Source organism: Paracoccus sp. DMF (assembly GCF_004407025.1).
Classification (GTDB): domain Bacteria; phylum Pseudomonadota; class Alphaproteobacteria; order Rhodobacterales; family Rhodobacteraceae; genus Paracoccus; species Paracoccus aminovorans_B.
On sequence record NZ_SOKV02000004.1, the window covers coordinates 15,760 to 69,844 of the forward strand.

Genomic DNA, 54,085 nt, shown 5'->3' on the forward strand with positions numbered 1-54,085 from the left:
GGACGGCGGCGCCGGCACCGACTGGCTGAATACCTCCGCATGGACGGGAGATTACGTCATCAATCTGGCGACCGGCGTCACCAACTGGAGCGGCGAGAGCTTCGTCAATTTCGAGAATCTTCATGCCGGTGCCGGCAGCGACTCGCTGACCGGCACCGACGGCGCGAACATCATCTTCGGCAATCTCGGCAATGACACCATCGACGGCGGCGCCGGAAACGACCGGATTCAGGGTGGGGCTGGCAACGATCTTCTCACCGGCGGCCTTGGCAATGACGTCATCGGCGGCGGTGACGGCAATGATACCCTGCAAGCCGGTGGCGGCAGCGACAGCATCAATGGCGGCGCCGGAAACGATCGGCTGATCTCCAGCGGCGCGGGCGTCTACTTGGCCGAGACCGGCAATGACACGGTGCTGGCCGGCTTGGGCACCGCGGAAACCCTGAACGGCGGCGCCGGCACCGACTGGCTGGATGCCCGCAGCTATACCGGCGCCTATGCCATCAACCTGGGAACCGGGGCGACAAATTTCGCCGGCGAGAGCTTCGTGAACTTCGAGAACGTGCTGACGGCCGGCGGCAATGACACGCTGACCGGAACGCTCGGTGCCAACCGGATGAATGCCGGCACTGGCAACGACCAGATCCTGGGCTTGGGCGGCAATGACACGCTGGAAGGGGCCGCCGGCAATGACGTGCTTTGGGGTGGCCTCGGCAATGACCTGCTGCAAGGCGGGCTTGGCAATGACACGCTGAACGGAGGTGGTGGCGCGGATGTGCTCAACGGCGCCGCGGGGGCGGATGTGTTCCGCTTCGTTGCGCTGAACGATTCCGCCGTCGGGGTCGGTGTCGACCTGATCAACGGCTTCGACGGGGCTGGCGGGGCGCCGGGCGACCGCTTCGACCTGTCGGCCATCGACGCCAATACGCTGGTCGCGGGCAACCAGGCGTTCACCTTCCACGGCACCACCAATGGCGGCGCCGGCACCGCCTGGGTGGTGAACAACGGCGCCGAGACCTGGCTTCAGGTCAATGTCGACGGCGATGCCGTCGCCGAGATGCGCATCCGCATCGCCGATGGCGCGACCCTGGCGGGGAACTACGCCGCCTCGGACTTCATTCTCTGAGCCGTTCCCCCCGCGGCTCGACCACTGCGCGGTCCTTCGGGGCCGCGCTTTTTCAGCGCATCAGCCCTGCTCGCGCCCGGCCAGATCCAGCCATTCCTCTTCGGCGGCATCCAGCGCGGCCTGGCGCTCGGTCAGCCCCTCGCTCGCCTTGGCGAATTTCGCGGGCTGGGTCTGGAACAGGTCGGGCTGGGCCAGGAACTCGGTCAGCTTGCCGATCTCGGCCTCGAGCCGCTCGATGATGCCGGGCAGCGCCTCGAGCCGCTTCTTCTCGGTAAAGCTCAGTCCGTTGCGCGGCGCGGCGGGTTTCGGCTCGGACGCCGCGGGCTTCTGTGCCGCGGGCCTGGACGGCTCGGCAACCGCGACCGTCTCGGGGCGCTGGCGGCGGTAATCCGACCAGCCGCCGGGATAGATCGTGGCGCGGCCGTCGCCCTCCATCGCCACCGTGGTCGTGGCCACGCGGTCGATGAAATCGCGGTCGTGGCTGACCAGCAGCACGGTGCCGTCGTAATCGCCCAGGATGTCCTGCAAGAGGTCCAGCGTTTCCACGTCCAGGTCGTTCGTCGGCTCGTCCAGCACCAGCAGGTTCGAGGGCCGGGCCATGATCCGCGCCAGCAGCAGCCGCGCCTTCTCGCCGCCCGACAGGCTGCCGACCGGGGCGCGGGCCTGCGCCTCGTCGAACAGGAAATCCTTGAGATAGGCGACGACATGGCGGGGTTGGCCCCGCACCATGACCTGATCGGCGCGGCCCGAGACCCGCATCGCCGGATCGCCCGCCAGCGCGTCCCACAGGCTGACCGATTCGTCGATGGCGCTGCGGGCCTGGTCGAAGACCGCGATGTCGAGATTGGTGCCGTGCTTCACCTCGCCGGTGTCGGGGGGCAACTCGCCGGTCAGCATCTTGATCAGCGTGGTCTTGCCGGCGCCGTTCGGGCCGACGAAGGCGACGCGGTCGCCGCGCAGCACGCGCAGGTCGAAGGGCCTCAGGATCACGCGCTCGCCGAAAGCCTTCGAGATGCCCTTGGCGTCGATGACCCGCTTGCCGGACTGCTGGCCGGCGTCCATCTCCATCGCGGCGGTGCCCTGGCGGCGGATCTGGCCGGCGCGTTCCTCGCGCAGCGCGGCCAGGGCGCGCACGCGGCCCTGGTTGCGCTTGCGCCGGGCGCTGATGCCCTCGACGGCCCATTTCGCCTCGGCCTTGATCTTGCGGTCCAGCTTGTGGCGGGCCTCGTCCTCGGCGGCCCAGACGGTTTCGCGCCAATCCTCGAAATGCTCGAAGCCGCGATCCTGCCGGCGCACCGCGCCGCGGTCGATCCACAGCGTCGCCCGCGTCAGCGCCCGCAGAAAGGCCCGGTCGTGCGAGATCAGCACGAAACCCGCGCGCGTGGTCGAAAGCTGTTCTTCCAGCCAGCCGATCGCCTCGATGTCCAGATGGTTCGTAGGCTCGTCGAGCAGCATCAGCTCGGGCGCTTCGGCCAGAAGCCGGGCCAGTGCCGCGCGCCGCCGCTCGCCGCCCGAGGCGGTGGTCACGGCTCGGTCTGGGTCGAACTTCAGCCCCTCGGCCGCCATCTCGACGCGGTAGCCCTGATCGTCGCCCAGGCTGGCGCGGGCGAAATCCCCCAGAGTGGCAAAGGCCGAAAGGTCGGGGTCCTGCTCCATATAGCCGACATGGATGCCGGCGGGCGTGATGACCTGGCCGGCATCGGGCTCGACCAGCCCGGCCATGACCTTCATCAGCGTGGACTTGCCCGAACCGTTGCGGCCGACCAGCGCCAGCCGGTCGCCCTCCTGCACGGTCAGGTTCAGCCCGTCGAAGACGGGGTTGCCGCCGAAGGTCAGCGAAATGTCGGAGAGTTGCAAAAGCGGTGCGCGTGCCATGGCCCCGCAGATAGGCCGAGCGCCGGGCGCGGTCAACGGGCCGTGCCCCTGCGTTGCAGATTGACAAACATTAATCGGAAGGCGCTTTCTGGCGGGATAGTTATTTCGAAAGGTTTATCAATGCAGAAACGTCTTCTGGCCGAGGTGATCGGCACCTTCTGGCTGGTCTTCGGCGGCTGCGGCAGCGCGGTGCTGGCGGCGGCCTTCCCGGAACTGGGCATCGGCTTCACCGGCGTCGCCCTGGCCTTCGGCCTGACCGTGCTGACCATGGCCTATGCGGTCGGCGGTATCTCGGGCGGGCATTTCAACCCCGCCGTGACCGTCGGCACCGTGGTGGCGGGCCGCAACCCGGCCTCGATCCTGCTGCCCTATATCCTGGCGCAGCTGGTCGGCGCGATCCTGGCCGCCTGCGTGCTCTATGTCGTCGCGACCGGCAAGGCCGGCGTGGACCTGGGCGGGTTTGCCGCGAACGGCTATGGCGAACACTCGCCCGGCGGCTATTCCATGCTCGCCGGTTTCGTGATCGAGGTGGTGCTGACGGCGGGCTTCCTGGTGGTGATCCTGGGCGCCACCCATGGTCGCGTGCCGGCGGGCTTCGCGCCGCTGGCCATCGGCCTGGCGCTGGCACTGATCCACCTGATCTCGATCCCGGTCACTAATACCTCGGTCAACCCGGCGCGCTCGACCAGCCAGGCGCTGTTCGCCGGCGGCTGGGCGATCCAGCAGCTCTGGCTGTTCTGGGTGGGCCGATCCTGGGTGCGGTCATCGGTGCCGCGCTGTGGAAGATCATGGGCGAGCACGACTGACGCCGCCCCGCCGGGCCGCGACCTCACGCTTTCGTGAACTTGCGCGCGGCCCGGCGGCAGGCCAGATTGGCGTCATGACACAGATCATCCAATCCACCTGCACCGTCGCCACCGGAAACGGCAGCCGCTATCTGCAACAACTCTGCAAGCACTGGGCGCACAAGTTCGAGGTCGAATTCGGCCCGACCCAGGGCCGCATCGTGATGCCCGAGGATCGCGTGGTCAGCCTGGCCGCGACCCCCACGACGCTGGAGATCACCCTCGACGCCCCGGCCGAGACGACCGAGCACATGCGCCACATCGTCGACAGCCATGTCGCCCGCTTCGCCTTCCGCGAGGAGCTGGTCTTCAACTGGACGCCCTGACCCGGTTGCCGGCCCGCGCCGGCACCGCTAATCTCGGCCGGTCACGAAAGGCCGGCGGATGAGCGAAGAACAGACCTATCAAGTACTGGCGCGGAAATACCGCCCCGAGACCTTCGCCGACCTGGTCGGCCAGGACGCGATGGTGCGCACGCTGAAGAACGCCTTCGCGGCCGACCGGATCGCGCAGGCCTTCATCATGACCGGCATCCGCGGCACCGGCAAGACCACCACCGCGCGCATCATCGCCAAGGGGCTGAACTGCATCGGCCCCGATGGCGCGGGCGGCCCGACGACCGAGCCCTGCGGCCGCTGCGAACATTGCGTGTCGATCTCGGAGGGCCGCCATGTCGACGTGCTGGAAATGGACGCCGCCTCTCGAACCGGCGTGAACGACATTCGCGAAATCATTGAATCGGTTCACTATCGCGCGGCCTCGGCGCGCTACAAGATCTATATCATCGACGAAGTCCACATGCTCTCGACCAGCGCCTTCAACGCGCTTCTGAAGACGCTGGAAGAACCGCCGCCGCATGTGAAGTTCATCTTCGCCACCACCGAGATCCGCAAGGTGCCGGTGACGGTGCTGTCGCGCTGCCAGCGCTTCGACCTGCGCCGGATCGAGCCTGAGGTGATGATCGCGCTGCTGCAGAAGATCGCCGGCCGCGAGGGCGCCGCGATCACCGATGACGCGCTGGCGCTCATCACCCGCGCGGCCGAGGGCTCGGCTCGCGACGCGACCAGCCTTCTGGACCAGGCGATCAGCCATGGCGCGGGCGAGACCACCGCGCCCCAGGTCCGCGCCATGCTGGGCCTCGCTGATCGCGGCCGCGTCCTTGACCTGTTCGACATGATCCTGCGCGGCGCTGCGGCCGAGGCGCTGGCCGAATTGCAGGCGCAATATGCCGATGGCGCCGACCCGATGGCGGTCCTGCGCGACCTGGCCGAGATCACGCATTGGGTCAGCATCGTGAAGATCACCCCCGAGGCGATCGAGGACCCGACCATCGGCCCGGACGAACGCGCCCGCGGCCAGCAGATCGCGGAACGCATCCCGATGCGCGCCCTGACCCGGCTGTGGCAGATGCTGCTCAAGGCGCTGGAAGAGGTTGGCCAGGCCCCGAACGCGATGATGGCGGCCGAAATGGCGATCATCCGCCTGACCCATGTCGCCGACCTGCCCGACCCCGAGGCACTGATCCGCAAGGTCCAGGCATCAGTGGCGGCTGGCGAGTTCAACCGCGCCGCCGCCCCCGGCGCGGCGCGCAGCGAGGCCCCGCGCGCCGCCGCACCCCGCGCCCCGGTCGCGGTCCGCGAGGGCGGCAGCGCCGCCGCCATCGCCGTCTCGCCCGATGCGCTGGCCGGTTTTCCTGATTTCGCCTCCGTCATCGAACTGATCCGCCGCATGCGCGACATGAAGCTGCTGCTCGATGTCGAGGACCACCTGCGTCTTGTCCGCTATGCCCCGGGCCGCATCGAGTTCAACCCGACCGAGGACGCGCCCCGCGACTTTGCCCAGCGGCTGGCCGAGCGGCTGCGCGGCTGGACCGGCGGCCAGCGCTGGGCGGTGGTCGTGGTCTCGGAACCGGGGGCACCGACGCTGCGCGAGCAGGCGCTGGCGCGCGAGGCCGAGGCCCGCGCCCGCGCCATGGAAAACCCGGCCGTGCAGGCCATCTTCGCCCATTTCCCCGGTGCGAAGATCACCAAGATCCGCCCGGTGCCGCAGCCGGTTGCGGTTGAAAAACCCGCGGGCGAGGATACATCCCCGCATGAGCTGACCGAAGGCCCGGTGGCCGAGGTCGAGGAATGGGATCCTTTCGAGGACGAGGAGTAGGCGATGTTCAAGGGCTTGGGCGATATGGGCGACCTGTCGAAGATGATGGAAGCCGCCCAGCAGATGCAAAGCAAGATGGCCGAGATGCAGGAGGGGCTGACCCGCCTGACCGTCACCGGCGAATCCGGCGCCGGCCTGGTCAAGGCCACGGCGACGGCCAAGGGCGAGCTGACCGCGCTCGACATCGACCCCTCGATCTTCAAGGCCGAGGACAAGGAGGTGGTCGAGGACCTGATCCTGGCCGCGATCAAGGACGCGCAGCGCCGCGCGCAGGACCGGGCGGCCGAGGAAATGGCCCGGCTGACCCGCGAGCTGGGCCTGCCCGCCGACATGAAGATGCCATTCTGAATGGCCTCCTCGGGCGATGAGATCGAGACGCTGATCGCCACCATGGCGCGGCTGCCGGGCCTTGGCCCGCGCTCGGCGCGCCGCATCGTGCTGCACCTGATCCGCAAGCGCGCCGGCCAGATGGCGCAACTGGCCGGGCTGATGGGCCAGGTCGCGGAAAACGCCCGCGAATGCCTGGTCTGCGGCAATGTCACCGGCGCCGACATCTGCCCGATCTGCGAGGACCCGGCCCGCGCCACCGGCGAGATCTGCGTCGTCACCGACGTGGCCGACCTCTGGGCGATGGAGCGCGGTCGGGCCTTCCGCGGCCGCTATCACGTCCTCGGCGGCAGCCTGTCGGCGCTGGACGAGATCGGCCCCGAGGACCTGCGCATCCCGCAGCTGATTGACCGCATCGCCGAGGAAAACATCACCGAGGTCATCCTCGCGCTCTCGGCCACGGTCGAGGGCCAGACCACGGCGCATTACATCGCCGAGGCGCTGGCCCCAACCGGCGCCACCGTCACCGGCCTGGCGCAAGGCGTGCCGATCGGCGGCGAGCTCGACTATCTCGACGACGGCACCATCGCCGCCGCGCTCCGCGCCCGCCGCACGTTCTAGCGGCGCCCGCAGAGCCGGGGCCCTGCCCCGGACCCCGGAGTATTTTCGAAACGGAGAAAGACGCCGGGAAGCGGTTCCGCCAGCGCATGAGGAAAGGGGCCCCGAACCCGGCGCCCCTTGGCTTTCACCGTTTTGCAAATACTCCCGGGGGTCCGGGGGCGGCGCCCCCGGCAGACCTCAGGCGTCCAGCTTGCTCACCGCCTTCACCGGCTTGGCGATCTCGATCCGGCGCGGCTTCAGCGCCTCGGGGATCTCGCGCACCAGGTCGATGTTCAGCATGCCGTCCTCATGGCTCGCGCCTTCGACGCGGACATGGTCGGCCAGGGTGAAGCGGCGCTCGAAGGCGCGGTTGGCGATGCCGCGATGCAGGAAGCTGCGGCTCTCGTCCTCGCTGGCCTTGCGACCCGAGACGATCACGGCGCCGTCCTTGACCTCGACGGTCAGCTCGTCGGCGGAAAAGCCCGCGACGGCGATCGAGATGCGATAGGCATTCTCGCCGGTCTTCTCGATGTTATAGGGCGGGTAGCTTGCGATATCGGCGGAAAGAGCCCGGTCCATCACATCCGCCATGCGGTCGAAGCCGACCGAGGCACGGTAGAGCGGGGTAAGATCGAAGTTGCGCATTTTCGCATCCTTTTCCAAAGCGATACAAAGGCTTGCCCCCCGGCTGCCGGGCGGGCAGGTCCGTCGGCGCCATCCGGCCCTCCGACAGCGCATAGCTGGGATCGGCGCGGCCGGTTTTCAAGACCCGGCGCCGGGGTCGTGGCACGGGTGGCGTGGGTATTTGGGAAACAGAGAAGACGGGTCTAGGGCGCCAAAGCGCGCGGGCGCGGGCCGCCGCTGGCCCAATCCAGCAGTTCCACGATATGGACCACAGGCAGCGCGGTGCCGGCGCCGATCTGCATCATGCAGCCGATATTGCCGGCGGCGATCACCTGCGGTCGGGTCGCCTCGAGCGTGGCGACCTTGCGGCGGCGCAATTCCCCGGACAATTCCGGTTGCAGCAGATTGTAGGTCCCGGCCGAGCCGCAGCAGAGATGCGGATCTTCGGGTTCCACGATATGGAACCCCGCCTGCGCCAGCAGCGTCTTGGGGGCCGCGCGGATCTGCTGGCCGTGCTGCAGCGAGCAGGCGGCGTGATAGGCGACGCGCAGGTCCCGACCGCGGCCGCCCCGCGTTTCGGGGCCGGGCGTGGCGGCGAGGGCTTGGTAGACCGCCGGTTCGAGATCGGCCAGAACCGGCTGTTCGTCGCGCAGTGCGCCGGGATCGCGGGGTTGCGGCAGGCCGTGGGTGTCGAGGAACTCGGTCACGTCGCGGGCTAGGCGCGCCACCTGCTCGGCTTGGGGCTGCATCGGGTCGCCGGCGAAGATCTTGCCGTAATCCTTGATCGTGGTGCCGCAGCCCGAGGTGTTGATGACGATCGCGTCCAGCGGCCCCAGCGCCAGGAAGCCCCGGATCGTGGCCCGGGCCGAGCGCAGCGCGTCCGCCTCGCGGCCCATGTGATGGGTCAGGGCGCCGCAGCAGCCGAAGGCATGCGGGATCACCACCTCGCAGCCGGCGCGGCGCAGAAGCCGGATGGTGGCGTCGTTGATGTCGGTGTTCAGCGCCCGCTGCGCGCAGCCGGGCATCAGGGCGACCCGCGCCCGGCGCGGCGCGGTCGGCGCGAAGACCTGGCCGCGGTCGTTCTGGCTGGCCGGCGGGATCCGGCGCGGCGCCATGTCCAGCATCGCGCGCAGCCGCGCATCCGGCAGCGCCTTGGCGAAGGGCCGCGCCAGCTGCGCCGCCCGCAGCGCCAGCCGGAAGCGGCGGGGATAGGGCAGCAGCCGCGCCAGCAGCCAGCGCAGCACCCGGTCGCGCCAGGGCCGGCGATACGTCCTTTCGACATGGATGCGGGCGTGGTCGATCAGGTGCATGTAATCCACCCCCGAGGGGCAGGTCGTCATGCAGGCGAGGCAGGACAGGCAGCGGTCCAGGTGCTTGACGGTCTTTTCATCCGCCGGCCGGCCGCTTTCCAGCATGTCCTTGATCAGGTAGATGCGGCCGCGCGGGCTGTCGAGTTCGTCGCCCAGCACCTGATAGGTCGGGCAGGTCGCGGTGCAAAAGCCGCAATGCACGCAGGCGCGCAGGATCCTGTTCGATCGCGCGACCAGCGGGTCGCTCAGCTGCTCGGGGGTGAAATTCGTCTGCATGTCTCGTCGCTGGCAAGGATCGCGCGCGGGTCGAAGCGGTCGCGAAGGCTGGCGTTCAGCCGCGCGACGGTGGCATCCGTCGCGGGCAGGGTCAGGGGGGCGGGGCCGGTGACGCGGGTGGCATGGCCCGACCAGCGCGGCAGCGCCGGCACCGTGCCGGGCGGCAGCGCGACCCAGATCAGCGCCCCGCCCCAGTCCAGCGCCAGGGGCTCGGGCAGCGCGGCGAGCAGGCCCGGCGCCTGAGACGGGCGGCAGAGGATGCGCCACAGATCGCCGGCGCCGGCGCGCGGCACCATGCGCGACCAGAGGGCATCGTCGCCGGGCTCCACCGCGCCGAATTCCGCCAGCCGCTCGGCCAGCGCCGCGCGACGGATGGCGACCGAGTCTTCCAGCCCTTCGAGGCGGATCAGCGCGCCCTGCCCCGGCAGCCAGCCGGCGCCCGAGACGTCATGGGGCCCGCAGAGCGCGGCGGTCAGCACCGGCACCGCCTGCGCCGGCGTCAGCCCGGGCAGCGCCAGCGTCGCGCGCGCGGGCGGCAGCGGCGCGGTCCTGAAGGCGATTTCCGTCAGCACACCCAGCCGACCACGGGATCCGGCCAGCAGCTTCACCAGGTCATAGCCGGTGACGTTCTTCATCACCCGGCCGCCGTTCCGGACCACCTCGCCCTGCCCGTCGACGAAGCACAGCCCCAGCATGGCGTCGCGGCAGGCGCCGGCCTGCACCCGGCGCGGGCCGGAGGCATTGGCGGCCGCGACGCCGCCGATGGTCGAGCCGTCGCGGGCGTCGGGCTCGAAGGCCAGCATCTGGCCCTCGGCGGCCAGCAGCGCCTGCACCTCGCAGAGCGGCGTGCCCGCCCGCACCACCAGGGTCAGCGCCGCGGGTTCGTAAAGCACCATGCCCGAAAGCCCCGAGAGGTCCAGCCGCGCGCCCTGCCCCTCGCCCGGCCAAAGCCGGGTGCCGCCGCCGATGGGCGTGAGCGGCCCGGCTGCGGTGCGGATGATGCGCGCCAGCTCCGCCTCGGTTTCAGGCCGCATGGCGCAGCCCCTCGCGGCGCGGGGCCGAGACCGCCAGCGGGAAGACCTTGGCGGCGTTCAGCAGCCAGAGCGGGTCGAACACGTCCTTGACCCGCATCTGCGCCTCCATGTCGGCGGCGTCGAACTGCACGCCCATCAGCTCGCGCTTCTCGACGCCGACGCCATGCTCGCCGGTCAGGCAGCCGCCGACCGCGACGCAGAGCTTCAGGATCTCGGCCCCCATCGCCTCGCAGCGCTCCAGGTCGCCGGGACGGTTGGCATCGTAAAGGATCAGCGGATGCATGTTGCCGTCGCCGGCATGAAAGACATTGGCCACGTCCAGCCCGAATTCGCCCGAAAGCCGCGCAATGCCGGCCAGCACCTGCGGCAGCGCCGAGACCGGGATGGTGCCATCGAGGCACATGTAGTCGTTGATCTGGCCCATGGCGCCAAAGGCCGACTTGCGGCCCAGCCAGATGCGGCGCGATTCCTCCTCGGAGCGGCTTTCGCGGAACGCGACCGGAGCGAAGGTTTCGGCGATGGCGCGGATCAGGCGCAGCTGCTCGTCGATCTCGGGCGCGGTGCCCTCGACCTCGACGATCAGCAGGGCTTCGCAATCGGGATAGCCGGCGCCGGCAAAGGCCTCGGTGGCGCGGATGCAGGGGCGGTCCATGAATTCGATGGCGACGGGGATGATGCCGGCGCGGATGATCGCCGCGACGCAGGCGCCGGCGGTCTCGCTGCTGTCGAAGCCGATCAGCACCGGCCGTGCGCCGGCGGGCCGGGGCAGGATGCGCAGCGTGGCCTCGGTCACGATGCCGAGCTGCCCTTCCGAGCCGCAGACCACGCCCAGCAGGTCGAGGCCCGGCGCCTCGCCCATCGGGCCGCCGAGTTCGACCACGCTGCCGTCCATCATGACCAGCGTGACGCCCAGCAGGTTGTTGGTGGTGACGCCGTATTTCAGGCAATGCGCGCCGCCGGAGTTCATGGCGATATTGCCGCCGATGGCGCAGGCGAGCTGGCTGGACGGATCGGGCGCATAGAAGAAGCCCGCCGTCTCGACCGCGCTCGAAACCGACAGGTTGGTGCGCCCGGCCTGCACGCGGATGAAGCGGTCGGCGAGGTCGGTTTCCAGCACCGCGTTCATGCGCGCCAGGCCGATCACCACCGCGTCGGCCGTGGGCATCGAGCCGCCGGCCAGGCTGGTTCCCGCCCCGCGCGGCACCACCGGCACGCGCTCTTCGTGGCAGAGCCGCAGCACCGCCGCGACGCCGGCGGTGGTCGAGGGCAGCACGACGGCCAGCGGCGGGCAGCGATAGGCCGAGAGCGCGTCGCATTCATAGGCGCGGGTCTCGGCCGGGTCGTCGATCACCCGCGCCGCGGCATCGCCCGCCGCCGACAGCGCCGCGATCAGCCGCGCGACGATCGCGTCGCGGCGGCCGATGACGGCCTGGTCCGGGGCGGGCATCTGCATCAGGCGGGCGCCGCGGCGATCAGGCGCGCGATCTCGTCCTTCAGCGCGGCGCGACGCTTGCGCAGCGCCGTTTCGGCCTCGTCCGACATGGGCGTGTGGCGGCTTTCGGCGGCACCGACCTGGTCGTTCACCTGGTCGTAATCGACCAGCAGCCGGGCGAAATGCGCGTCCGACAGCTTCAGCGCATGGATGCGGGCGGCATCGTTCGGAAATTCTTCGTGGATGGCGTGCGGTGCGGCCATGGTATCCCTCCGGTTCTCTGCGCGTTTTCCCCTGCAAGTTAGGCAGCCGGGCGGACGCTGGCAACACGTCCCGGGCGGCGGTAAGACTGGGACATGCAGATTCCCCTTCCGCCCGCCGGCCCCTTCACCCCCGCCGACCTGGCCGCGCTGGCCTGGCTTTTCCTGGCCTGGCTGGGCATCGGCTGGATCACTGAGCATCCGCCAAGGCAGCACCCCTCGGTCTCGGTGCTGATGAAGGACTATCGGCGCGAATGGATGCGGCATTTCGTCACCCGCGATCCGCGGATCTTCGACGGCAACATCCTGACCACGCTGCGCGAGGGCACCGCCTTCTTCGCCTCGGCCTGCCTGATCGCCGTCGGCGGCGGGCTGGCGCTGATCGGCAAGACCGACCAGCTGGCGGGCGTGGCGCGGCAATTCGACCTGGGCCATGTCCCGGCGCTGAAATGGGAAATCAAGATCGTCGTGGTGCTGTTCTTCGTCGCCAACGCGCTGTTGCGCTTCGTCTGGGCGCATCGGCTGTTCGGCTATTGCGCGGTGATGATGGCGGCGGTGCCGAACGATCCCGAGGATCCGCGCGCCATGCCCGCCGCCATGCAGGCGGCCGAGATCAACATCACCGCGGCGCGCAGCTTCAACTCGGGGCTGCGCTGCGTCTATTTCGCGCTCGGGGCGCTGGGCTGGCTGGCTGGACCGCTGGGGCTGTTTCTCGCCACGCTCTATGTGCTCGTCATCTCGTGGCGGCGGGAATTCGCCTCACACTCGCGCGGGGTGATCCTGCATGCCCATCCCGGCGGCCCGGGACTGCCACCAGGCCAGACCCAGGGCGAGCATCCCCGCGACTGACAGCGCCATCGCCACCAGGCCCGAGCTCTGCCAGCCCCAGCCCGCCGCCAGCGCCATGCCGGCCAGCCAGGGCCCCAGCGCATTGGCGGCGTTGAAGGCGGCGTGGTTCATCGCGGCGGCCATGCTCTGCGCGCGCCCGGCCACGTCCATCAGCCGGGTCTGCAAGGGCACCACCATGCCCGAGCCCAGCCCCAGCAGGAACGAGGACAGAAGCATCAGCCCCCAGCTGCCGACGGCCCAGGCCGCAAAGCCCTGCGTCGCCAGCATGAAGCCCATCAAGAGCAGCGCCGAGCGCCAGGTGCCAAGGCGTATGGTCAGCCGCGCGGCCATGATGCTGCCCAGCGTGCCGCCGATGCCGAAGCCCGACAGCATGGCCGGCACCGCCCAGCCCGGAGGCTGCGTCGTGGCCAGCATCGCGGCCGAGAGATAGGAATAGACCGCGAAAAGCCCGCCGAAACCGATGGCCCCGACCAGCAGCGTCAGCACCACGGCCGGATTGCCAAGCGCCTTCAGCTCGTCCATCGGCCGCGCATCCTTGGCGGCACCGACGCGCGGCGCCAGCCGCAGGATCAGCCAGCCCGCCAGCAGCGCCAGCACGCCCGGCAGGGCAAAGCCCCAGCGCCAGCCGAGGCTCTGGCCCAGCACGCCGGCCAGCGGCACCCCGGCGATATTGGCGATGGTCAGGCCCAGCAACACCTGGGTCACGCCCTTGGCCCTTTGCTCGCGCGGCAGGGCATCGGCGGCGAACAGCATGGCGACGCCCAGGAAGCCGCCATGCGGCAGCCCGGCCAGGAACCGGGTGAAGACCAGCGTGCCATAGCCCGGCAGCACCGCCGCCAGCAGGTTCATCACCCCATAGGCGGCGATCAGCGCCGCCAGGTAGCGCCGCCGCGGCAGCCGCGCGCCCAGGATCGAGGTGATCGGCGCCCCCACGACCACCCCCAGCGCATAGGCGCTGACGACATGGCCCGCCTGCGGCTCGGTGATGCCAAGATCGCCGGCATACCAGGGCAACAGCCCCATGGCGGCGAATTCCGAGGTGCCGATGGCAAAGGCACCAAGGCCCAGGGCAAGAATCGCAAGTTTCAGGTTTGGCTGCGGCGGCATGGCGGCACCTTCCGGGGCATGATGGCGGGCTTTTCGGGAATCATGTTGGCGATAACAGATTCCCGGCCCGCCCGTCACCCCGCCGCCGCCGAAATGCGGCCATGCGCTGCGCGCAAATGTCGCGCCCGTGCGTCTGACCAGCCTTCTTTGTTGCATAAATACCCAAACCGCAAGGCTGCCACGGCAGCTCCCTCGCCCGTCCTGCGAAAACCGCACCGCAGGCGCCTCGCCGCCCGCGCAGCTTGGGTATTTATACAACAGAGAAGGCCGGGGCTTAGCCCTGCTGCCAGCGCGGCTTTCGTTTCTCGAAGAAGGCGGCGATGCCCTCGGGTGCCTCGTCGCCTTCCCAGACCGCGACCAGGGCGTCGATGCTGGCCTCGATCTCGGCCGGGCCGATGGCGGGGCCAAGGCGGCGGGCCAGGCGCTTTGCCGCCGCCACGGCGCCGGGGGCGCAGGAGAGATAGGGCGCGACCTCGGCCTCGACGGCGGCGTCCAGCGTCCCAGGCTCGGCGGTGGCGGCCAGCAGGTTCAGGCGGATCGCCTCTTCCGCGCCGAAGAGCCGGGCGGACATGAAGACCCGGCGGGCGCGGTCCTCGCCCATCCGAGCCAGGACATAGGGGCCGATGGTGGCGGGGATCAGGCCGAGCCGAGTCTCGGTCAGGCCGAAGCGGGCCTCGGGCACGGCGATCGCCACGTCGCAGACCGCGATCATGCCGACGCCGCCGCCGAAGGCATTGCCCTGCACCCGGCCGATCAGCGGCTTGGGCAGGGTGTTCAGCGCGTTCAACATCATCGCCAGGTCGCGGGCGCCGGCGCGGCGGGTCTCGGCAACGGCACGCATCTGGTCCTGCATCCAGCCGAGATCGCCGCCGGCGCAGAAGCTGCGCCCCTCGGCTGCCAGCACCACCACGCGCACGGCCGGGTCATGGCCCAGATGCTGCGCGGCGAGCGTCAGTTCGCGGATCATCTGCGCCGACAGCGCATTGTGCTTGTCGGGGCGCGCCAGCCACAGATGCGCGACGCCGCGCGGGTTGGTCTCGATGCGGATGGTCTCCATCACGGCGCTCCTCTCAGGCTGCGGGCCAGGGCGGCGGCGCGAGCGATCACGGCCATGTCGAGGCCGGTGTCATGACCCGCCGCCGCCAGATGCGCGGCGACGGCTTCCGTCGCGACATTGCCGGCCGCGCCCGGGGCATAGGGGCAGCCGCCAAGCCCCCCGACGGCGGCGTCGAAGACCCGCAACCCGCGTGCCAGGCTCGCGTCGATATTGGTCAGCGCGCGGCCGGCGGTGTCGTGGTAATGGCCGGCCAGCCGCTCGGGCGGCAGTTCGTCCAGCACCGCCGCCAGCATGGCGTCGATGGTCTCGGGCCGGCCCTGGCCGATGGTATCGCCCAGGCTGATCTCGTAGCAGCCCATGTCGCGCAGCGCCGCCGCGACGCGGGCGACATGGCCGGGCGGCGTCGGTCCGTCGAAGGGGCAGTCGGTCACCACCGAGACATAGCCCCTGACCGGGATGCCGTCCGCGCGCGCGGCCTCGGCCACCGGCGCCAGCCGCTCCAGGCTCTCGGCAATGCTGGCGTTCAGGTTCGCGCGCGAAAACCCTTCCGAGGCCGAGGCGAAGATCGCGACCTCCGAGGCGCGGGCCGCCCGCGCCGCCGCGTAGCCCTTCATGTTCGGGGTCAGCACGGCATAGCTGACGCCGGGCGCGCGCCGAATACCGGCCATGACCTCGGCGGCGTCGGCCATCTGCGGCACCCATTTCGGCGAGACGAAGCTGGTGACTTCGATGCGCCGGAACCCGGCCTGCGACAAGAGGTCGACCAGCGCGATCTTTTCGGCCGCGGGGATCAGGCGCTTTTCGTTCTGCAACCCGTCGCGCGGGCCCATTTCGAAGATCTCGACGCGGGTCATTCGGGCACCTCGTAGAAGTCGCGGGCATAGATGATCGCCGTGCCCTCGGGTGGCAGGCTGCGCTGGAAGGCCGGCCGCGCGGCGCAGCGGTCGCGATAGGCGGCCAGCGCCGGGCGGTCGGCGAAGCTGACGAAGCGCGACGCGATCCAGACCGAATAGCCGACCTGGCAATCGACGCCGGAGAACTCGCTGAGCAGCCAGTCCGAATCGGCGACGCAAGCCTCGACCAGGCGCAGCGCCCGCGACAGCCGCGCTGCCTCGAGCCGCATCAGCGTGGCCGAACGCTGGCTGTCTTCGCGCAGGAAGACGTGCTGCTGGGTCAGGTTGGCGATGTGCTGGCCCAGCGTCTCGCCGAAATGCAGCCAGTCGAGCCAGCCCAGCCGCCCGGGCGCGCCCGGCGCGCGCCAGAGCTGCGGGGCGCGGGTCTCGCACAGCCATTCGGTCATGGCGCCGGATTCGTGGATCGTGGTGTCGCCGTCGCGCAGCGCCGGCACGCGGCCGACCGGGTGGATGGCGTCATAGGGCGGCCGGCGCGTCGAGCCGTCCGCGAGGTCCATCAGCCGCAGATCATAGGCGCAGCCGATCTCCTCGAGCAGCCACAGGATGCGCATCGAGCGCGACAGCGGCACATGCCAGAGCGTCAGTTCAGCCATCGTCCTCCTCCAGCCGGATCAGCGGCGCGCCGGCCTCGACCTGGTCGCCGGCCGCGGCCAGCACCTCGGCCACGGTGCCGTCGCGGGCGGCGGTCAGGGTGTGCTCCATCTTCATGGCCTCCAGGATCGCCAGCCGGTCGCCGGCCGCGACCTGCTGGCCGGCGCTGACGAAGACCGCCTTGACCAGCCCCGGCATCGGCGAGAGTGTCAGCGCAGCCCCGGCTTCGTCGCCGCCGCGGTCCAAGGGGTCGAGCGGCGCGAGCGTCAGCGCCCGGCCGCCGAAGACGCTGGTGCCGGCGCCGTGGTTGACGATGCGCCAGCGGCGCGGGCTGCCGTCGACCCACCAGCGCCCGCCCTCATAGCCGATCCGATGCGTGCTTCCGTCCAGCGTGACGCGGGCGGCGCCGGGGCCCAGCACCTCGAGCACGGCCTCGCCGCCCTGCCAGACGATGCTGCGTTTCAGCGGCTGCCACAGGGTCACGCCGCCGCGGATGGTCGGATCGTCGAGCCCGGCCAGGCCCAGCACCGCCAGCGCCCTGGCGCCAGGATCGGGCTCCGCGGCCGCGACCAGCGCGTCGAGGTCGCGGGCGATCAGGCCGGTATCGACCTCGCCCCGCTGGAAACCCGCATGCCGGGTCAGGGCGATCAGGAAATCGACATTGGTGACCGAACCCGCGACCTCGGTATCCTCCAGCGCCGCTTCCAGCGCGCGCAGCGCGATGGCGCGGGTGGCGCCATGGGTGACGATCTTGGCGATCATCGGGTCGTACCAGGGGCTGATCGTGTCGCCGGGCCGCACGCCGGTCTCGATGCGGGCGTGGTCCGGGAAGCGCAGATGCGCGAGCCGGCCGGTGGCGGGCAGGAAGCCGGCGGGCACGTCCTCGGCATAGAGCCGGGCCTCGAAGGCGTGGCCTTGGATGATCAGCTGGTCCTGGGTCGCGGGCAAGGGCTCGCCCGAGGCGACGCGCAGCTGCCATTCGACCAGGTCGATGCCGGTGACGAGTTCGGTCACCGGATGTTCGACTTGGAGGCGGGTGTTCATCTCCATGAACCAGAAGCCATCGGGACGCAGGCCGTCGCTGCCGTCGACGATGAATTCCACGGTGCCGGCGCCGGCATAGCCGATGGCCTCGGCGGCACGGGTGGCGGCCTCGCCCATGGCGGCGCGCATCTCGGGCGTCATGCCGGGGGCCGGGGCTTCCTCGATCACCTTCTGGTGCCGGCGTTGCAGCGAGCAGTCGCGCTCGAACAGGTGGACGGCGCGGTGGCCGTCGCCGAAGACCTGCATCTCGATATGGCGGGGCTGCTGAATGTATTTCTCGATCAGCACCGCGGGGTTGCCGAAGGCGGTGGCGGCCTCGCCTTGCGCGGATTGCAGGGCGTCGGGGAAATCGCTGCTGCGTTCCACCAGCCGCATGCCCTTGCCGCCGCCGCCGGCCACGGCCTTGATGAGCACGGGATAGCCGATGGCATCGGCTTGGGCCTGCAGGTGCGCCGTCTCCTGGTTCTCGCCGTGATAGCCCGGCACGACCGGCACGCCGGCATCGGCCATCAGCGCCTTGGCGGCGTCCTTGAGGCCCATCTTGCGGATCGCCTCGGCCGAAGGGCCGATGAAGGTCAGGCCGGCCTGCGTCACCGCATCGACGAAATCCGGGTTCTCGCTGAGAAAGCCGTAGCCGGGGTGGATGGCCTGGGCGCCGGTGTCGCGCGCGGCGCGGATGATGGCGTCGCCGCGCAGGTAGCTGTCCCGGGGCGCCGGGCCGCCGATGGCGATCGCCTCGTCCGCCAGGGCGACATGGCGGGCGGCGCGGTCGGCGTCGGAATAGACCGCGACGGTGCGGACGCCCAGACGGCGGGCGGTGTCGATGACCCGGCAGGCGATCTCGCCGCGGTTGGCGATCAGGATCTTCTGGAACATGGGCGGCTCCTCGTGGCGCGGGCGGCGCCGGGGGTTTCACACCCCCGGACCCCCGTGGAGTATTTTTGAAACGGAGAAATCATCGGGCGGATCTGTCGAGGGCGGATGCCAGCGTCGCGAGGCTGCCACGGTCGAAGGCGACCAGGGTCACGTCGAGAAGGCCGGCGTGGGCTTTGATCGTTTCGACGGCGATCAGCGCGGCGCGGGTGGCGGGGAAGCCGTAGATGCCGGTCGAGATCGCCGGGAAGGCGATGCTGGCGAGGCCGTGGGCATGGGCCAGCGCGAGGCTGTTTTGGTAGCAGCGGGCCAGAAGCGCGTCCTCGTCCGACTGGCCGCCCTGCCAGACCGGGCCGACGGTGTGGATGACGTGGCGCGCCGGCAGGGCGTGGCCGGCGGTGAGGCGCGCCTCGCCGGTCGGGCAGCCGCCGAGCGTGCGGCATTCGGCCAGCAGGCCCGGCCCGGCGGCGCGGTGGATGGCACCGTCCACCCCGCCGCCGCCCAAGAGCGTGCGGTTCGCGGCATTGACGATGGCGTCGAGGGCCAGCGTGGTGATGTCGCCTTGCCAGAGGGTGATCGCGGCCATGGCGCTCACATCCGGAAGATGCCGAAGCGCGTCGGCGGGATCGGCGCGTTCAGGCTGGCGCGCAGGCTGAGGGCGAGGATGTCGCGGGTCTTCCGGGGGTCGATGATGCCGTCGTCCCAGAGCCGGGCCGAGGCATAGAGCGGGTGCGACTGGCGCTCGAACATCTCGATGGTGGGGCGCTTGAATTCGGCCTCTTCCTCGGGCGACCAGCTGCCGCCCTGGCGCTCGATGCCCTCGCGGCGCACGGTGGCGAGCACGCCCGCCGCCTGCTCGCCGCCCATGACCGAAATGCGCGAATTGGGCCAGGTCCAGAGGAAGCGCGGTGAATAGGCGCGGCCCGACATGCCGTAATTGCCGGCGCCGAAGCTGCCGCCGACCAGCATGGTGATCTTGGGCACGCTGGTCGTCGCCACCGCCGTCACCATCTTGGCGCCGTGCCGGGCGATGCCTTCGTTTTCGTATTTGCGCCCGACCATGAAGCCGGTGACGTTCTGCAGAAAGACCAGCGGGATGTTTCGCATCGAGCAGAGCTCGATGAAATGCGCGCCCTTCTGCGCGGCCTCCGAGAAGATCACGCCGTTGTTGGCGACGATGCCGACGGGGCAGCCCTCGACATGGGCGAAGCCGGTGACCAGCGTCTCGCCGAAGCGGGCCTTGAACTCGTCGAAGCGCGAGCCGTCCACGACGCGGGCGATCACCTCGCGGATGTCATAGGGGGTGCGCAGGTCGGCGGGGACGATGCCCAGGATCTCCTCCGGGTCATGGGCGGGTGCCTCGGGGGCCTGCCATTGCACGGTCGCGGGCCGCTGGCGGTTCAGGTTCGCGATGGCGCGGCGGGCCATGGCGAGGGCATGGCCGTCGTCCTCGGCCAGGTAATCGGCCACGCCCGAGAGCCGGGTATGCACGTCGCCGCCGCCCAGGTCCTCGGCCGAGACCACCTCGCCGGTGGCGGCCCGGACCAGCGGCGGACCGGCCAGGAAGATCGTGCCCTGGTTTCGCACGATGATCGTCACGTCGGACATGGCCGGGACATAGGCGCCGCCCGCGGTGCAGGAGCCCATGACCACGGCGATCTGCGGGATGCCCATCGCGCTCATCTGCGCCTGGTTGTAGAAGATGCGGCCGAAATGGTCGCGGTCGGGAAACACCTCGTCCTGGTTCGGCAGGTTCGCCCCGCCCGAATCGACCAGGTAGACGCAGGGCAGATGGCATTCCTGGGCGATCTCCTGCGCGCGCAGGTGCTTCTTGACCGTCATCGGGTAATAGGTGCCGCCCTTGACCGTGGCGTCATTGGCCACGACCATCACGTCCTGGCCATGCACCCGGCCGATGCCGGCGATCACCCCGGCGCCGGGGGCCGCGCCCTCATACATGCCATGCGCGGCGGTGGCGCCGATCTCGAGGAAGGCCGAGCCGGGGTCCAGCAGGTTCGCCACCCGCTCGCGCGGGGGCATCTTGCCGCGGCTGGTGTGGCGCTCCAGCGCCTTGGCCCCGCCGCCGGCCGCCGCCGCCAGCGCGGCCTTGCGCACGGTCTCCAGCATGGCCAGATGCGCCTCGCGATTGGCGCGGAAGCCGTCCGAGGACGGCAGGGCGGAACTGCCGAGTTTCATCGCGTCATCCTTTCGGGTCGGGCCGGCGCCCGGGCGGCTGCGACAAACTGACGCAGCCGGGCCGGGACGCCCGGATCTTGATGCAGATCAAGGTTTCGTGAGCGGCGCGGGCGCCTTGTCACGGTGGAAAACAAGACGAGAGGACCGCCATGAAACACCATATGCTGATCGCCGCGGCGCTGGCCCTGCTGGCCTCGCCCGCGCTGGCGCAGTCGCAGGGGGAATGGACGCTGGGCTTCGGGCTGGCGAATGTGAACCCCAAGTCGGACAATGGCGTGCTGGCCGGTGGCACCGTGCCGACCGAGATCGGCGACAGCACCCGCCCGACCATCACCGCGGAATATTTCATCCGCGACAACCTGGGCGTCGAGCTGCTGGCCGCCCTGCCCTTCAAGCATTCGATCAAGTCGAACGGGGTCGAGATCGGCACCGTCAAGCATCTCCCGCCGGTGATCTCGCTGCAATACCACTTCGATGCGACCGAGCAGTTCAAGCCCTTCGTCGGCCTTGGCGTGAACTTCACCGGCTTCTGGGACGGCGATGCGCGCGGCCCGCTGAGCGGGGCCGAGCTGCGGGTCAAGAACAGCTGGGGCCTGGCCGCGCACCTGGGCGCCGACTACTGGATCAACGACCGCGCCGCGATCCGCGCCGACCTGCGCTGGATCGACATCGACGCCGACGTGACCCTGAACGGCGCCGAGATCGGCAAGGTCGAGGTCGATCCGGTCGTCGTGGGCGTCAGCTATGTGATGAAGTTCTAGGCGGAAATCCGGGGATCCACCACGAACCGGAGAGGGGCGTCCCGTCGCGGAGCGCCCTTTCGGCATGGGGGCGGTCATTCGGCCGGCTCCAGCGCCAGCAAGAGCGCGGTCTGGCGCGCGGTCTCGTCGCGGATGCAGCGGGCGGCGGCCAGCTCGCCTTGGCCCTCGGGTGCGGCGGCGCGGGCCTGGTTGCACAGGTCCTCGCGGAATTGCAGCCAGCTGCGCTCGGCCTGGCGCAGCATCTCCTGCGGCTTGGCGCCCTGCGCTGCCAGCGCCGCGTCATAGGTGGCGGTCAGCTTCGCCTCCCAGGCCTGGTGCGAGGCGTCGAGGCAATTCGCCATCGGGAAGTCCGGATCGTCGCCGCTGTACTTGCCCTTGGCATAGGCCAGGCAGGCCTCCATGCCGATGCCGGCGCAATCGGCGCGCGCGCCCTGGGTCGGCGCGGCAACCAGGCATTGATCGATGCTGGCCGGATCGAAACCCGAGGCATCGCCGGCCAGGGCGGGCGCGGCGAGCCCCGCCGCCAGCAGCAGCGCGGCCGCGCGGATCATGGCGCATCCTCCAGTAGCTCGCGCAGCTGCAGCGCCTGTTCGCCGGTCATCTGCATCAGGCAGGTCGCGGCGGCCGGACCGCCGGCGGTGCCGCCCTGATAGCGGATCGATTGGAACTTGCAGCTGGAATCGCGAAAGGCGATCCAGTCGCGTTGCGCCTGTTTCAGCACCGGCGCGGCAGGCTCGGCGGCCGAGCCCAGCGACTTCATCTCGGCGTCCAGCGCATCGGTCTGCTGCATGGCCTTGCCATACCAGCCGTTCATCAGGCTGTCCCAGTCCTTGGCCTCGGCGCTCAGGCAATCGACCATGCCGACGGTGGTATCGCCGCCGGGCTGCGCCATGCATTGCGTGGCGGCCTCGCCGATGCAGACCCTGGCATCGGCGGATGATTCCGCGGTCCGGTCCAGGCAGGCCGGCAGGATTTTGGCATCATAGGGCGGCCCCTCGGCCAGGGTGGGCGAGCCGGCCAGGGCCAGCAGCAGCAGGAAGCGCATCAGGCGATCTCCATCAGTTGACGCCCGATCAACATGCGACGGATTTCCGAGGTTCCGGCCCCGATCTCCATCAGCTTCGCGTCGCGGAACAGCCGCGAGACCGTCGAATCGTTCAGGAAGCCCGCGCCGCCAAGCGCCTGCACCGCCTGATGCGCCTGCACCATGGCCTGTTCGCTGGCGTAAAGCACGGCGCCAGCCGCGTCCTGGCGCGTGACCTTGCCGGCGTCACAGGCGCGCGCCACCTCATAGACATAGGCCCGCGCGGTATTCAGCGCGACATACATGTCGGCGATCTTGCCCTGCATCAGCTGGAACGAGCCGATGGGCTGGCCGAACTGCTTGCGGTCGCGGACATAGGGCATGACCTCATCGAGGCAGGCCGCCATGATCCCGGTGCCGATGCCCGACAGCACCAGGCGTTCGTAATCCAGTCCCGACATCAGCACGCGCACGCCCTTGCCCTCGGCGCCCAGGATGTTCTCGGCAGGCACCTCGCAGTCTTCGAAGATCAGCTCGCCGGTGTTCGAGCCGCGCATGCCGAGCTTGTCGAAGTGCGGGCTGGTGCTGAAACCCTTCATGCCGCGCTCGACGATGAAGGCGGTGATCCCCTTGCTGCCCGCCTCGGGGTCGGTCTTGGCATAGACGACCAGCGTATGGGCGTCGGGGGCGTTGGTGATCCAGTATTTGCTGCCGTTCAGCACATAGCGGTCGCCGCGCTTCTCGGCGCGCAGCTTCATGCCGACCACGTCGCTGCCGGCGCCCTCTTCGGACATGGCCAGCGCGCCGACCGCCTTGCCGCTGCACAGGTCGGGCAGGTATTTCGCCCGCTGCGCATCGCTGCCGTTCAGCTTGATCTGGTTCACGCAGAGGTTGGAATGCGCGCCATAGGACAGGCTGACCGAGGCCGAGGCACGGGCGATCTCCTCGGTCGCGATCACATGCGCCAGATAGCCCATGCCGGTGCCGCCGAATTCCTCGGGCACGGTGATGCCCAGCAGGCCCATCTCGCCCATCTCGGGCCACAGATCGTTCGGGAATGCGTTGCTGCGGTCGACCTCGGCGGCGATGGGCTTGACGCGCTCCTGCGCCCAGCGGTGAACGGTGTCGCGAAGCGCGTTCACATCCTCGCCCAGATCGAACGCCATGCCTGCGGTGAACATCGGTTCCCTCCCCGGTTATTGAACGAGTGTTCATTTAAATGGTTTATGCCTGCGGATGGGGTCTCGCGTCAAGCCTTCTGTCGCCGCCGATCCTGCGCTTCGGCGGGGCGCGTTGACAAGCGCCGAGGGCCGCGCCAAGGCTGCGGCGATGAAGGACGATCCGACCCGGCTGATGATCCTGCGCCACGCGCCGCTTGCGGTGCCGGGGCTGGCCGGGCGGCGCGACGTGTCGGCCGATTGCAGCGACCGCGAGCGGCTCGACTGGGCGGCGCGGATGCTTTCGGAGGCCACGCAGGTCTGGGCCAGCCCGGCGCTGCGCTGCCGACAGACCGCGCAGGCGCTGAGCCTGTCCCCCGACTATCATCCCGCCCTGTGGGAGCAGGATTTCGGCGCCTGGGAAGAACCCGGTGCCGCAATCCCCGACCTCGGCCCGCTGCCGCCCGAGGCGCTGGCCGAGGCCCGCCCGCCGGGCGGCGAGAGCTTTCTCGACATGGCCGCGCGGGTGCAGGCGCTGCTGGAGCGCGCGCGGGGCACGACCGCGATCATCGCCCATGCCGGCACGGTCCGCGCCGCGCTGGCGCTGGCGGTGGGGCCGGCGGCGCTGTCCTTCTCGGTCGCGCCGCTGTCGCTGACCGTGCTGACCCGCACCCCCGGCGGCTGGGCGGTCGAGGCCGTCAACCGGGTCGCGCCATGATCCTGTCGTCCCAGACCCTGACCGTGGCGCTGGTGGCGCTGGCGGTGGACGCGGCGCTGGGCTGGCCGGACGGGCTCTATCGCCGCATCGGCCATCCGGTGACCTGGCTCGGCCGGCTGATCGCGGCGCTGGATCGGCGCTGGAATCGCGGCGGGCAGCGCATCCTGCGCGGTGCCTTCGCGGTCGCGGTGGTGCTGACGGCGGCGGTGCTGCCGGCGCTGCTGCTGACCTGGGCGCTGCTGCCGCTGCCCGGCGGCGCGGTGGCTCTGGGCGTGCTGGCCTGGCCGCTGGTCGCCGTGCGCTCGCTTGACGATCACGTCGCCGCCGTGGCCCGGCCGCTGCAAGCGGGCGACATGCCGGCCGCGAAGCGCGCCGTGGCGATGATCGTCGGCCGCGACCTCGACGACCGCCCCGCCCCCATTGCCCGCGCGGCGCTGGAGAGCCTGGCCGAGAACGCCTCGGACGGGATCGTCGCGCCGGTGTTCTGGGCCGCCGTCGCCGGCCTGCCCGGGATTGCCGCCTACAAGGCGATCAACACGCTCGATTCGATGATCGGGCATATGAGCGAACGCCACGCGCTCTTCGGCCGGGTCGCGGCGCGGCTGGACGACCTGGTGAACCTGCCCGCCTCGCGGCTGACGGCGCTGCTGTTCCTGCTGGCCGCGCCGCCGAACCAGGGCCGCGTCTGGCGGGTGATCCGCCGCGACGCGCGCCGCCACCGCTCGCCCAATGCCGGCTGGCCCGAGGCCGCCATGGCCGGCGCGCTGGACGTGCGGCTGTCGGGGCCGCGCCGCTATCACGGCGTCGAATCCCCCGAGCCCTGGCTGAACGAAACCGCCCGCGATCCCGCCCCGCGCGACCTGATGGCCGGGCTGCGGCTCTATCGCCGCGCGATGCTCATGCTGGGGCTGGCACTGGCCGCGATGCTGGCGCTTTAGGACCAGTCGAAGAAATCCGCAGGCGCGCGGGCGCGCAGTTCCGCCGCCAGGTCGTCGCCCATGGCGGCGCCGTCGCCGGCCGGGCCGATGCGCTCGCCCGCGATGACCGCGCTGCCGTCGGGCCGCAGGATCTCGCCCCGCAGCCGCAGCCGGTCGCCCTCCAGCTCCGCCAGCCCTGCGATGGGCGTCTGGCAGGAACCGTCGAGCCGCGCCAGGAACGCCCGTTCCGCCGCGACGCGCAGCGCGCTGTCCCGGTCGCCGATCGCCGCCAGCAGCCCGGCCATGCGCGCATCATCCGCCCGCCGCTCGACCCCGATGCAGCCCTGCGCCACGGCGGGCAGCATCTCATCGGGGCTGACCGGACCGCGCGCGACATGCAGCATGCCCAGCCGCGACAGCCCCGCCATGGCGAGGAAAGTCGCAACCGCCACGCCATCTTCCAGCTTTTTCAAACGGGTCTGCACGTTTCCTCGAAACTCGACCAGCTGCAGGTCGGGCCGGCGCGCCGCCAGCTGCGCCCGCCGCCGCAGGCTCGAGGAACCGACGACAGCGCCTTGGGGAAGCTGGGAAATCCCGGAATACTGCGGCGAGACGAAGGCGTCCCGCACATCCTCGCGCGGCAGGTAGCAGTCGATGACCAGCCCCTGCGGCTGGACGGTCGGCATGTCCTTCATGGAATGCACGGCGATGTCGATCTCGCCCGACAGCAGCGCATCCTCGATCTCGCGGGTGAACAGGCCCTTGCCGCCGATCTCTTTCAGGGGCCGGTCCAGCACGCGGTCGCCGGTGGTCTTGATCACGACGATCTCGAAGGCGGCCTCGGGCAGGCCGTGCGCGGCCTTCAGCCGGTCGCGGGTCTCATGCGCCTGGGCCAGCGCCAGGGCCGAGCCGCGCGTGCCGATGCGGATGATCTGGGTCTGTGTCGGTTCCATGGCCAAGGGCTTAGCGCCCTCTCGCGCCCTTGACAACGGGGACAGGCCGGCCATGAAGGGGCGCAAGAGGTGATCCATGTCCGACAAGACCATCCTGCGCGCCCTGAAGGGCGAGCGCCTGCCCGTGCCGCCCGTCTGGATGATGCGCCAGGCCGGCCGCTACCTGCCCGAATACCGCGCGACCCGCGCCCAGGCCGGCGACTTCCTGTCGCTGTGCTATACGCCCGACCTCGCGGCCGAGGTGACGCTGCAACCGATCCGCCGCTATGGCTTCGACGCGGCGATCCTGTTTGCCGACATCCTGCTGTTGCCGCAGGCGCTGGGGGCCGAGTTGTGGTTCGTAACCGGCGAGGGCCCGCGCCTGTCCACCATCACCGACGCCGCCGGCGTGGCGGCGCTGAAGCCGGTCGAGGCGATCCACGACACCTTGGCCCCGGTTTATGAAACCGTCCGCATCCTGGCGCGCGCATTGCCGCGCGAGACGACGCTGATCGGCTTTGCCGGCGCGCCCTGGACCGTCGCCACCTATATGATCGCCGGTCGCGGCACCCCCGACCAGGGCCCGGCCCATGCCTTCAAGGCTGCCGACCGTGCCGCCTTCGCCGCGCTGATCGACCGCATCACCGAGGGCACCATCGCCTATCTCTCGGCCCAGATCGAGGCCGGGGCCGAGGTGGTCAAGCTCTTCGACAGCTGGGCCGGCTCGCTGAAGGGCGCCGATTTCGACGATTTCGCGGTGGCGCCGACGCGCCGCATCATCGCCGCGCTGAAGGCCCGCCATCCCGGCGTGCCCGTCATCGCCTTCCCGCGCGAGGCCGGGCCACGCTATGCCGGCTTTGCCCGCGCCACCGGCGCCGATGCGGTGGCGCTGGACAATTCCGTCAGCGCCGGCTGGGCCGCCGCCGAGGTGCAGAAGGACGGCTGCGTGCAGGGCAACCTCGACCCGCGGCTGATGGTCACGGGGGGCGAGGCACTGGTGGCCGAGACCCGCCGCATCGTCGCGGCCTTCTCGAAGGGCCCGCATATCTTCAACCTCGGCCATGGCATCACGCCCGACGCCGATCCCGACAATGTCAGCCGCATGATCGAGGCGATCCGGGGCTGATGAGCTGGATCCTCGCCACGCTGGTCGCGGCGGCGGCGCAGACCGGCCGCAACGCGGCGCAGCGTCGGCTGACGGCGGAACTCGGCACCATGGGCGCGACGGCGGTGCGCTTCCTCTTCGGCCTGCCCTTCGCGGCGTTGCTGCTGGCGGTGCTGGCCGGCTTCACCGCCATCCCGCTGCCCGGCCCGGCGAGCCTCGGCTGGGCCACGCTGGGCGCGCTGGCGCAGGTCGCCGCGACGGCGCTGATGCTGCTGACGATGGAGAGCCGCGGCTTCGGCGTCACCACCGCGCTCATCAAGACCGAGCCGGTCACCCTGGCCCTGATCGGGACGCTGCTGCTGGCCGAGCCGCTGGGTCCGGCCCGCATGGCGGCCATCGCCACGGCGACGCTGGGCGTGGTGCTGATGTCGAGCGCCGACTGGCGGCGCGGCGGCTGGCGCGCGGCGGGTCTGGGCATCGCGGCCGGGGCGCTGTTCGGGCTTTCGGCCATCGGCTTTCGCGGCGCGATCCTGGCGCTGCCCTTCGGCGCAAGCGGGCTGCGCGCTGCCACCGTCCTGGCGCTGAGCCTGGCCCTGCAAAGCGCGATCATGCTGGCCTGGCTCGGGTTGGCGGACCGGCCGGCGCTTGCCGGCATCGCCCGGCATTGGCGCGGCTCGCTGGGCGCGGGGGCGCTGGGGGCGCTGGCCTCGCTGTTCTGGTTCCTGGGCTTCGCGCTGACCTCGGCCGCGAATGTCCGCACCCTGGCGCTGGTCGAGGTGGTGATGGCGCAGCTCGTCTCGGGCCGGGTGTTCCGCGAAGGCTCCTCGATGCGCCAGCGCGCCGGCATGGCGCTGATCGTGCTGGGCGTCGCCGGCCTGATCGTGGTCAGTGCCCGCTGAGCACCGGCAGCATCGAGGCGACCAGCAGCACCGCCATCACCCGGTTGAAGATCTGCCGCCGGCCCGCGTCCTGCAAGAGCCCGCGCAGCCCCTGCCCCATCGCCGCCCAAAGCGCGACCGAGGGCAGGTTCACCAGCGTGAACACCGCCGCCACCACCAGCGCCCCGCCCGCGCCGGCGGAATAGGCCGAAAGCGCCCCCAGTCCCATCATCCAGGCCTTGGGATTGACCCATTGAAAGGCACAGGCGGCCAGGAAACCCATCGGCCGCCCGGTGCCGGCCTGGCCCTCGGGCGCGGCGGCATGGGCGATCTTCCAGGCCAGCCACAGCACATAGACCAGGCTCACGGCCTTCAGCGCCAGCGCCAGCCGGGGCGCCTCGGCGATCAGCCGGTCCACGCCCAGGCCCAGCAGCGCCACCATGGCCCCGAAGCCCAAGGCCACGCCCAGCAGATGCGGCACGCTGCGCCGCAAGCCGAAATTCGCCCCGGATGCCATCAGCATCAGGTTGTTCGGCCCCGGCGTGACCGAGGTGGCAAAGGCAAAGGCGGCGAGCGCCAGCAGGATCTGAAGCGACATTGGTGATTTCCCGTTCTGCCGCGCGATGATATTGCAGGATAACCGCAATTTCCGACCAGAGTGCCGCATGCCTGGACAAGATCAGCAATCTGCTTTCGATGATGACCCGATTTCCGCGCGGATATTGCGCATCCTCGAACGGCGGGGACGGATCCCGAATCAGCAGCTCGCGGCCGAGGTCGGGCTCTCGCCCTCGGCCTGCCTGCGCCGGGTGCAGGATCTGGAACGCCGCGGCGCCATCCTGGGCTATCGTGCCGTCATCGCGCCCGCTGCCCGCGCTGCCGGCTTTACCGCCTATGTCACCATCGGCTTGGCCCGCCACACGAACGAGGCGCAACGCGCCTTCGAACGCGCCTGCCTTTCCGCGCCGCAGGTCCGCGAATGCCACAATATCACCGGCTCGGTCGAATACCTGCTGCGGGTCGAGGTGCGCGACCTCGAATCCTATCGTCGCTTCCATACCGAGGTGCTGGGCGCCTTTCCCCAGATCGCCACCATCACCACCCATGTGGTGATGAGCTCGCCCAAGGACGACCGCGCCTGACCGGCGCGCTTTGCCGCGCGTTGCCCGGTCGGCGGGGTATTTGGACAACAAAGAAGCATGGCCGTTCCGCGCCTCGGGTTTCTTCTTTGTTGTCCAAATACCCAAAAAGCCACCGCGCGACCGGAACGGCCTTTCCGCCCGGGCCTGGGCCGGGTAACAAGGCGCCATGATGCTGCCCACCCTTTCCCCAGACCAGGCCGAGGCCTGGGACGCCGTCGCCTCGGCGCTGGAGGATGCCGGCATCGACCTGCTGTCGGAAGAGATCTCGCCGCCGTCGGAAGGCAAGGGCCGGGTCATGGCGGTGATCGGCAAGGCCGGTTCGGGCAAGACGCTGCTCCTGGCCGAGTTGACCAAGGCACTACGCGCGGCCGGGGTCGATCTGGTCTCGGGCGATTACGAGGGCAAGAAGCGCAAGGACCGCCGCACCGTCGCGATCCTGGCCCCGACCAACAAGGCGGCCTTCGTGCTGCGCATGCGCGGCGTGCCGGCGACGACGATCCACCGCATCCTCTATACCCCGGTCTACGACCCGGATTACGAGCGCATCGCCGACTGGCTGACCGGCGCCGGCGAGCGGCCGAAGGTCGAGGGCGTGATCGAGGGCCTGACCGAGGCGGCGCTGGACCGGGCCAAGGCCTTCTACGACCAGCATGCCTCGATCCCCGGGGCGCTGGCCGCGGCGGGGTTGCGCGGCTCGGACTTCATTCGCGGCTGGAAGCGGCGCGAGGACGGGCTGGACGTGGGGCTGATCGACGAGGCCTCGATGCTGGACGAGCGCCAGTTCGAGGATCTGCGCGAGATCTTTCCGACCCTGATCCTGTTCGGCGACCCGGCGCAGCTGGCGCCGGTCGGCCAGTCCGGGCAGATGGTCTTCGACCGGCTCGCGGCCCCGCAGAAGCTGATGCTGAGCCGCATCCACCGGCAGGAGGGCGACAGCCCGATCCTGGATCTCGCCCATGCCCTGGCCGATCCGGCGCTGGAATTCGACGCCTTCGAGCGCATGATCCGCGAGGCCGCCGCCCGCGACTCCCGGGTGATCTGGGCCGAGCGCGTCTCCTCGGACCTGATGGCGCAAAGCCCGGTGCTGGTCTGGCGCAACATCACCCGGATCAAGCTGATCCAGGCCTTCCGCTCGGCCCATGGCGCGCCGGGCGACGCGCTGCTGCCGGGCGAGCCCTTGATCTGCGACGGGCTGGAACTGCCGCTGAAGCACCGCAAGAAGCGCATCGACCTGGAAGCGCGCGGGCTGATCAAGGGCGCGCAGGTGGTCTATCTGGGGCCGGGGCGCAAGCCGGGCTTTTCCCGCCTGCATGTCGTCGGCGCCGAGGATCCGCGGCTTTCCGCCGCCAGCATCGTCAAGATCGAGATGCCGGATGTCGAGGAGCCCTTCATCCCCTATGCCGCGCGCATGGGCGCGACCTTCCTGCATGGCGCGGCGGTGACGATTCACAAGGCGCAGGCCAGCCAATGGCCCGACGTGCAGGTCTTCGGCCCCGACATCAGCGCCGCCGCCTGGTCGGGCCGCAGCGAGGCCGGCATCGCGCTGTGGAAGCGGCTGGCCTATGTCGCCATCACCCGCGCGCAGGAGCGGCTGCATTGGGTGGTGAAATCGCGGCTCGCCCGGCCGACCAGCCCCCTGGGCATCGACCACCTGGAAGCCCCCGTCGCCGCCCTGCAACTGGCGGCCGAGGTCGAGGACTAGCCGCGCCGCATCAGCTTGCGCGCCGCCGTATTCGGGCGCAGCTGGATCATGCGCAGCTCCAGCGCCTCGGCCAGCGCCTCGCGCGGGATGCCGGTTTCCTCGGACAGCCGCAGCAGGCCGAAATGTACCCGCGCCAGCTCCTGGTAATAGCGGGTGAAGTTGTAGTTGATCGCCGCCCCGGCCAGCGCGCCCAGCACCGGCACCGCCTGCGCCGCGAATTTCTGCGCCATCGAGGTCGAGAGCTTCGGCGCCACCTTGGCGATCAGCGCCTGCACCGAATGGCCGGTGATGGTCATCCGCGCCGTCAGCAGCCCCAGGTCGGTGCCCTCGTCATCCGACAGCGGCCCGGCCGAGGCGAAGACATGCAGCGCCTCGCGCCTCGCCTGGTCCGAATCGGGATCGAAGCCATGTTCGCCGGCAATGTCCATGATCGCGCGCAGAAGCAGCGTCACCGTCACCGGCAGCTCCAGCACCGCGCCGCCGACGCCGGCAAGGCCGCCGACCGCGCCCGAGGTGGTCGAGAGCAGCCGGTTGAACAGATCGCCCCGTTCCCGCAGCACCCCGCGCGAGCGCGAGGCGGCGTCGAAGGCCCGGTTCAGCGCCGCCAGCGTGATGCGGTCCATGCGTCCGCGCACGCCTTGGGGAAGCCGCTCGATCAGCCCCTCGGCCTTGCCGCCGATGGCGGTCATCAGCTCCATCGCGATGCCGCCGGCCGCCAGATAGCGCCGCGCCAGCCGGTCGATCTCGGCATGGACGGTCGGGTCGTCGATGGGCGGCAGCACGTCCTGGCGGACCGGGATGGGCGTGTTCTTGGTCATGCGTGGGCAACCCCGAGGTTCATGGCATAAGGGCAGAAGATCGCCCGGCAAGGGAACTTGCAAGCGCCGCACGGGGTTCCGGCTCCTCGACGAAAACCCAAGGGCCACCGGCCTGCGACCCAAAGTGAAGGAAGACCCATGACGATCCGCCGCATCCTCCCCATCCTGACGCTCGGAGCCGCCCTGGGCCTTGGCCCCGCCCTGGCGCAGGAGGCGGCCGGCCCGAGCCTTGCCGACCTCGGCCAGGACCAGGCGCTGACCGCCGCCTTCGACAAGATGGCCGAGGGTCATCCCATGCCGGACTGGCTGCGCGGCGCGGCGGTGACCACGCCGGCGCAGAAGGTCGCGTTCGGCGGCAAGGAATACCTGGCGATGACCGCCTGCAAGCAGCACGATTGCGCCGCGAACAAGATGGCCATGCTTTACGCGCCGGGCAGCGGCGAGGCCTATGGCTTGCTCTCGGTCCAGGACGGCAAGGGCGTCGAGCTGCTGACCTGGCTCAATATCGGCGGCAATGCCGAATCGATCGACGGCCGCACCATCCTTTACGCGGCGCTGACCGGCAGCCTGGCGAACCACCCCAAGGCCTTCGACTACAAGGACTAAGGGCCTCAGCCGCGCCCGCCCAGCGACCGCCAGGCCTGGTTCGCAGCCTCGTTGTCGCTGGTGTCGCGGGTCACCGGGCCCTCGACCCCCTGCCAGGCGCCGGGCTCCAGCTCCAGCCCCAGCACGCGGTCGGGGTTGGTGGGCGGCGGCATTTGCACATGCTCGAGCTTGCGAAAGCCGAAGCGGCGGTAATAGGGTTCGTCGCCGACCAGCATGACCCGGGACCAGCCCTGCATTTCGGCCCGCTCCAGCCCCTCGCGAATCAGCAAACCGCCCAGGCCCTCGCCCTGGGCGGTCGGGTGCACGGCGACGGGGCCCAGCAGCAGCACGTCCTCATCGGCCACATGCACCGGCCAGAAGCGGATCGCCCCCACCATCACGTCGAAACTGTCGCGCAGGACCAGGCACAGGCCGGGCACCGGCGCCACGCCCTCGCGCAGGCGATAGGAGCTCAGCGCGGTGCGCCCCGGCGCGAAGCACAGGTCGAGAAGCGCCTCGACCTCGGCGTAATCGACAGCGCGTTCGGGGCGAAGAGCATACATCCGGCCATCCCAAGCTTGCCCATGCCGCGGGTCAGGCGTCCCGCAGGCGAAAGCCCCCGTAACACGCATGACGGGCGGCGAAAACCGCCCGAGCGCCGCCGCGGCAGCGCGCGGGATGAATTTTCTGCGACACCGCGCGCTCCGGCTCGCACCGCAGGCAGCCGAGCTTGCGCTTGACCTCGCGGGGCCGGCCGGGCAGATCTTGGGACCGGACCGGGCGTCCCGCAGGCGGGCCCGGCAGCAATCAGCGGAGGCCGCAGATGTTCTACCGACCCGAGGCCGGCCACGGCCTGCCGCACAACCCGCTGAACGCGCTGGTGGCGCCCCGGCCGATCGGCTGGATCTCGACCCGCGGCCGGCTGGGCGACAATCTCGCGCCCTATTCCTTCTTCAACCTGACCGCCTATGTGCCGCCGCAGGTGATGTTCGCCTCGACCTCGGCCAAGCCCGACCGGCCGGGCACCAAGGACAGCGTGGCCCAGATCGTCGAAAGCCGGGTCTTTTGCGTCAATATCGCCGACGGCGGCATGAAGGACCAGGTGAACGCCAGCTCGGCCGTCCTGGACGCCGGCACCAGCGAATTCGAGGCCGCTGGCATCGCCGCCGCGGAATGCCAGACCATCGACTGCCCGCGCGTGGCCCAGGCCGCGGCCTCGCTCGAATGCCGCATGACCCAGGTGATCCGGCTGGCCGGCCAGGCCAATGTCATGGTGCTGGGCGTGGTGACCGGCATCCACATCCGGCCCGACTGCATCGTCGACGGCCGCTTCCGCCCCGCGCTCGGCTGGCTGTCGCGGCTGGGCTACATGGATTACACCATCACCACCGAGACCTTCGAGATGGAGCGCCCCTGATGGCCCGCGATACCCGGACGGTGCGCGACTATATCCGCACCATCGTCGACTTCCCGCATGAAGGCATCCTGTTTCGCGACGTGACGACGCTCTTTGCCGACGCGCGCGGCTTTCGCATGGCGGTGGATCAGCTGCTGGCCGCCTATGCCGGCGAGCCGATCGACAAGGTCGTGGGGCTCGAGGCGCGCGGCTTCATCCTGGGCGGCGCGGTGGCGCATCAGCTGTCGGTGGGCTTCGTGCCGATCCGCAAGAAGGGCAAGCTGCCCGGCGCCACCATCAGCCAGGCCTATGCGCTGGAATATGGCGAGGCGGTGATGGAGATCCACGACGACGCCCTGAAACCCGGCGAACGGGTGCTGATCGTGGACGACCTGCTGGCCACCGGCGGCACCGCCGCGGCCGGCATCTCGCTTTGCGAGCGGCTCGGCGCCGCGGTGGTCGGCTGCGCCTTCGTGATCGAGCTGCCCGAGCTTGGCGGCCGCGCGCTGCTCGAGGGACTGGGCCACGAGGTCCATGCCCTGACCAGTTTCGAGGGCGCCTGACCGCTTGCGGTGGCCCGCCCGGGCGACTAGGTGACAGCCATGGACCAGAAACCGCCCCTGACCCTCTATCTCGCCGCGCCGCGCGGCTTCTGCGCCGGCGTGGACCGGGCGATCAAGATCGTCGAGATGGCGCTGCAGAAATGGGGCGCGCCGGTCTATGTCCGCCACGAGATCGTGCACAACAAGTTCGTCGTGGACAGCCTGCGCGACAAGGGCGCGGTCTTCGTCGAGGAACTGGACGACGTGCCCGACGACCGGCCGGTGATCTTCTCGGCCCATGGCGTGCCGAAGTCGGTGCCGGCCGAGGCGCGCCGGCGCGAGATGGTCTTCGTCGATGCCACCTGCCCCCTGGTCAGCAAGGTCCATGTCGAGGCCGAACGCCACCATGCCGAGGGCTTGCAGATGGTGATGATCGGCCATGCCGGCCACCCCGAGGTGCTGGGCACCATGGGCCAGCTGCCCGAGGGCGAGGTGCTGCTGGTCGAGACCGTCGCGGACGTGGCCCATATCGCGCCGCGCGACCCCGGGCGGCTGGCCTTCATCACCCAGACCACGCTCTCGGTCGACGACACCGCGGCCATCGTCGCCGCCTTGCAGGCGCGCTTCCCGATGATCGTCGGCCCGGCCAAGGAAGACATCTGCTACGCCACCACCAACCGCCAGGCCTCGGTCAAGGCCATCGCCGGCAAGATCGACGCGCTCTTGGTGATCGGGGCGCCGAACAGCTCGAACTCGCGCCGGCTGGTCGAGGTCGGCAGCGCCGCCGGCTGCGCCTATTCGCAGCTGGTGATGCGCGCCGACCAGATCGATTGGCGCGCCATCGCCGGCGCCCGCGCCGTGGGCGTGACCGCCGGAGCCTCGGCGCCTGAGGTGCTGGTCAACGAGGTCATCGACGCTTTCCGCGCCCGCTACGCCGTGACCGTGGAACTGGTCGAGACCGCGCGCGAGAATGTCGAGTTCAAGGTGCCCCGCGTGCTGCGAGAGCCGGGCTGACGCCTCGCCTGGCCGAAGCGCCGCCGGGGTATTTGAAAAACAGAGAAAGCCGCCGGGATCGGATCCGCATCGCCCTCGGCCTTCTTTGTTTTCCAAATACCCATGCGGACCGTGCCGCAGGCGGCAACGATGCCGCCCTTTCGCAACCTCGCGACATGGGTATTTGGAAAACGGAAAAGCAGGCGCCGCGCCTGCCCCTTGCAGCAGCCTGTCCACTTTCCGTTTTGAAAATACCCATGTCGAGACGGATCCCCGGGGCGGATCTCGGCCCATCGTCGCGCTTGCCGGCCGCCGCGCAGCTTGCCTATGCTTTACCGAGGGCGGCCGCAGGCGCCGCCGGCAAGGGAGGAAAAGCGCATGACCGTTTATCTCATCGCCGAGGTCAAGGTGACCGACGACGCCTGGATTCCGGATTACGCCGCGCGGGTGCATGAGATCGCCGCCCGCCATAATGGCCGCTACCTGTCGCGCAGCGGCAATATCGAGGAGCTGGAGGGCGAGCCGACCGACGTGACGCTGATAGCGCTGATCCAGTTCCCCTCGCGCGAGGAGGCCCTGGCTTTCGCAAACGACCCGGAATACGCCCCCTTCGGCGCGGCGCGCAAGGCCGGCTCGGTCAGCCATTTCCGCCTGATCGACGACACCGACCTGGCCGGCAGCATCCCCTATCTCGGCAAGCCGGGATAGGCGCTTTCCGGCGCTGGCCGCTCGTTTCGTTCCCGCCTATAGTGCCGGCGAAAACCGGCGCAGCGGCAAGCGAAAGGATCGACGATGCGGCTTTATTCCATGCCTTCCTCGGGCAACAGCTACAAGGTGCGGCTGCTCTTGGCGCTGCTGGGCCGGGCCTGCGAGATCGTCGATGTCGAATACATGACCGAGGCGCTGGAAAGCGCCCGGGCCGAGGGGCGGCTGCCCTTCGGCAAGGCGCCGGTGCTGGCGCTGGACGACGGCCGGCTGCTGCCCGAATCCAACGCGATCCTGTGCTTCCTGGGCGAAGGCTCGGCCTATGTCCCGGCCGATCCGGTGCTGCGCGCCGAGATGCTGGGCTGGATGTTCTGGGAGCAGAACCAGCACGAGGGCACCATTGCCGTGCGCGCCGCGCTGCGCTTCTATCCGCATCGCCGCGCGCTGGCCACGCCCGAGCGCATGGCCGAACTGCTGGATCGCGGCCATGCCAACCTGCAGATCATGGAAGACCGGCTCTCGGGGCGCGACTGGCTGGTCGGCGATGCGGTCAGCCTGGCCGACATCTGCCTTTACGCCTATACCCATACGGCCGGCGCGCGCGGCGGCTTCGACATGGCGCGGTTTCCGGCCATCGCGGCCTGGCTCGACCGCGTCGCCGCCCTGCCCGGTTACCAGGGGCTCGCGGCATGAGCGGGTTGTTCCACATGATGGAATGCGGCGGCCTTTTCGCCGGGCAAAACGGCCCATTCCATATCGTGGAATGCGAGGGGCGCGCATGACCCGGCTCTATGCATGGACTGACGGGGCATGCAGCGGCAATCCCGGCCCGGGCGGCTGGGGCGTGCTGATGCGCGCCATCGAGGGCGAGGCGGTGCTGAAGGAGCGCGAGCTGTCGGGGGGCGAGCCCGACACCACCAACAACCGCATGGAGCTGATGGCCGCCATCGCCGCGCTGGAAATCCTGGCCCGGCCCAGCGAGATCACCGTCACCACCGACAGCGCCTATGTGAAGAACGGCGTCACGCAATGGATCCACGGCTGGAAGCGCAACGGCTGGCGCACGGCCGACCGCAAGCCCGTGAAGAATGCCGAGCTGTGGCAGCGGCTCGACGCCGCGCAGGCCCGCCATCAGGTGCGCTGGGAATGGATCAAGGGCCACGCCGGCCACCCCGAGAACGAGCGCGCCGACGAGCTGGCGCGCGCCGGCATGGCGCCCTTCAAGCCGGCGAAGGTCTGAGATGCAGGCGCTGGTGGCGCTGCTGGACTATGCCTCGGTGCTGGTCTTTGCGCTGACCGGGGCGCTGGTCGCCAGCCGGGCGCAGCTCGACCTGGTCGGCTTCGTCTTCTTCGCCACGCTGACCGGGGTCGGCGGCGGCACGCTGCGCGACCTGGTGCTGGGCCGGACCCCGGTGTTCTGGGTCGACCGGCCCGAGCTGATCCTGCTGACCACCGCCGCCGCCATCGTGGTGTTCTTCACCGCGCATCTGCTGGAAAGCCGCTATCGCGCGATCCTGTGGCTCGACGCCTGCGCGCTGGCCGTGGCGGTGCCGGCCGGCGTGGGCGTGGCCCTGCAGGCCGGGGTCGGCCCGGTCGTCACGGTGATGATGGGGGTCATGACCGGCACCTTCGGCGGGCTGATGCGCGACGTGGTCGGCAACGAGGTGCCCTTGGTGCTGAAACAGGGCGAGCTTTACATCACCGCGACCTTCGGCGGCGCGGTGACGGCGCTGGCGCTGCTGGCGCTGGGGCTGCCCTATCCGCTGGCGCTGTTCGGCTGCGCCGCCGTGGTGCTGGCGCTGCGCGCGGGCAGCATGGCTCTGGGCTGGCGGCTGCCGGTCTACAAGGCGCGGCCGCCGCGCGGCTAGCGCACCCCGGTCAACGCTCGGACCAGACCGCCATCTCGGTGCCGCCGGGCTCGCGGAACTGGAAGCGCCGGCCGCCGGGGAAATCGAAGATCGGCCGGGTGATCTCGGCCCCCGCCTCGGTCACGCGGGCCAGCGCCGCCTCGAGATCGTCGGTGCGCAGGATGACCAGCGGCGGCGCCAGGGTGCCGGCCGCGATGCCGCCCGAAATGCCGGCATCGGCCAGTTCCTGGTATTCCGGGCCGTAGTCGTTGAAACCCCAGCCGAAGGCACGGGCAAAGAACGCCTTGGTCGCCGGCAGATCGGGCGAGGAGAATTCCAGATAGTCGATCTTCATGGCCGGCCCTCCGCGATGTTCGCCTTTTGTTTACGCCTGCCGGGCCGATGATGCAAGGCTCTAGCGCAGGACCGGCGGGCCGGCCGTGGCGGTCATGTTCTCGACCCCCATGCGCAGCCCGGCGCCGATGCGATGCGCCAGCGCCGACCAGCCCTGCGCGGCCTCGGGCGGCAGGGTGCGGCGCAGGGTTTCGTCGAAGAGCATCAGCCAGGGCGCGAAATGCTGGCCGTGGACATTGCCGGCCATGATATGCGCGCGCATCGGGCTGCCCTCGTAGCTGCGCTCGTAGAGGATGGCGTTGCGCCAGAAGGCGGCGATCTTGGCCTCATGCGCGGGCCAGTCGGTGACATGGGCGGCAAAGATCGGCCCCAACTCCTCGTGCCGGCGGATGGCGGCGTAGAAGGTGGCGACGACGCGGTCGATCTCTTCGGGGGTGATGTCGAAACGGGGCGGAATCATGGCCGCGATATGGGCCCGCACGCGCGCCGGCGCAAGGCGGCCGGATGTCACAGGACGCCTATGGCGCGCGGGTTCCGGCCAGCGGCGGCGCCATGGTGCCCGCGACGAGCCGCGTCAGCCCGTTCCGCAGCAGCGGCAGGGTCGATGAGGGCGCCAGCAGCCGGTCGCGCAGCCAGGGCAGGCTGCGGCTGCCGGATTGATACATCGGCGTGAAGGCCGCGCTCATGCCCTGGTAGATCAGGACGTGCCAGCGGCGCATGGCGGCGTAATCGGCGGGCGCGTCCTCCAGCGGTCCGCGCAGCGTCAAGCCGAGCGCGAGCGCGTCGAGCAGCGCCATGTTCGCGCCCTGCCCCAGCTGCGGGCTGGCGCGATGCGCGGCATCGCCGATATGGACCAGCCCCGGCGCGAAGGGCCGGCGCAGGGTGCCATGGGCATAGCGCGCCTGGGTCATCGCCGCATTGTCGCGGATGCCGTCCAGAAAGGGCGCCATCTGTGGCCAGAGAGCGACGGCCTCGGCCTTCCAGGCCCCGAGGTCGCGTTGCGGCCAGCTGTCCAGTTCGGCGCGGGGCATCGACCAGAAGACGGCGGCGCGCGGCGTGTCGTCCGCAGGCAGGCGGCCGATGGGCAGCACGCCCGCCATGCGGCTGGCGCCATGGTAGCGCTGGCGCAGCTGGTCGCGCGGCAGCTCGGTCTCGGGCCAGGGCACCGTGCCCCAGATCGCGCCATGGCCGAGCGGCCGCGCCTGCAACGGCGAGAGGCGCGAGCCGGCGGCGCTGGCATCGACGATCAGGTCGAAGGGACCATGGCTGCGGCCATCCGCCAGCGCGCCCGCGATGGCGATGCGGTAGCTCATGGCGCTTGCTGCCCCAGCCGCGCGCGGGCCGCAAGCCGCGCTTGCAGGCGGCGGGGCGGTTTTCTATAACCCGGCGCATGTTCAGCATGGGCGGCATCATTCGAATTACCCGCCCGGCGGCCTAGGGGATCCTTCGCCGCCGGGTTACGCATGCCGGCCCTGCCACCGAAGGATTCCCGCCCGATGAGCGACACGACCGAGACCGCGCCCGACTATCGCGACACCGTCTTCCTGCCCCAGACCGATTTTCCGATGCGCGCCGGCCTGCCGCAACGCGAGCCGGAATGGCTGGCCCGCTGGGAGCGGATCGGCATTTATGACCGGCTGCGCGAGCGGGCGGGAGGCCGGACGCCCTTCATCCTGCACGACGGCCCTCCTTACGCGAACGGCAACCTGCATATCGGCCACGCGCTGAACAAGACCATCAAGGACATCATCGTGCGCAGCCACCAGATGATGGGCCGCGATGCGCGCTATGTGCCGGGCTGGGACTGCCACGGCCTGCCGATCGAGTGGAAGATCGAGGAGAAATACCGCCATGACGGCCGCGACAAGGATGCGGTGGACGTGGTCGAGTTCCGCCAGGAATGCCGCCGCTTTGCCGAATCCTGGGTCGATATCCAGCGCGAGGAGTTCAAGCGCCTGGGCATCACCGGCAAGTGGGACGATCCCTATCTGACCATGGACTACCACGCCGAGGCGGTGATCGCGGCCGAGTTCATGAAGCTGCTGATGAACGGCGCGCTTTACCAGGGATCGAAGCCGGTGATGTGGTCTCCGGTCGAGAAGACCGCGCTGGCCGAGGCCGAGGTCGAGTATCACGACCACCAGAGCCATACCATCTGGGTGCGGTTTGCCGTCACCGCGGCGGAGGGTATTTGGAAAACAGAGAAGCCCGCCAGCGTGGTGATCTGGACCACCACCCCCTGGACGATTCCGCAGAACCGGGCCGTGGCCTATAATCCGGGCATCGCCTATGGGCTGTATCGCGTGGATGCGGTGGCCGAGAACGCGACCGCAAAGCCCGGCGAATTGCTGGTGCTGGCCGATGCGCTGGCCGAAAGCGTGAAGCAGGCCGGCAAGATCGAGGGCTGGAAGCGGGTCTGCGACGTGACGGCCTCGGACCTGGAGGGGCTGGTGCTGGCCCATCCGCTGCGCGGCGTCGAGGGCGGTGCGGGCGAGTGGGACTATGACGTGCCCATGCTGCCGGGCGAGCATGTCACCGAGGACGCGGGCACCGGCTTCGTGCATACCGCGCCCAGCCATGGCGACGACGACTATCAGCTGGGGCTGAAGTTCAAGCTGCCGATGACCTATAATGTCGAGCCGGACGGCTCGTATCGCGCCGACCTGCCGATCTTCGGCGGCCAGGCGATCCTGACGCCCGAGGGCAAGGAAGGCCCGGCGAATGTCAGCGTCATCAAGCAGCTGGCCTGGGCCGGGGCGCTGCTGGCCAAGGGCAAGGTCAAGCACTCCTATCCGCATTCGTGGCGGTCCAAGGCGCCGCTGATCTATCGCAACACACCGCAATGGTTCGCCGCCATCGACTTTGCGCTGGCCGACGGCATGGGGCAATATGGCGACACGATCCGCACGCGGGCGCTGACCTCGATCGACAAGCTGGTGAAATGGTGGCCCCAATCGGGGCGCAACCGCATCCATTCCATGGTCGAGAACCGGCCCGACTGGGTGCTGTCGCGCCAGCGCGCCTGGGGCGTGCCGCTGACCTGCTTCGTCAAGAAGGGCGCCAGGCCCAGCGACCCGGACTTCCTGCTGCGCGACCAGCGCGTCAACGACCGCATCATCGCCGCCTTTGAACGGGACGGCGCCGATGTCTGGTATCGGCCCGGCTTTGCCGCCGAGGTGCTGGCGGGCGTTGCCGATCCGGCGGATTACGACCAGGTGATGGATGTGCTGGACGTCTGGTTCGACAGCGGCTCGACCCATGCCTTCGTGCTGCGCGACCGCGCCGACGGGGCGCCGGACGGCATTGCCGACGTCTATCTGGAGGGCACTGACCAGCATCGCGGCTGGTTCCAGTCCTCGCTGTTGCAGGCCTGCGCGACCAAGGGCCGGGCGCCCTATCGCAATGTGGTCACGCATGGCTTCACGCTGGACGAGAAGGGCATGAAGATGTCCAAGTCGCTGGGCAATACCATCGTGCCGGCCGAGGTCATCAAGCAATACGGCGCCGACATCCTGCGGCTCTGGGTGGCGCAGACCGACTATACCGCCGACCAGCGCATCGGCCCCGAGATCCTGAAGGGCACCGCCGACAGCTATCGCCGGCTGCGCAACACGCTGCGCTTCGTGCTGGGCAATCTCGACGGCTTTGCCGAGGCCGAGCGCATCGAGCCGGCCGAGATGCCCGAGCTGGAGCAATGGGTGCTGCACCGGCTGGCGCAGATCGACGCGCAGCTGCGCCATGGCTATGACAGCTTCGACTTCCAGGGCGTGTTCCAGACCGTGTTCCAGTTCGCCACGGTGGATCTGTCGGCCTTCTATTTCGACATCCGCAAGGACGCGCTTTACTGCGACGCACCCGATTCGGCGCGGCGGCGGGCGGCGCGCACGGTGCTGGACCTGCTGTTCCACCGCATCGTGACCTGGCTTGCGCCGATCCTGCCCTTTACCATGGAGGATGTCTGGCTGGCGCGCTTCCCGTCCGAGGAGGGCAGCGTGCATCTGCAGGACTTCCCCGCCACCCCGGCCGACTGGCTGAACGAGCGCCTGGCGCGGAAATGGGAGGCGATCCGCCGCATCCGCCGCGTGGTCACTGCCGCGCTGGAGATCAAGCGCACCGACAAGGTGATCGGCGCCAGCCTGGAGGCCGCGCCGGTGGTGCATGTCGAGGATGCGGAGGAGCTGAAGGCGCTGAAATCGGTGGATTTCGCCGATATCTGCATCACCTCGGGCATCAGCCTGACCGCCGATCCGGCCCCGGCCGAGGCGTTCCGGCTGGCGGAGGTGCCGGGCATCGGCGTGGTCTTCGAGGGCGCGATGGGCGAGAAATGCCAGCGCTGCTGGAAGATCCTGCCCGATGTCGGCAGCTATGCCCATGCCGGCACCTGCGCGCGCTGCGACGCGGTGCTGGGCTGAAACCGGCGGGCGCTGCCTTTCGCGGCGCCCGTCTCAGCGGAACCAGAGCTCGGCCCGACGCAGCCGCTGGCGCATGGCTTTTTCCGGCGGCGGCGGGTCTTCGCCGGCAAAAAGCGGGCGGATGCGGTCCCGCCCCTCGCCCGCAAGGATCAGGCGCTGCGCGGCCTCGTCCTCCGCAAGCAGCGGCGCGATGCGGGGATCGGCGGCCAGTTCCTCGATCAGCGCGACGACCGCATCGGATTCGCGGGCATAGAGCAGCGACAGGTTGCGATAGTGGCAGCTGGCCCAGCCGTCGAGCCCGGCGAGTTCCGGCCCCGGCCGGCCGCCGCCCAGCGAATGGATCACCAGCGGCAGCGCCACCTGGTCGAGCCAGGGGTCGAGCGACTGGCAGGCCAGCGCCTCGCCCGGGTCGGCCTGGATACGGTCGGCGAAGTCGAGGAAGCGGCGGCCGAATTCCTGCGCATCGGCGCCGAAGAACCAGCCGGCGTTGAAATAAAGGTACCGCTCCCAATGCTCGTCGGGCTGGGCGAGGTCGAGCGAGCCTGCGAAATCCAGCCCGAATCGGTCATAGAGCGATTGCCAGATCTGCGTGTAGCCGGGGCCGTAGGGCGGCGGCTCGGGCCAGCTGGCGCTGCGCCGCATCGAGGCCGAGGGCCGCGCGAAATCGAAGCCGACGCGGTCGAGCGGGCCGGTGATCAGCGTGTCGCTGTCGAAGAAGACGAAAGGCTGGTCGGCGGGCAGGATGGTCAGCGCCTCGATCTTGTTGCCATAGGGATAGCTGCGGCCGAAGCGGGTGGCGGTGAAGGGCAGGATCTCGGCGCCGAAGCCTGCGAGCGCCTGGCGCACCGGAGCGGGCATCGGGGTGGCGGCGCCGGCCCAGGCGGCCTCGGGGCGCGGCTCGGCGACGATCAGCCGGCCGCGCCAATCGGGCGCGTTGCGGCGCAGGCTGGCGGCGAAGAGCACCGCCTGCACGCCCAGCCGCTGGCCCTGGCCGATCAACAGGATGTCGAAGCCCTGCGGCGGGAACAGCTGCGGCGAGGGCGGTGCCGCGTCGGAGGGGGGCTGGAATTCCGGCGCGCTGGCTGCGGGTTGCGGCTTGGCGGCACCCTTGCGGGCGGCGCGCTCGGCCTGGCGGGCAGCGCGGCGCGCCTCGCGCGCGGCGCGGTTGGCGGCTTGGCGGGCGGCCCGCGCGGCGGCCTGTGTCTCGGCGTCCCTGCTGTCTTCGGCCATGCTTGCGCCCCATACGAATCTTATTCGCACAGGTCTTAGCAAGGCTGGGGGCTATCATTCCAGAGAAGAATTGAATTCGTAAAATTCAACTCTAAATGGATTTGACCAGGTGCGATTTTCAATATTCGCGCAGGGATCCGGCATATTCAGGCTGGCCGGCATGGAAACCTCACCAAAAAGGCAGGTTCACCCATGGGGTATTTCACGGCAGGTTGCCCCTAGCCGTTGAACGATTTCCTCTTTTTCTCAGGTACGGCGAGACCGGGTGAGACTGGGCACGGTCCTCACCCGGTCGCTCAATTCCGTATATATCTGGCAGATCGGAATATTCCTGTCGATGCGCTTGGATTCGCACCGGCGGATTTCCACCGATTTCCGTTGGGGAAACTGCCCGGGGCGCAGCGTGAATTCCACCGTGAATTGAGCGATTATCTTTATGGTTGAATCGCGTCCGCGGGCCCTGCCCGCCGCCCGTCGCCCGGGGGCCCGCTTCCCCCTATCGGCGCCGAAAGATTTTCAACGCTGCGTTAAGACAGCAAGGGCAAATGGGCGAATAGCGGCACTTCGCGGCGCAAGCTAGTGTTCCGACAGCTAGAGAGGGAGTCCAACATGTCCGATTTCGCCGTCATCTGGGACTGGCTCGCATTCGCCATTCGCTGGACGCATGTCGTCACCGCGATCTGCTGGATCGGCTCGTCCTTTTACTTCGTCGCGCTCGACCTTGGCCTGCGCAAAGTGCCCGGGCTGCCCGCCGGCGCGCATGGCGAGGAGTGGCAGGTCCATGGCGGCGGCTTCTACCATATCCAGAAATACCTGGTGGCGCCCGAGCGGATGCCCGACCACCTGATCTGGTTCAAATGGGAAAGCTACATGACCTGGATCTCGGGGGCGGCGCTTCTGATGGTCACCTATTGGGTCGGGTCCGAGCTGTTCCTGATCGATCCCGCCAAGATGGAGCTGGCGCCCTGGCAGGCGATCCTGATCTCGGCCGGGTCGCTGTCGATCGGCTGGCTGGTCTATACCAACCTGTGCAAATCCAAGCTGGGCGAGACGCCGACGCTGCTGATGCTCTTGCTGTTCGTGCTGCTGATGGCGATGGGCTGGGGCTACAACCAGGTCTTCACCGGCCGCGCCACCATGCTGCACCTGGGCGCCTTCACCGCCACGATCATGACGGCGAACGTGTTCTTCATCATCATGCCGAACCAGCGCATCGTCGTCGCCGATCTCAAGGCCGGGCGTCCCGCCGATCCGAAATACGGCAAGATCGCCAAGCTGCGCTCGACGCATAACAACTACCTGACGCTGCCGGTGGTGTTCCTGATGCTGTCGAACCACTATCCGCTGGCCTTCGCCACCGAATACAACTGGATCATCGCCGGGCTGATCTTCCTGATGGGCGTGACCATCCGCCACTTCTTCAACACCATGCACGCCGGCGGCGGCATGAAATGGTGGACCTGGGCGATCACCACGATCCTGTTCATCATCGTCATGTGGCTCTCGACCGCGCCGATGTTCCGCCAGACGCTGGAAGAGGCCGAGGCCCGCGTCCTGACGCCGACCCAGCAGGCGATGATCGACTCGCCTGGCTGGGAGGACGCCTCGAACGCGGTGCTGGGCCGCTGCGCCATGTGCCACGCCCGCGAGCCGGGCTATGAGGGGATCCACACCGCGCCCAAGGGCGTGCTGCTGGAGACCCCCGACGACATCACCCGCGCCGCGCGCGAGATCTACATCCAGGCCGGCGTGACCCATGCCATGCCGCCCGCGAACGTCAGCTTCATGGAACCCGAGGAGCGCCAGGCCATCGTCGACTGGTACCGCGGGTTGCCGAAAAGCTACGCCTGGAACTGATCGGCGGGCCTATTGGCCCAATGCGTGCCAGACGCCGCCGACACCATCCCCCGCCATGTCGCCGGCCTTCTTGTCGCCGGCGAAATAATAGGCGGGCTTGCCGTTAAGCGCCCATTGCCGGCTTCCGTCCGTGCGCTCGACCATGGTCCAGCCCTCGGGCTTCGTCTCGCCCTCCTGCGCCAGATAGGGCGGCCATTTCACCGCGCAATCGTCGTAGCAGGCGGATTTCCCGCCGGCGTCCTTGTCGAAGCTGTAAAGCGTCATTCCGTTGTCGCCGGTCGCGACGCCCTGCGCCTGCGCCGCGCCGAAGGACAGCAGGACCATCCCCGCCGCCAGCCAGCCATAAACCCGTTTCATGATCGACCTCCCTGCCCCGCAAGGCATCTGGCGGCCGTTTCGGATTGCGCACCATGATCGGACGCAGTCCCGGCGGCCGTGATGCATTCTGGACCCGCGGCGTTTCGCCGTCGCTTCACATTTCAGCGACGGCCGGGCGTCACGCGAACACCCCCCGCGTCTCGCGCGCGATGAAATCCGCGAACAGCCGCACCTTCGGATCCTGTAAGCGCCGGTGCGGGGTCAGCACGCCGAACTGCGACGGAATCGGCGGAAATTGCGGCAATACCTCGACCAGCTCGCCCGAGGCGAGCTGCGCGGCCACCTCGTAGCGCGGCCGGTTGACGATGCCGCGTCCCTCATGCGCCCAGGCGCTGAGCACGTCGCCGTCGTCGGCGTCGAACTTGCCGTTCACCAGCAGCTTCTGCGGCCCCTCGGGCGTCTGCAGCACCCAGTAATATTCCGGGCTGCGCGGATAGCGCAGCAGCAGGCAGTTGTGCTGCGTCAGGTCGTCGGGCTGTTCGGGCGTGCCATGCGCCTCGAGATAGGCCCGCGTCGCCACCAGCGCCCGCCGGCATTCGGCGATGCGGCGCCATTTCAGCGCCGAATCCTGCGGCTCGCCCAGGAAGAAGGCCAGGTCGATGCCGTCGGCGATGATGTCGACGTTGCGGTCCGACAGCCGCAGGCGCAGCTCGACGCCCGGATATTCGTCGCAGAACTTGGGCACCAGCGGCGCGATCAGCCGCCGCCCCAGCCCCAGCGGCGCCGTGACCCGCAAGGCGCCATGCGGATTGCCGGAAAAGCCCGAGACCACCGCCTCGGCCTCGTCCAGGGTCTCGATCACCCGGCGGGCATTGTCGTAGAAGGCCCGCCCGACCTCGGTCGGCACCAGCTTGCGGGTGGTGCGGTTCAAGAGCCGCACCCCGTAGCGGGTTTCCAAGTCCTTGATCCGGTTCGAGGCCACCGCCGGCGACATGCGCAGGTCACGCCCGCCGGCCGTGATCGAGCCCAGTTCGACCACGCGCACGAAAACCCGCAGACTTTCAAGATATGGCATGGGCTCACCTCGGCTCTTTCAAGGAATCGCTGAAAGTCTTATGCTCAATCCGTGATTTCGCAAAGTCCAATTCGCATCTAGGCTTTCCCCATACCCAGCCATGCCGAGCGAGGACCGATGGGCCACGAATTGCGCTTCCTGCTGAACGATACCGAGATCCGCCTGACCGAGGCCGGTTCCTCGGACACGCTTCTGGACTTCCTGCGGCTGAACCGCCGCCTGACCGGCACCAAGGAGGGCTGCGCCGAAGGCGACTGCGGCGCGTGCACCGTCCTGGTCGGCCGCCTGCACCACGGCACGCTGCATTACGAGCCGATCAATGCCTGCATCCGCTTCCTGGCCTCGTGCCACGGCTGCCATGTCGTGACCATTGAGCATCTGCGCGGACAGGGCGGCGGGCTGCACCCGGTCCAGGCGGCCATGGTCGAACATCATGGCAGCCAATGCGGCTTCTGCACGCCGGGCTTCGTCATGGCGCTTTACGGGCTCTGGATGCAGAACCCGCGCCCCGACATGCTGGCGGTCGAGACGGCGCTGCAGGGCAACCTGTGCCGCTGCACCGGCTACGAGCCGATCGTGAAAGCCGCCTTTGCGGCGTCCGAGGCGGGCGGGCAGAACTTCGACGCCCTGACCGTCGAGCGCGACCGGGTGACGGCGGCGCTGTCGGCCATCCCGCGCGAGCGGGTCGAGATCGCGCGCGGCGCGGACCGGGCCATCCTGCCGGCCGATGCCGCCGACCTGGCGCAGGTGCTGGCCGAGAACCCCAAGGCCACCATCGTCGCCGGCGCCACCGACGTGGGGCTGTGGGTGACGAAATTCCTGCGCGACATCTCTCCGGCGGTCTTCATCGGCCATTTGCAGGATCTGAAGAAGATCGAGATCACCCCCGGCCATATCACGCTGGGCGCGGGCGTGACCTATTCGGAATTCGAGCCCTTCGTGCTGGCGCATTTCCCCGAGGCGCTGGACTATTGGCGCCGCATCGGCGGCTGGCAGGTTCGCAATGCCGGCACCATCGGCGGCAACGTGGCGAACGGCTCGCCCATCGGCGAGACCCCGCCCCTGCTGATCGCGCTTGGCGCGAGCCTGCGCCTGCGCAGCGTCGAAGGCACCCGCGACCTGGCCGTCGAGGATTACTTCATCGACTACGGCAAGCAGGACCGCCGCCCCGGCGAATTCGTCGAAAGCATCTCCGTGCCCCTGAAGGGCGAGGCGGCGCGCATCGCCGCCTACAAGGTCAGCAAGCGCCATCACGCCGACATCACCGCCTCGGCCGCGGCCTTCCATGTCGAGACCGACGGCGCGACGATCATCGACGCCCGCGTCGCATTCGGCGGCATGGCCGCGACGCCGAAACGCGCCCGGCGCGCCGAGGCCGCGCTGCGGGGGCAACCCTTCACCGCCGAGACCTTCGAGGCCGCCGCCAAGGCCGTGGCCAACGACTTCCAGCCGCTCAGCGACTGGCGGGCCAGCGCCGAATACCGCCAGCAACTCGCCGCCAATTTCTTCCGCCGCTTCTGGCTTGAACAGTCGGGCGCAGAACACCGCCTGAGGAGGGTCGAATGAAACAGGACGTCATCGTGAAGGGCGCAGCCCATACCTCGATCATCCACGACAGCGCCATCAAGCACGTCACCGGGCAGGCCGATTACACCGACGACCTGATGATGCCCGAGGGCACGCTGCACGGCTATCTGGGCCTCTCGACGGTCGCGCATGGCCGGATCGTGTCGATGGACCTCGACGCCGTCAGGAAGGCGCCGGGCGTGCATCTGGTGTTGACGGCCGAGGACATTCCCGGCGTCAACGACATCAGCCCGAACGGGCTGCACGACGACCCGGTCTTTGCCACGCCCGAGGTGCAGTTCCTGGGCCAGCCGATCTTTGCCGTAATCGCCGAGACCCGCGACCTGGCCCGGCGCGCCTGCAAGCTGGCCCGCGTCGAATACGAGGAGCTGCCGTTTTCGCTGGACGCCATCGCCGCCCGCGATGCCGGCCTGGGCTATGTCACCAAGCCCTTGAGGCTGGCGCGCGGCGACATGGCGGAAATGGACACGGCGCCGCGCCGGCTGGAAGGCCGGCTGACCGTCGGCGGCCAGGAACATTTCTACCTGGAAAGCCAGATCGCCTTCGCCATCCCGGGCGAGGACGACGAGGTCATCGTCAACACCTCGACCCAGCACCCCAGCGAGGTGCAGCACATGGTCGCCCATGTGCTCGACGTGCCCTCGAACGCGGTGGTGGTGAACGTGCGCCGCATGGGCGGCGGCTTCGGCGGCAAGGAATCGCAGATGAACATCTTCTGCGTCACCGCCGCGCTGGCCGCGAAGAAGCTCAAGCGCGCGGTCAAGATCCGCCCCGACCGCGACGACGACTTCCAGATCACCGGCAAGCGCCACGATTTCGTCATCGACTATCGCTGCGGCTATGACGAGACCGGCAAGATCCATGCGGTCGACGCCGATTTCTATGCCCGCTGCGGCTTTTCGGCCGATCTCTCCGGTCCGGTGACCGACCGCGCGCTGTTCCACGCCGACAACGCCTATTACTACCCGGCGGTCGAGCTGCGCAGCCATCCGATGAAGACCAACACCGTCTCGAACACCGCCTTCCGCGGCTTCGGCGGCCCGCAGGGCGTCATCATGGCCGAGCGCATCGTCGAGGATATCGCCTATGCGCTCGGCCGCGATCCGCTGGAGATCCGCAAGGCGAACCTCTATCAGAACGGCCAGCTGACCCCCTATCACCAGGAGGTCGAGGACCAGATCCTGCCGCGCATCTTCGAGGAACTCGAGGCCTCGTCGGACTACCATGCCCGCCGCCGGGCCGTGCTGGACTGGAACGCCCGCGGCGGCACGATCCGCAAGGGCATCGCCCTGACGCCGGTCAAGTTCGGCATCAGCTTCACCGCGACCTGGTTCAACCAGGCCGGCGCGCTGGTCCACATCTATTCGGACGGCTCGATCCACCTGAACCATGGCGGCACCGAGATGGGCCAGGGGCTGAACACCAAGGTGGCGCAGGTCGTGGCCGAGGCCCTGGGCGTCAGCATCGACCGCATCAAGATCACCAAGACCACGACCGAAAAGGTGCCGAACACCTCGGCCACCGCGGCCTCCTCGGGCTCGGACCTGAACGGCATGGCGGCGCTCAATGCCTGCGAGCAGCTGCTGGCGCGGCTCAAGGCCTTTGCCGCCGAGGCGAAACAGGTCGACCCCGAGTTCGTCACCATCGGCGAGACGGTGCGCATCGGCGACGAGGAGATCCCGTTCCAGGATTTCATCAACACCGCCTATATCGCGCGGGTGCAGCTGTCGGCGGCGGGCTTCTACAAGACGCCCAAGATCCACTGGAACCGCGACACCGGGCGCGGCCGGCCGTTCTATTACTACGCCTATGGCGCGGCCTGCGCCGAGGTCTCGGTCGATACGCTGACCGGCGAATATGTGGTCGAACGCGCCGATGTGCTCCATGACGTCGGCCGCAGCCTGAACCCGGCGCTGGACAAGGGCCAGGTCGAGGGTGCCTTCATCCAGGGCATGGGCTGGCTCACCTCCGAAGAGCTCTGGTGGGACCAGAAGGGCCGGCTGCGCACCCATGCGCCTTCGACCTACAAGATCCCCCTCGCGTCCGACCGGCCCAAGGTGTTCAACGTCGCCCTGGCCGACTGGTCGGTGAACCGCGAGAACACCATCAAGCGCTCGAAAGCCGTGGGCGAGCCGCCCTTCATGCTGCCGATCAGCGTGTTCCAGGCCCTGAACATGGCCGTGGCCAGCTTCAACGGCTATCGTGAGAACCCGCGCATCGACGCCCCGGCCACGCCCGAGCGCGTGCTGATGGCCATCGAGAGGCTCAGATGATCCGGGTCCGGATCACCCGCACGCGCGGCTCCAGCCCGCGCGAGACGGGGGCGGCGATGTTCGTCACCGCCCAGGGCGTGCAGGGCACCATCGGCGGCGGCCAGCTGGAATACATGGCCATCGACCGCGCCCGGCAGATGCTGGCGCGCGACGAGGCCGCGGCCCGCATGGACGTCCCGCTGGGCCCCGAGATCGGCCAATGCTGCGGCGGCCGGGTCGAGCTCGACCTGACCCGCATCGCCGAGGCCCCGGCCGGCCCCGAGCATCCGCAGGTGCTGATCTTCGGCGCAGGCCATGTCGGCCGCGCACTGTCCAGGGCGCTGGCGCTCTTGCCCCTGCGCCCGATCCTGATCGACCAGCGCGCCCAGGAACTGGCCCAGGCCAGCGGCGAAACCCGCCTGACCCCCCTGCCCGAGGCCGAGATCCGCAAGGCCCCCTTCGGCAGCAGCTTCGTGATCCTGACGCATGACCACGCGCTGGACTTCCTGCTTGCCGCCGAGGCGCTGCGCCGCATGGACGCGCCCTATATCGGCATGATCGGCAGCAAGACGAAACTGGCGCAGTTCCGCCGCTTCGCCCGCGCCCAGGGACTCGACACCGACCGGCTGACCTGCCCGATCGGCGCCGGCTGGTCCAGGGACAAGCGCCCCGAGATCATCGCCGCCTTCACCGCCGCCGAGCTGATCGGCCGGCTGACCGAAACCGTTTCACCGTTTGAAAAATACTCATGCGACAGCTGATCCGGGGGCGCACGCTCTCCTTCCACGCCGACCCCGTGGAAACCGAAAACGCCTTCACCTATCACGAGGACGGCGCCATCGTCATCCGCGACGGCCGGATCGAGGCCGTGGGCGACTATGCCGATCTGCGCGACCCGGCCCTGCCGGAAATCGACCACCGGCCGCATCTGATCCTGCCCGGCTTCATCGACACCCATATCCATTTCCCGCAGGTGCAGGTGGTGGCGAGCTGGGGCGCCCAGCTGCTCGACTGGCTCAACACCTATACCTTCCCCGAGGAAAGCCGCTTCGCCCAGCAGGGCCATGCCCCGCAAATGGCCGAGCATTTCCTGAACCTGCTGCTGGCGCATGGCACCACCAGCGCGGTCGCCTTCTGCTCGGTGCATCCGCAATCGGCCGAGGCGCTGTTTTCCGCCGCGGACCGGCGGAACATGGCGATGATCGCCGGCAAGGTGATGATGGACCGCAACGCCCCCGAAGGCGTCCTGGACACGCCCCAGCAGGGCTATGACGACAGCAAGGCGCTGATCGCCAAATGGCACGGCACCGGCCGCCAGCGCTATGCCATCACCCCGCGCTTCGCCATCACCTCGACGCCCGAGCAGATGGCGATGACCGGCCAGCTCGCGCGCGAGCATCCCGACTGCCACATCCAGACCCATCTGAGCGAGAACAAGGACGAGATCGCCTTCACGCTCAGCCTCTACCCCCAGGCGCGCGATTACCTGGATATCTACGAAAGCTACGGCCTGCTCGGCGACAAGATCCTGCTCGGCCACTCGATCCATCTCGAGGAACGCGAGATCGCCCGCATGGCCGAGACCGGCAGCCATCCGGTGTTCTGCCCGACCTCGAACCTGTTCCTGGGCTCGGGCCTCTTCGACGAAGGCGGCCTGCGGGCGCGCGGCATTTCCTCGGGCATCGCCACCGATATCGGCGGCGGCACCAGCTATTCCATGCTGCAAACCCTGAACGAGGGCTACAAGATCCTGCAGCTGCGCGGCCAGAAGCTGCACCCCTTCGCCGCCTTCCACTGGGCGACGCGCGGCAATGCTCGCGTGCTGGGGATGGAGGACGAGATCGGCACCCTGGCCCCCGGCTCCATGGCCGACCTGGTGGTGCTCGACAGCCGCGCGACGCCCGCGATGGCACTGCGCATGGAGCGCGCCAGCACGCTGGCCGAGGAGCTGTTTATCCTGCAGATCATGGGCGACGACCGCAGCGTGGCGCAGACCTATGTCGCCGGACAGCCGATGCTGCCGCCCGCGCGGGGGTAGTTGTGCCAAAAAAAGGGGAAGCCTGCGCAAACGAAAGCAATAGCGTGCGCAAGGGCGTCAAGCGAAATCTGCGCGCGTGGATTTAGGGGAGCAGATGGCTCTCTCAGCGCGGGAATAGATCCTCGCGCTGCCGCCCGCCGGCTGTATCCTGTCGGCATCAAGCCGCACGTGAAGATCGCTCCACCCCAGATGGGCCACGACGCCAAGAGTGCGAAAACTGATGAACCGATCGTGGGATGCCTCACGGTTGGCCGCACTCATCCGCAGTTGCGCTCCGCCCCGAGGCCCGCGCACCTGCTGATATGACAGTCCGTTCCGGCGAGCGAATGTCATCAGGTCGCTGGGCCGCAGCCCTTGCGAATGGGCAAAGGCATCCATCGAAATCGCCTCGCCCTCCTCTCCGACATGCCCGAGATTCACCAGAACAGAGGCAAAGCCCGACCGCTGCAGATATTTACCGGCCCGCGCCAAGCGCCCCGAACGGATGTCTTCGATGATTTCGGGAAAGGTCCTCTGCAATCTGTCAGACGCTTCGCTCAGGCTGCACCAATCATGCATCGCGACGTAGATCGGCTCGGCGCCAAGCAGCAATTCGTCGATGAGATCCTGCGCAGCCCATGCGCTCAAAAAGCCACCTGCGGTGGTCTGAAACAGCCCCGCATCCCGCACCTGTGCAAATTGGTGCGGCAGAAGCGACAGGGCCTTTCGGAATTCAGGTTCGACCAGACCTCGCGGGAACACCGTTCTCGCTTCGGCGGTGTCGATCAGCGTCCATTCCGACGGGCAGCGCCCATTGCCCGCGGTCGCGGCCAGAACGTCGACTTCTGGCACCTGCATCAGCCGCGCCACGGCTTGTTGCGACAACCGTCCTGGGCTCTCTGGAACTGAAGGGGAAGACGCTGCTCGTGACCGTCAATTCGGCCGCGCGTGCGGCCAAGGTCGAGGCGTTGATCAGCGCGACGGCTGGTGATCTAGTGAAATCGCCGCTGACCACGATCCGGACAGTGGATCAGATGCGGGTCGACCAATGGAGCGACGGGCCGCGCGAAGGCGCTGATGAAATCCCGCCCGACATTGCGCGCCAGCTGATGCGCGACCATCTGGACAAGCACTACCGTGAAGTGCTGGACGCGCCCGTTCCGGCACTGGGCGGCAAGTCGCCGCGGCAGGCGGCGCGCACGGCAGATGGCCGCGAGAAGGTGATCGACTGGCTAAAGATGCTGGAGAACCGCAGCGCCGCGAA

55 protein-coding genes and 1 pseudogene (1 of these 56 cut by a window edge) are annotated in these 54,085 nt (G+C 69.3%); 29 read left to right on the forward strand and 27 right to left on the reverse strand.

What is annotated here, in order from left to right; genetic code table 11:
- Positions 1-1,126 (forward strand): calcium-binding protein (locus E3D03_RS03145; RefSeq protein ID WP_318013691.1); only part of this gene is annotated, 1,126 nt, incomplete at its 5' end.
- Positions 1,127-1,186: 60 nt separating this feature from the next.
- Here the strand turns inward: E3D03_RS03145 and E3D03_RS03150 are convergent.
- A complete protein-coding gene (locus E3D03_RS03150) occupies positions 1,187-3,001 on the reverse strand; it encodes an ATP-binding cassette domain-containing protein (RefSeq protein ID WP_263565776.1) in 1,815 nt (604 codons plus the stop codon).
- Positions 3,002-3,121: 120 nt separating this feature from the next.
- Between E3D03_RS03150 and aqpZ the strand changes: the two are divergent.
- The 5 genes and pseudogenes from aqpZ (at position 3,122) to recR (ending at position 6,951) form a co-directional block, all read left to right on the forward strand.
- A pseudogene (aqpZ, locus tag E3D03_RS03155) lies at positions 3,122-3,807 on the forward strand (aquaporin Z).
- A gap of 74 nt (positions 3,808-3,881) precedes the next feature.
- Positions 3,882-4,172, forward strand: a complete 291-nt coding sequence (locus E3D03_RS03160) for a DUF2218 domain-containing protein (RefSeq protein ID WP_263565777.1) — start codon at positions 3,882-3,884, stop codon at positions 4,170-4,172.
- Between the two features lie 58 nt (positions 4,173-4,230).
- A complete protein-coding gene (locus E3D03_RS03165) occupies positions 4,231-6,003 on the forward strand; it encodes a DNA polymerase III subunit gamma/tau (RefSeq protein ID WP_263565778.1) in 1,773 nt (590 codons plus the stop codon).
- Positions 6,004-6,006: 3 nt separating this feature from the next.
- Positions 6,007-6,351 (forward strand): YbaB/EbfC family nucleoid-associated protein, encoded by a 345-nt coding sequence (locus E3D03_RS03170; RefSeq protein ID WP_062560577.1) that lies wholly within the window; start codon positions 6,007-6,009, stop codon positions 6,349-6,351.
- On the forward strand, positions 6,352-6,951 hold the full coding sequence (gene recR / locus E3D03_RS03175) for a recombination mediator RecR (protein WP_263565779.1): 600 nt from the start codon (positions 6,352-6,354) through the stop codon (positions 6,949-6,951).
- 177 nt (positions 6,952-7,128) lie between these two features.
- Here the strand turns inward: recR and E3D03_RS03180 are convergent, their stop codons facing one another.
- From E3D03_RS03180 to E3D03_RS03200, 5 genes are all read right to left on the reverse strand, one after another.
- A complete protein-coding gene (locus tag E3D03_RS03180) occupies positions 7,129-7,575 on the reverse strand; it encodes an Hsp20 family protein (protein WP_263565780.1) in 447 nt (148 codons plus the stop codon).
- A 182-nt stretch (positions 7,576-7,757) separates the two neighbouring features.
- Entirely contained in the window at positions 7,758-9,140 is a 1,383-nt protein-coding gene (gene glcF, locus E3D03_RS03185) for a glycolate oxidase subunit GlcF (RefSeq protein WP_263565781.1), read from the reverse strand.
- Positions 9,110-10,174: an FAD-binding protein gene (locus E3D03_RS03190; protein ID WP_263565782.1), complete on the reverse strand. Its 1,065-nt coding sequence runs from the start codon at positions 10,172-10,174 to the stop codon at positions 9,110-9,112. The genes glcF and E3D03_RS03190 overlap by 31 nt, the downstream gene beginning before the upstream one ends.
- Positions 10,164-11,627 (reverse strand): FAD-linked oxidase C-terminal domain-containing protein, encoded by a 1,464-nt coding sequence (locus tag E3D03_RS03195; protein WP_263565783.1) that lies wholly within the window; start codon positions 11,625-11,627, stop codon positions 10,164-10,166. Before E3D03_RS03195 ends, E3D03_RS03190 begins: the two co-directional genes overlap by 11 nt.
- On the reverse strand, positions 11,627-11,869 hold the full coding sequence (locus tag E3D03_RS03200) for a YdcH family protein (RefSeq protein ID WP_017997786.1): 243 nt from the start codon (positions 11,867-11,869) through the stop codon (positions 11,627-11,629). Before E3D03_RS03200 ends, E3D03_RS03195 begins: the two co-directional genes overlap by 1 nt.
- Positions 11,870-11,962: 93 nt before the next feature.
- Between E3D03_RS03200 and E3D03_RS03205 the strand changes: the two genes are divergently transcribed.
- Positions 11,963-12,715, forward strand: a complete 753-nt coding sequence (locus tag E3D03_RS03205; protein ID WP_263565784.1) for a DUF599 domain-containing protein — start codon at positions 11,963-11,965, stop codon at positions 12,713-12,715.
- On the opposite strand, the gene E3D03_RS03210 is transcribed toward E3D03_RS03205, so the two are convergent.
- From E3D03_RS03210 to E3D03_RS03240, 7 genes are all read right to left on the reverse strand, one after another.
- Positions 12,626-13,822: an MFS transporter gene (locus E3D03_RS03210; RefSeq protein WP_263565785.1), complete on the reverse strand. Its 1,197-nt coding sequence runs from the start codon at positions 13,820-13,822 to the stop codon at positions 12,626-12,628. The genes E3D03_RS03205 and E3D03_RS03210 overlap by 90 nt on opposite strands.
- 274 nt (positions 13,823-14,096) lie before the next feature.
- Positions 14,097-14,879, reverse strand: a complete 783-nt coding sequence (locus tag E3D03_RS03215) for a crotonase/enoyl-CoA hydratase family protein (RefSeq protein WP_263565786.1) — start codon at positions 14,877-14,879, stop codon at positions 14,097-14,099.
- Entirely contained in the window at positions 14,879-15,733 is an 855-nt protein-coding gene (locus E3D03_RS03220; RefSeq protein ID WP_263565787.1) for a hydroxymethylglutaryl-CoA lyase, read from the reverse strand. The genes E3D03_RS03215 and E3D03_RS03220 overlap by 1 nt, the downstream gene beginning before the upstream one ends.
- Positions 15,730-16,386 (reverse strand): glutathione S-transferase family protein, encoded by a 657-nt coding sequence (locus E3D03_RS03225; RefSeq protein WP_263565788.1) that lies wholly within the window; start codon positions 16,384-16,386, stop codon positions 15,730-15,732. Before E3D03_RS03225 ends, E3D03_RS03220 begins: the two co-directional genes overlap by 4 nt.
- A complete protein-coding gene (locus E3D03_RS03230) occupies positions 16,379-18,304 on the reverse strand; it encodes an acetyl/propionyl/methylcrotonyl-CoA carboxylase subunit alpha (protein WP_263565789.1) in 1,926 nt (641 codons plus the stop codon). Before E3D03_RS03230 ends, E3D03_RS03225 begins: the two co-directional genes overlap by 8 nt.
- Positions 18,305-18,383: 79 nt before the next feature.
- Positions 18,384-18,887 (reverse strand): O-acetyl-ADP-ribose deacetylase, encoded by a 504-nt coding sequence (locus E3D03_RS03235; protein ID WP_263565790.1) that lies wholly within the window; start codon positions 18,885-18,887, stop codon positions 18,384-18,386.
- 5 nt (positions 18,888-18,892) lie between these two features.
- Positions 18,893-20,497, reverse strand: coding sequence for a carboxyl transferase domain-containing protein (locus E3D03_RS03240; RefSeq protein WP_263565791.1), 1,605 nt, complete (start codon positions 20,495-20,497; stop codon positions 18,893-18,895).
- Between the two features lie 149 nt (positions 20,498-20,646).
- Here E3D03_RS03240 and E3D03_RS03245 point away from each other — a divergent pair, with 149 nt between their 5' ends.
- Positions 20,647-21,258, forward strand: a complete 612-nt coding sequence (locus E3D03_RS03245; protein ID WP_263565792.1) for an OmpW/AlkL family protein — start codon at positions 20,647-20,649, stop codon at positions 21,256-21,258.
- A 74-nt stretch (positions 21,259-21,332) separates the two neighbouring features.
- Here E3D03_RS03245 and E3D03_RS03250 read toward each other — a convergent pair whose 3' ends face one another.
- From E3D03_RS03250 to E3D03_RS03260, 3 genes are read right to left on the reverse strand one after another with little or no spacing between them, the layout of a single operon-like run.
- On the reverse strand, positions 21,333-21,809 hold the full coding sequence (locus E3D03_RS03250; protein WP_263565793.1) for a lysozyme inhibitor LprI family protein: 477 nt from the start codon (positions 21,807-21,809) through the stop codon (positions 21,333-21,335).
- Positions 21,806-22,303: a lysozyme inhibitor LprI family protein gene (locus E3D03_RS03255; RefSeq protein ID WP_263565794.1), complete on the reverse strand. Its 498-nt coding sequence runs from the start codon at positions 22,301-22,303 to the stop codon at positions 21,806-21,808. Before E3D03_RS03255 ends, E3D03_RS03250 begins: the two co-directional genes overlap by 4 nt.
- On the reverse strand, positions 22,303-23,463 hold the full coding sequence (locus E3D03_RS03260; protein ID WP_263565795.1) for an isovaleryl-CoA dehydrogenase: 1,161 nt from the start codon (positions 23,461-23,463) through the stop codon (positions 22,303-22,305). The genes E3D03_RS03255 and E3D03_RS03260 overlap by 1 nt, the downstream gene beginning before the upstream one ends.
- Before the next feature lie 148 nt (positions 23,464-23,611).
- On the opposite strand from E3D03_RS03260, the gene E3D03_RS03265 reads away from it, so the two are divergent.
- Together E3D03_RS03265 and cbiB are read left to right on the forward strand one after the other, a co-directional pair.
- On the forward strand, positions 23,612-24,157 hold the full coding sequence (locus E3D03_RS03265) for a histidine phosphatase family protein (RefSeq protein WP_263565796.1): 546 nt from the start codon (positions 23,612-23,614) through the stop codon (positions 24,155-24,157).
- Positions 24,154-25,095, forward strand: coding sequence for an adenosylcobinamide-phosphate synthase CbiB (gene cbiB, locus E3D03_RS03270; protein WP_263565797.1), 942 nt, complete (start codon positions 24,154-24,156; stop codon positions 25,093-25,095). Before E3D03_RS03265 ends, cbiB begins: the two co-directional genes overlap by 4 nt.
- On the opposite strand, the gene hemC is transcribed toward cbiB, so the two are convergent.
- Complete coding sequence (hemC, locus tag E3D03_RS03275) at positions 25,092-26,027, reverse strand: hydroxymethylbilane synthase (protein WP_263565798.1); 936 nt, start codon at positions 26,025-26,027, stop codon at positions 25,092-25,094. The two genes, cbiB and hemC, sit on opposite strands and share 4 nt — an antisense overlap.
- Positions 26,028-26,103: 76 nt before the next feature.
- Between hemC and hemE the strand changes: the two genes are divergently transcribed.
- Complete coding sequence (gene hemE / locus E3D03_RS03280) at positions 26,104-27,132, forward strand: uroporphyrinogen decarboxylase (protein ID WP_263565799.1); 1,029 nt, start codon at positions 26,104-26,106, stop codon at positions 27,130-27,132.
- Positions 27,132-28,010: a DMT family transporter gene (locus E3D03_RS03285; RefSeq protein WP_263565800.1), complete on the forward strand. Its 879-nt coding sequence runs from the start codon at positions 27,132-27,134 to the stop codon at positions 28,008-28,010. Before hemE ends, E3D03_RS03285 begins: the two co-directional genes overlap by 1 nt.
- On the opposite strand, the gene E3D03_RS03290 is transcribed toward E3D03_RS03285, so the two are convergent.
- A complete protein-coding gene (locus E3D03_RS03290) occupies positions 27,997-28,587 on the reverse strand; it encodes a LysE family translocator (RefSeq protein ID WP_263565801.1) in 591 nt (196 codons plus the stop codon). The genes E3D03_RS03285 and E3D03_RS03290 overlap by 14 nt on opposite strands.
- Before the next feature lie 67 nt (positions 28,588-28,654).
- Here E3D03_RS03290 and E3D03_RS03295 point away from each other — a divergent pair, with 67 nt between their 5' ends.
- Both E3D03_RS03295 and E3D03_RS03300 read left to right on the forward strand, forming a co-directional pair.
- A complete protein-coding gene (locus E3D03_RS03295; RefSeq protein ID WP_263565802.1) occupies positions 28,655-29,131 on the forward strand; it encodes an Lrp/AsnC family transcriptional regulator in 477 nt (158 codons plus the stop codon).
- 166 nt (positions 29,132-29,297) lie between these two features.
- Positions 29,298-30,833 carry an ATP-dependent RecD-like DNA helicase gene (locus E3D03_RS03300; RefSeq protein WP_263565803.1) on the forward strand — a complete coding sequence of 512 codons (1,536 nt, stop codon included), beginning with the start codon at positions 29,298-29,300 and terminating at the stop codon, positions 30,831-30,833.
- On the opposite strand, the gene E3D03_RS03305 is transcribed toward E3D03_RS03300, so the two are convergent.
- Positions 30,830-31,651: an EcsC family protein gene (locus E3D03_RS03305; RefSeq protein ID WP_263565804.1), complete on the reverse strand. Its 822-nt coding sequence runs from the start codon at positions 31,649-31,651 to the stop codon at positions 30,830-30,832. The genes E3D03_RS03300 and E3D03_RS03305 overlap by 4 nt on opposite strands.
- A gap of 138 nt (positions 31,652-31,789) precedes the next feature.
- On the opposite strand from E3D03_RS03305, the gene E3D03_RS03310 reads away from it, so the two are divergent.
- The gene (locus tag E3D03_RS03310) at positions 31,790-32,257 is read left to right on the forward strand and encodes an Ivy family c-type lysozyme inhibitor (protein WP_263565805.1); all 468 of its coding nucleotides are present in this window, start codon (positions 31,790-31,792) and stop codon (positions 32,255-32,257) included.
- A 5-nt stretch (positions 32,258-32,262) separates the two neighbouring features.
- Here E3D03_RS03310 and E3D03_RS03315 read toward each other — a convergent pair whose 3' ends face one another.
- Positions 32,263-32,799 (reverse strand): GNAT family N-acetyltransferase, encoded by a 537-nt coding sequence (locus E3D03_RS03315; protein ID WP_263565806.1) that lies wholly within the window; start codon positions 32,797-32,799, stop codon positions 32,263-32,265.
- Between the two features lie 260 nt (positions 32,800-33,059).
- Between E3D03_RS03315 and E3D03_RS03320 the strand changes: the two genes are divergently transcribed.
- From E3D03_RS03320 to E3D03_RS03350, 7 genes are all read left to right on the forward strand, one after another.
- Complete coding sequence (locus E3D03_RS03320; RefSeq protein WP_062560550.1) at positions 33,060-33,653, forward strand: flavin reductase family protein; 594 nt, start codon at positions 33,060-33,062, stop codon at positions 33,651-33,653.
- On the forward strand, positions 33,653-34,195 hold the full coding sequence (locus E3D03_RS03325) for an adenine phosphoribosyltransferase (RefSeq protein WP_263565807.1): 543 nt from the start codon (positions 33,653-33,655) through the stop codon (positions 34,193-34,195). The genes E3D03_RS03320 and E3D03_RS03325 overlap by 1 nt, the downstream gene beginning before the upstream one ends.
- Before the next feature lie 39 nt (positions 34,196-34,234).
- Positions 34,235-35,188, forward strand: a complete 954-nt coding sequence (gene ispH / locus E3D03_RS03330; RefSeq protein ID WP_263565808.1) for a 4-hydroxy-3-methylbut-2-enyl diphosphate reductase — start codon at positions 34,235-34,237, stop codon at positions 35,186-35,188.
- A gap of 357 nt (positions 35,189-35,545) precedes the next feature.
- Positions 35,546-35,875, forward strand: coding sequence for a DUF1330 domain-containing protein (locus E3D03_RS03335; protein ID WP_263565809.1), 330 nt, complete (start codon positions 35,546-35,548; stop codon positions 35,873-35,875).
- A gap of 84 nt (positions 35,876-35,959) precedes the next feature.
- The gene (locus E3D03_RS03340) at positions 35,960-36,565 is read left to right on the forward strand and encodes a glutathione S-transferase family protein (RefSeq protein WP_263565810.1); all 606 of its coding nucleotides are present in this window, start codon (positions 35,960-35,962) and stop codon (positions 36,563-36,565) included.
- A gap of 85 nt (positions 36,566-36,650) precedes the next feature.
- Complete coding sequence (gene rnhA, locus E3D03_RS03345; protein ID WP_062560545.1) at positions 36,651-37,112, forward strand: ribonuclease HI; 462 nt, start codon at positions 36,651-36,653, stop codon at positions 37,110-37,112.
- Position 37,113: 1 nt separating this feature from the next.
- Positions 37,114-37,740 carry a trimeric intracellular cation channel family protein gene (locus E3D03_RS03350; protein WP_263565811.1) on the forward strand — a complete coding sequence of 209 codons (627 nt, stop codon included), beginning with the start codon at positions 37,114-37,116 and terminating at the stop codon, positions 37,738-37,740.
- Between the two features lie 10 nt (positions 37,741-37,750).
- Here the strand turns inward: E3D03_RS03350 and E3D03_RS03355 are convergent, their stop codons facing one another.
- Genes E3D03_RS03355 through E3D03_RS03365 form a run of 3 tightly spaced genes read right to left on the reverse strand, consistent with a single transcriptional unit; the run spans position 37,751 to position 39,386 of the window.
- Positions 37,751-38,074, reverse strand: a complete 324-nt coding sequence (locus E3D03_RS03355; RefSeq protein WP_263565812.1) for a VOC family protein — start codon at positions 38,072-38,074, stop codon at positions 37,751-37,753.
- Between the two features lie 60 nt (positions 38,075-38,134).
- Positions 38,135-38,533, reverse strand: a complete 399-nt coding sequence (locus E3D03_RS03360) for a group III truncated hemoglobin (RefSeq protein ID WP_263565813.1) — start codon at positions 38,531-38,533, stop codon at positions 38,135-38,137.
- 58 nt (positions 38,534-38,591) lie between these two features.
- Positions 38,592-39,386 carry an FAD-dependent monooxygenase gene (locus tag E3D03_RS03365; protein WP_263565814.1) on the reverse strand — a complete coding sequence of 265 codons (795 nt, stop codon included), beginning with the start codon at positions 39,384-39,386 and terminating at the stop codon, positions 38,592-38,594.
- A 183-nt stretch (positions 39,387-39,569) separates the two neighbouring features.
- Between E3D03_RS03365 and ileS the strand changes: the two genes are divergently transcribed.
- The gene (gene ileS / locus E3D03_RS03370) at positions 39,570-42,485 is read left to right on the forward strand and encodes an isoleucine--tRNA ligase (RefSeq protein WP_263565815.1); all 2,916 of its coding nucleotides are present in this window, start codon (positions 39,570-39,572) and stop codon (positions 42,483-42,485) included.
- Positions 42,486-42,518: 33 nt separating this feature from the next.
- Here the strand turns inward: ileS and E3D03_RS03375 are convergent, their stop codons facing one another.
- On the reverse strand, positions 42,519-43,715 hold the full coding sequence (locus E3D03_RS03375; protein ID WP_263565816.1) for a hypothetical protein: 1,197 nt from the start codon (positions 43,713-43,715) through the stop codon (positions 42,519-42,521).
- 609 nt (positions 43,716-44,324) lie between these two features.
- On the opposite strand from E3D03_RS03375, the gene E3D03_RS03380 reads away from it, so the two are divergent.
- Positions 44,325-45,572 carry a urate hydroxylase PuuD gene (locus tag E3D03_RS03380; protein ID WP_017997751.1) on the forward strand — a complete coding sequence of 416 codons (1,248 nt, stop codon included), beginning with the start codon at positions 44,325-44,327 and terminating at the stop codon, positions 45,570-45,572.
- Between the two features lie 9 nt (positions 45,573-45,581).
- On the opposite strand, the gene E3D03_RS03385 is transcribed toward E3D03_RS03380, so the two are convergent.
- Positions 45,582-45,929 carry a hypothetical protein gene (locus E3D03_RS03385; RefSeq protein ID WP_062560539.1) on the reverse strand — a complete coding sequence of 116 codons (348 nt, stop codon included), beginning with the start codon at positions 45,927-45,929 and terminating at the stop codon, positions 45,582-45,584.
- 139 nt (positions 45,930-46,068) lie between these two features.
- Positions 46,069-46,965 (reverse strand): LysR family transcriptional regulator, encoded by an 897-nt coding sequence (locus E3D03_RS03390; RefSeq protein WP_263565817.1) that lies wholly within the window; start codon positions 46,963-46,965, stop codon positions 46,069-46,071.
- 117 nt (positions 46,966-47,082) lie between these two features.
- Here E3D03_RS03390 and xdhA point away from each other — a divergent pair, with 117 nt between their 5' ends.
- Genes xdhA through guaD form a run of 4 tightly spaced genes read left to right on the forward strand, consistent with a single transcriptional unit; the run spans position 47,083 to position 52,842 of the window.
- The gene (xdhA, locus tag E3D03_RS03395; RefSeq protein ID WP_263565818.1) at positions 47,083-48,531 is read left to right on the forward strand and encodes a xanthine dehydrogenase small subunit; all 1,449 of its coding nucleotides are present in this window, start codon (positions 47,083-47,085) and stop codon (positions 48,529-48,531) included.
- Positions 48,528-50,825: a xanthine dehydrogenase molybdopterin binding subunit gene (gene xdhB, locus E3D03_RS03400; protein WP_263565819.1), complete on the forward strand. Its 2,298-nt coding sequence runs from the start codon at positions 48,528-48,530 to the stop codon at positions 50,823-50,825. The genes xdhA and xdhB overlap by 4 nt, the downstream gene beginning before the upstream one ends.
- Entirely contained in the window at positions 50,822-51,565 is a 744-nt protein-coding gene (xdhC, locus tag E3D03_RS03405; RefSeq protein ID WP_263565820.1) for a xanthine dehydrogenase accessory protein XdhC, read from the forward strand. Before xdhB ends, xdhC begins: the two co-directional genes overlap by 4 nt.
- Positions 51,553-52,842, forward strand: a complete 1,290-nt coding sequence (gene guaD / locus E3D03_RS03410) for a guanine deaminase (RefSeq protein ID WP_263565821.1) — start codon at positions 51,553-51,555, stop codon at positions 52,840-52,842. The genes xdhC and guaD overlap by 13 nt, the downstream gene beginning before the upstream one ends.
- A 57-nt stretch (positions 52,843-52,899) precedes the next feature.
- Here the strand turns inward: guaD and E3D03_RS03415 are convergent, their stop codons facing one another.
- Entirely contained in the window at positions 52,900-53,691 is a 792-nt protein-coding gene (locus tag E3D03_RS03415; RefSeq protein ID WP_263565822.1) for a hypothetical protein, read from the reverse strand.
- Between the two features lie 56 nt (positions 53,692-53,747).
- On the opposite strand from E3D03_RS03415, the gene E3D03_RS03420 reads away from it, so the two are divergent.
- Positions 53,748-54,085: the 5' portion of an antitoxin Xre/MbcA/ParS toxin-binding domain-containing protein gene (locus E3D03_RS03420; RefSeq protein WP_263565823.1), read on the forward strand. The gene runs 76 nt beyond the window's last position; only the first 338 of its 414 coding nucleotides appear in the window; the start codon lies at positions 53,748-53,750; the stop codon falls past the right edge of the window.

What these genes read in the sequence shown, in the direction of transcription:
- E3D03_RS03150 (WP_263565776.1), bottom strand. Translation starts at nt 3,001, where the DNA reads ATGGCACGCGCACCGCTTTTGCAACTCTCCGACATTTCGCTGACCTTC.
- E3D03_RS03160 (WP_263565777.1), top strand. Translation starts at nt 3,882, where the DNA reads ATGACACAGATCATCCAATCCACCTGCACCGTCGCCACCGGAAACGGC.
- E3D03_RS03165 (WP_263565778.1), top strand. Translation starts at nt 4,231, where the DNA reads ATGAGCGAAGAACAGACCTATCAAGTACTGGCGCGGAAATACCGCCCC.
- E3D03_RS03170 (WP_062560577.1), top strand. Translation starts at nt 6,007, where the DNA reads ATGTTCAAGGGCTTGGGCGATATGGGCGACCTGTCGAAGATGATGGAA.
- recR (WP_263565779.1), top strand. Translation starts at nt 6,352, where the DNA reads ATGGCCTCCTCGGGCGATGAGATCGAGACGCTGATCGCCACCATGGCG.
- E3D03_RS03180 (WP_263565780.1), bottom strand. Translation starts at nt 7,575, where the DNA reads ATGCGCAACTTCGATCTTACCCCGCTCTACCGTGCCTCGGTCGGCTTC.
- glcF (WP_263565781.1), bottom strand. Translation starts at nt 9,140, where the DNA reads ATGCAGACGAATTTCACCCCCGAGCAGCTGAGCGACCCGCTGGTCGCG.
- E3D03_RS03190 (WP_263565782.1), bottom strand. Translation starts at nt 10,174, where the DNA reads ATGCGGCCTGAAACCGAGGCGGAGCTGGCGCGCATCATCCGCACCGCA.
- E3D03_RS03195 (WP_263565783.1), bottom strand. Translation starts at nt 11,627, where the DNA reads ATGCAGATGCCCGCCCCGGACCAGGCCGTCATCGGCCGCCGCGACGCG.
- E3D03_RS03200 (WP_017997786.1), bottom strand. Translation starts at nt 11,869, where the DNA reads ATGGCCGCACCGCACGCCATCCACGAAGAATTTCCGAACGATGCCGCC.
- E3D03_RS03205 (WP_263565784.1), top strand. Translation starts at nt 11,963, where the DNA reads ATGCAGATTCCCCTTCCGCCCGCCGGCCCCTTCACCCCCGCCGACCTG.
- E3D03_RS03210 (WP_263565785.1), bottom strand. Translation starts at nt 13,822, where the DNA reads ATGCCGCCGCAGCCAAACCTGAAACTTGCGATTCTTGCCCTGGGCCTT.
- E3D03_RS03215 (WP_263565786.1), bottom strand. Translation starts at nt 14,879, where the DNA reads ATGGAGACCATCCGCATCGAGACCAACCCGCGCGGCGTCGCGCATCTG.
- E3D03_RS03220 (WP_263565787.1), bottom strand. Translation starts at nt 15,733, where the DNA reads ATGACCCGCGTCGAGATCTTCGAAATGGGCCCGCGCGACGGGTTGCAG.
- E3D03_RS03225 (WP_263565788.1), bottom strand. Translation starts at nt 16,386, where the DNA reads ATGGCTGAACTGACGCTCTGGCATGTGCCGCTGTCGCGCTCGATGCGC.
- E3D03_RS03230 (WP_263565789.1), bottom strand. Translation starts at nt 18,304, where the DNA reads ATGTTCCAGAAGATCCTGATCGCCAACCGCGGCGAGATCGCCTGCCGG.
- E3D03_RS03235 (WP_263565790.1), bottom strand. Translation starts at nt 18,887, where the DNA reads ATGGCCGCGATCACCCTCTGGCAAGGCGACATCACCACGCTGGCCCTC.
- E3D03_RS03240 (WP_263565791.1), bottom strand. Translation starts at nt 20,497, where the DNA reads ATGAAACTCGGCAGTTCCGCCCTGCCGTCCTCGGACGGCTTCCGCGCC.
- E3D03_RS03245 (WP_263565792.1), top strand. Translation starts at nt 20,647, where the DNA reads ATGAAACACCATATGCTGATCGCCGCGGCGCTGGCCCTGCTGGCCTCG.
- E3D03_RS03250 (WP_263565793.1), bottom strand. Translation starts at nt 21,809, where the DNA reads ATGATCCGCGCGGCCGCGCTGCTGCTGGCGGCGGGGCTCGCCGCGCCC.
- E3D03_RS03255 (WP_263565794.1), bottom strand. Translation starts at nt 22,303, where the DNA reads ATGCGCTTCCTGCTGCTGCTGGCCCTGGCCGGCTCGCCCACCCTGGCC.
- E3D03_RS03260 (WP_263565795.1), bottom strand. Translation starts at nt 23,463, where the DNA reads ATGTTCACCGCAGGCATGGCGTTCGATCTGGGCGAGGATGTGAACGCG.
- E3D03_RS03265 (WP_263565796.1), top strand. Translation starts at nt 23,612, where the DNA reads ATGAAGGACGATCCGACCCGGCTGATGATCCTGCGCCACGCGCCGCTT.
- cbiB (WP_263565797.1), top strand. Translation starts at nt 24,154, where the DNA reads ATGATCCTGTCGTCCCAGACCCTGACCGTGGCGCTGGTGGCGCTGGCG.
- hemC (WP_263565798.1), bottom strand. Translation starts at nt 26,027, where the DNA reads ATGGAACCGACACAGACCCAGATCATCCGCATCGGCACGCGCGGCTCG.
- hemE (WP_263565799.1), top strand. Translation starts at nt 26,104, where the DNA reads ATGTCCGACAAGACCATCCTGCGCGCCCTGAAGGGCGAGCGCCTGCCC.
- E3D03_RS03285 (WP_263565800.1), top strand. Translation starts at nt 27,132, where the DNA reads ATGAGCTGGATCCTCGCCACGCTGGTCGCGGCGGCGGCGCAGACCGGC.
- E3D03_RS03290 (WP_263565801.1), bottom strand. Translation starts at nt 28,587, where the DNA reads ATGTCGCTTCAGATCCTGCTGGCGCTCGCCGCCTTTGCCTTTGCCACC.
- E3D03_RS03295 (WP_263565802.1), top strand. Translation starts at nt 28,655, where the DNA reads ATGCCTGGACAAGATCAGCAATCTGCTTTCGATGATGACCCGATTTCC.
- E3D03_RS03300 (WP_263565803.1), top strand. Translation starts at nt 29,298, where the DNA reads ATGATGCTGCCCACCCTTTCCCCAGACCAGGCCGAGGCCTGGGACGCC.
- E3D03_RS03305 (WP_263565804.1), bottom strand. Translation starts at nt 31,651, where the DNA reads ATGACCAAGAACACGCCCATCCCGGTCCGCCAGGACGTGCTGCCGCCC.
- E3D03_RS03310 (WP_263565805.1), top strand. Translation starts at nt 31,790, where the DNA reads ATGACGATCCGCCGCATCCTCCCCATCCTGACGCTCGGAGCCGCCCTG.
- E3D03_RS03315 (WP_263565806.1), bottom strand. Translation starts at nt 32,799, where the DNA reads ATGTATGCTCTTCGCCCCGAACGCGCTGTCGATTACGCCGAGGTCGAG.
- E3D03_RS03320 (WP_062560550.1), top strand. Translation starts at nt 33,060, where the DNA reads ATGTTCTACCGACCCGAGGCCGGCCACGGCCTGCCGCACAACCCGCTG.
- E3D03_RS03325 (WP_263565807.1), top strand. Translation starts at nt 33,653, where the DNA reads ATGGCCCGCGATACCCGGACGGTGCGCGACTATATCCGCACCATCGTC.
- ispH (WP_263565808.1), top strand. Translation starts at nt 34,235, where the DNA reads ATGGACCAGAAACCGCCCCTGACCCTCTATCTCGCCGCGCCGCGCGGC.
- E3D03_RS03335 (WP_263565809.1), top strand. Translation starts at nt 35,546, where the DNA reads ATGACCGTTTATCTCATCGCCGAGGTCAAGGTGACCGACGACGCCTGG.
- E3D03_RS03340 (WP_263565810.1), top strand. Translation starts at nt 35,960, where the DNA reads ATGCGGCTTTATTCCATGCCTTCCTCGGGCAACAGCTACAAGGTGCGG.
- rnhA (WP_062560545.1), top strand. Translation starts at nt 36,651, where the DNA reads ATGACCCGGCTCTATGCATGGACTGACGGGGCATGCAGCGGCAATCCC.
- E3D03_RS03350 (WP_263565811.1), top strand. Translation starts at nt 37,114, where the DNA reads ATGCAGGCGCTGGTGGCGCTGCTGGACTATGCCTCGGTGCTGGTCTTT.
- E3D03_RS03355 (WP_263565812.1), bottom strand. Translation starts at nt 38,074, where the DNA reads ATGAAGATCGACTATCTGGAATTCTCCTCGCCCGATCTGCCGGCGACC.
- E3D03_RS03360 (WP_263565813.1), bottom strand. Translation starts at nt 38,533, where the DNA reads ATGATTCCGCCCCGTTTCGACATCACCCCCGAAGAGATCGACCGCGTC.
- E3D03_RS03365 (WP_263565814.1), bottom strand. Translation starts at nt 39,386, where the DNA reads ATGAGCTACCGCATCGCCATCGCGGGCGCGCTGGCGGATGGCCGCAGC.
- ileS (WP_263565815.1), top strand. Translation starts at nt 39,570, where the DNA reads ATGAGCGACACGACCGAGACCGCGCCCGACTATCGCGACACCGTCTTC.
- E3D03_RS03375 (WP_263565816.1), bottom strand. Translation starts at nt 43,715, where the DNA reads ATGGCCGAAGACAGCAGGGACGCCGAGACACAGGCCGCCGCGCGGGCC.
- E3D03_RS03380 (WP_017997751.1), top strand. Translation starts at nt 44,325, where the DNA reads ATGTCCGATTTCGCCGTCATCTGGGACTGGCTCGCATTCGCCATTCGC.
- E3D03_RS03385 (WP_062560539.1), bottom strand. Translation starts at nt 45,929, where the DNA reads ATGAAACGGGTTTATGGCTGGCTGGCGGCGGGGATGGTCCTGCTGTCC.
- E3D03_RS03390 (WP_263565817.1), bottom strand. Translation starts at nt 46,965, where the DNA reads ATGCCATATCTTGAAAGTCTGCGGGTTTTCGTGCGCGTGGTCGAACTG.
- xdhA (WP_263565818.1), top strand. Translation starts at nt 47,083, where the DNA reads ATGGGCCACGAATTGCGCTTCCTGCTGAACGATACCGAGATCCGCCTG.
- xdhB (WP_263565819.1), top strand. Translation starts at nt 48,528, where the DNA reads ATGAAACAGGACGTCATCGTGAAGGGCGCAGCCCATACCTCGATCATC.
- xdhC (WP_263565820.1), top strand. Translation starts at nt 50,822, where the DNA reads ATGATCCGGGTCCGGATCACCCGCACGCGCGGCTCCAGCCCGCGCGAG.
- guaD (WP_263565821.1), top strand. Translation starts at nt 51,553, where the DNA reads ATGCGACAGCTGATCCGGGGGCGCACGCTCTCCTTCCACGCCGACCCC.